Below are 56,822 nucleotides of genomic sequence, written 5' to 3' on the forward strand. Positions count from 1 at the left end.
GGCAACAACAAGCGGCCCATGTGGTGGCAGGGCCGCGTCTACTACATCAGCGACGCGGGCGGCAGCGACAACCTGTGGAGCATGCTGCCCGACGGCTCCGAGCGCCGCGCCTTGACCCGCCACACGCAGTGGGACGTGCGCAATGCTTCCCTGGGCGATGGCAAGATTGTGTATCAATTGGGGGCAGACCTGCGGGTGCTGGACCTGGCCGCAGGGACGGACTCATCGCCATTGCCGATCAGCCTAGTCTCCGATTTCGACCAGCAGCGCGCGCGCCAGATCCGCTCGCCGCTCGATACCTTGAGCAATGTCCAGCTGTCGGGCAAGGATGAGCGCATCATCTTGACTGCCAGGGGCCGCGTCAGCATCGCCGGCACGGGCAGCCTGCGCCGTGTCGACATCGCGATTCCCGAAGGAGCAAGGGCGCGCGATGCCGTCTTTTCCAGCGACGAGAAATCCGTCTACGCCATCGTCGACACGAGCGGCGAGAACGAAATCTGGAAGTACGCGGCCGACGGCTCGGGCAAGGGCGAGCAGCTGACCACGCAGGGCGACAACCACCGCTGGAAGCTGTATCCGTCGCCGGACGGGCGCTGGCTGGCGCACACGGATAAAAAGGGCCGCTTCTGGCTGCTGGACCTGGCCACCAGGGGCAACCAGCTGATCGACGACGCGGGCAAGGCGGGCGTGGACAAGCACGACGAAGTGCAATGGTCGCCTGACAGCCGCAACCTGGCCATCGTGCGCGTGGCCAGCGGCGAGCAGCGCGAGCAGATCGGCCTGTACAACCTGGCCTCGAAGCAATTGCAGTTCGTTACCAGCGACCGCTACACGTCCGCGTCGCCCGTGTTTTCCCCCGACGGGCGCTGGCTGTATTTCCTGTCGGCGCGCAATTTCCAGCTGGCCAACGGGTCGCCGTGGGGCGACCGCAACATGGGCCCCGTGTTCGACAAGCGCATCGGCGTGTATGCGCTGGCGCTGCAGCCGGGCAACCGCTTTCCGTTCCAGCCCGACGATGAGCTCAGCCGTCCGGGAGTGAAACCGGCCGAGACCGATGATGAAAAGGCGGCCGAGCTGGCGGCGGAAAAGGCACTGGAAAAGGCCGGCGGCAAGGCGGGCGTGAAAAAGGCGCCGGCCAGCTTGCCGGCCATCGTCAGCCTGGGCCTGGCGGAGCGCCTGTACGAGGTGCCGCTGGCGCCGGGCAACTACGATGCGCTGGCCATGGATGACAAGCGCCTGTATTTCCTCGAGCGCGACAGCGGCGAGCGCAAGTCCAGCCTGAAGACGCTTGCCATCGGCAATACCGGCTCCAAGCCGGAACTGCTGGTTGCCAATGTGCGCGAATTCGACCTGGCGCAGGACAAGAAACACTTGTACTACCGGACAGCGGCCGAGAATGGCCCGGGCGAGATGCTGGTGATCGAGGCGGGCGCCAAGCTGCCGTCCGACCTGTCGAAGGCGAAAGTAAAAGTCGACGACTGGACGTTTGTCTCGAATCCGCGCCTGGAGTGGAAGCAGATGTTCAACGACGCCTGGCGCTTGCACCGCGATTTCCTGTACGACGCGAAGATGCGTGGCGTGGACTGGAAGGCGGCGCGCGACAAATACGCGCCGCTGGTCGAGCGGGTCACGGACCGGGCCGAGCTCAATGACGTGCTGGGCATGATGGTGGCCGAAGTCGGTGCCCTGCATTCGCAGATCCGCCCAGGCGAATTGCGCCGCACGGAGCAGGAAGGCACGCCGGCCGGTCTGGGCGCCGTGCTGGCGCGTACCGGCGAAGGCTACAAGGTCGAGCATATTTACCGCAGCGAGGCGGAACTGCCGTCGGCGCGCGCGCCGCTGGCGCGCCCCGAGGTCGACGTGCGCGAAGGCGACGTGATCACGGCCGTCAACGGCAAGGACGTATTGCAGGCGCGCGACATCAGCGACCTGCTGCTGAACCAGGCCGACAAGCAGGTCTTGTTGCAGGTCAAACGGGGCAATGGCGCGCCGCGCGCCATGATCGTCAAGCCCGTGAACATGGCGAAGCAGACGGCGCTGCGCTATGGCGACTGGGAGCTGAGCCGCGCCGAGCAGGTGGCGGCGGCCTCGCAGGGCCGCATCGGCTACCTGCACCTGCGCGCCATGGGCCCCAGCGACATCGCCTCGTTCGCGCGCGATTTTTATGCCAACATCAACCGCGAAGGCCTGATCATCGACGTGCGGCGCAATAACGGCGGCAATATCGACAGCTGGATCATCGAAAAGCTGCTGCGCAAGGCCTGGGCCTACTGGGCGCCGCCGGGCGTGCAGCCGTCGTCGAACATGCAGAACACCTTCCGCGGCCACCTGGTGGTGCTGGTCGATGAACTCACGTATTCGGATGGCGAGACGTTTGCGGCCGGCGTCAAGGCATTGAAACTGGCGCCGCTGGTGGGCAAGCGCACGGCCGGCGCCGGCGTCTGGCTCAGCGACAATACGCGCCTGGCCGATAACGGCATGGCGCGCGTGGCGGAAAACGGCCAGTTCGGCATCGACGGCCAGTGGCTGATCGAAGGCGTGGGCGTGGTGCCGGACGTCGAGGTAGACAATCCGCCGCACGCCACCTTCAATGGCGCCGACCGCCAGCTGGACGTGGCGCTCGGCATGCTGGCGAAAAAACTCAAGGAGCAGCCGCGTCCCGCCTTCCAGGCGCAGCCGATACCCGCGCTGAAGCAGGGGAACTAAAGGCCGGTGACGGCCTTGAACTGCTGCGCGCGGCGGCGCGACACCTCGACCACGCTGCCGTCGCGCAAATGCAGGTCGAGGCCGTCGGCCGCATTCGGCGCCACTTGCGCCACCTGCGCCAGGTTGACGATCTGGCGCCGGTTGGCGCGGAAGAATTGCGCAGGATCAAGCCGTTCTTCCAGCTGGCTCAATGAGCGCAGCATCAGCTGCTGCTGCGCGCCGAAATGCACGCGCGTATAATTTCCTTCCGATTCCAGCAGGCGGATATCGTCCAGCGCGACAAACCAGCAGCGCTCCCCATCCTTGATGAACACCTTGCGCGGCGCGGGCGGCGGCACGGCTTGCGCCCGCGCGCCGGCACGCGCCAGCGCCGTGGCCAGGCGCGCCGCCTGCACGGGTTTTTGCAGGTAGTCGAGGGCGCTGACCTCGAAGGCCTGCAGCGCGTACTGGTCGAAGGCCGTGCAAAAGATGACGTCGGGCGCGTCGTCGAGCGACGCCAGCAGGTCGAAGCCGGAGCCGCCCGGCATCTGCACGTCGAGCAGCAGCAGGTCGGGCTGCAGCTTGCCGATTTGCGCGACGGCGTCGGCCGCGCTGGCCGCCTCGCCCACGATGTCGACCGCACCGCGCTGCACGTGCGGCGCCAGCAGGCGGCGCAGTTCGGCGCGCGCCAGGCGCTCGTCATCGACCAGCAGTAGCTTGAGCGGCCGAGCGTTCATGCCTGTTCCGGCAGGTCGATGGTGGCAAATACCCAGCCCGCCTGCTGGCGCAATTCCAGGCTGGCGCGCTCGCCGCAGGCCAGCTGCAAGCGCTGGCGCGCATTGCGCAGGCCGACGCAGGTGGAGTTGCCCGGTGCGCGCAAGGCGCCCGTGTTGGCGACCTCGATCTGCAGCATGCCCGCACCGGCGTTGCGCCGCGCCGCGATGCGGATGTCGCCGCCATCGGCGCTCGTTTCCACGCCATACTTGACGGCGTTTTCCACCAGCGTTTGCAGGGCCATGGGCGGCACGCGCACCTGTTCCAGGCCGGGCGCGCTGATATCGATCGCAAAGTTGACGCGCAGGCGCTCCTCGAAGCGTATCTGTTCGATCGCCAGGTAGGCGCGCACGGCGTCCAGTTCGGCCGCCAGCGGCACCGTCGCGTGCTGGCCAGACTGCAGCGCATGGCGCATCAGGCCGGCCAGTTGGTCGATCATGTGCGCGGCCGCCTCGCGGTCTTCGAAGATCAGCGCGCGCACGCTATTGAGGCTGTTGAAGAAGAAATGCGGGTTCACTTGCGCCTGCAGGGCGCGCAGTTCCGCTTCCCGTCCGTGCAACTGCAGGCGCAGGGTTTCCGCTTCCAGGTGGGCGGCGCGGCGCAGCGACAGCGTGGTGAAGTAAAACACCGTCCAGGTCAGGAATACCCCGAACCAGAACAGCAGCGCGCCGGGCAGCCATGCCAGGCCGCGCAGGACATCGGGCGGATACATGGCGTGGAAGGCGGCCGTCACGCTGGCCGTCTGGATGGCGGCCAGCAGGACCAGCGACGGCAAGATGCGTTTCCAGCGCAAGCCGTTTGCCGCCCAGCCGCGCCGGCGCAGGACGCCACGCCACAGGTGCGACAGCAGCAAGCCGCCCAGCGAACCCCAGCAGGCAATCGTCACGACGATGCGCAGCTGCGAGGAACCGCCATACACGCTGTTGAACACGGTGAGTGCGCCCCAGCCAGCCAGCTGGAAGGTCCAGTACCAGTTGATCCTGGCCAGCAGCGGCGGACGTTGCACGGGCGCGTTCACTGCCTAGTCCAGGAACTGTTCGATGCGCGCATGCATCCAGTCCGGCTGGTCGTACATGATGAAATGGCGCGCCGTGTCGGCCAGCGCGATCTGCACGCCCGGCAGTTGCGCGTACTGCTGCTGGAAGGTGGCCTCGATGGCGGCGCGCGGCGCATAGTCCTTGTAGGCGATCCAGGTGCCCAGCACCAGGGTCGGCGACTGCACTTTTGCCACGTCCTGGCGCAGGTCGCTGGCCATCAGCGTGCCCATGGCGCGGATCACTGTTTCGCGGTCCGAGCGCTGGCCCCAGCCGATGATGCGTTCCACGTCGGCCGGCGCGCTGACCATGTTGGTGACGGTGCGGCGCTGGCTGGCGCTGGCGCTCGAGGCATCCTGGGCGCGCATGGCCGATTGCATCTGCTGCGACATGGCTTGCAGCTGTTCCGGCGTGATCGAGGGCAGCTGCGTCGCGCCCAGCGCGGGCAGCGAGTCGACGATCACCAGCCTGCCCGTCCGGGCCGGATGGTCGATGGCCATTTTCAGCGCCAGGAAGCCGCCCAGGCTATGCCCGATGATGACGGGCTGTCCCAGCTTGTTGGCGCCGATGTAGTCGGCCAGCTGCTGCTCCGCCTGCGCCAGCAGGTCGCCTTCGATGGGCGCCACGCCGGCAAAGCCGGCCAGGGTCAGCACGTGGCATTGACGCGCGGCTTGCGGCGCGCACAGGCGCGCCACCGTGCCTTGCCAGACGTCGCCCGACGACGCCAGGCCGGGAATCAGGATCAGGGGGCGGCCCTGGCCCATTACCTCGACCGTGAACGCCTTTGGCGCCGCGGCCTGGCTGGCGCTGGCCAGCAGCGCGGTACTGAGCCAGATCAATGTTTGCAGTGTTCGTTTCATGGGGTACTCCTCCTTGACGACCATGCTAGCGGCGCGGGCGTTCGGCCGCCAGCGCCGCGGGATGAGCGGCGCCAGGGCGGGATGAGCGGTTCAGATCCATTCATCCTGGTCCTGGCAGTGCTCGGGCAGGTAGGTCAGGTATTGCACCATGCGCGGCGCCGGGCCGCGGTTGGGCGTGGCGCAGTGGGGCAGCGCCTGGTGCCAGATGATGAAATCGCCGGCCATGCCGTCGACGGGCACGGGCCGCAAGGCCTCGACGGCCCATTCGCGCGGCTGGCGGCCCGGCGGCACTTGCCGTAGCCAGTCGGCCAGGTGGCGCTGGAAGCCGGGCACGCAATGGAAGGCGCCGTGCTGCGCCGGACAGTCGCTCAGGTACAGCATGCCTTGCAGCTTGAACGGAATCGGCTGTTGCAGGCTGACGTCCCAGTGCAGGGCGCTGCCGGGAAAGCGGTGCTGCGGCGTTTCCGGCGGATTGAAGCTCACCTTGTCGACGCTGGCGTAGATGCCGGCGCCGGTGCCATATAGCTGCTGGCAGGCGTGGCGCACGTGCGCGCTGTGGCGGTTTTCCTCGAGGGCCGGATGGTCGGAAAACTGCAGCATCAGGCCCCGCTTGCCCGGATGCGGCTGATACCACGATGCCGGCTCGTCGGGCGAGGCGCCCAGGTAGTCCCAGATGGCCGTTCGGGCGGCGGCGCATTGCGCGCGCGGCACGGCGCCGCGCAGCACCAGATAGCCGTGTTCCTCGAAATGGCGCAGCTCGGCGGCGGACAGCACGTCCCGGTGCGCGCTGGCGGCGTGCGCCGGGCGTGGGCGCGTGCGCGCGGCGATCCAGTCCGTGTAGGCTTGCAGGGTCGGCCGTTGCTGATACAGGAAGTGCAGCGCGTCTTCCATCGAAATGCCGCGCGCGTATAGCGCCTGGATGTCCCGGTGGTCGCGCGCCAGCCCCTGTTTGCCCGTCGCGCCAGCGTGTCCCGTGCAGCGTTGCCATAAGTCGTGCAGGTGAGGCCAGTCGTCCATGGTGTTTTTCGTCCGGGTGAAAAAATCAGCCGGCGCGCAGGCGGCGCCACAGCGTGGTGCGGCTGATGCCCAGGTAGCTGGCGGCGGCGTCGCGGCGCCCGCCGAAGCGCGCCAGCACGTCGCTGGCGCTTTCGGGCGCGACGGGCGGCGACGGCAGGGGCGCGGCCAGGGCGGCGCTGGCCGGCACCGCCGCCTGCGCCAGTTCGGGCGCCACCGCCAGCACGAAGGCGGGCGTCAGCGCCTGCAGCGGTTCGGCCGCGAGGAACAGCGCCAGCCGTTCGGCGAGGTTGCGCAGTTCGCGCACGTTGCCGGGCCAGTCGTAGCGGCGCAGCAGCGGCGCGCAAGCCTGCACTTCCGCATGCAGGTTCGGATGCGGGCGCGCGCCCAGCGCGGCCAGCGCATTTTTCAGCGTCCATTCGGCCAGGCCGGGAATGTCGCCGGCGCGTTCGCGCAGGGCTGGCAGGTGCAGGCGCAGCACGGCCAGGCGATAAAACAGGTCGGCGCGGAAGCGGCCATCGCGGATGCGCTGTTCCAGGTCGCAATGGGTGGCGCTGATGATGCGCACGTTGATGGCGATGGGGCGCGTGCCGCCCACGCGCACCACCTCGCGCTCTTCGAGCACGCGCAGCAATCGCGTCTGCAGGGGCAGCGGCATTTCGCCGATCTCGTCGAGGAACAGGGTGCCGTGGTTGGCCGCCTCGAACAGGCCCGCGTGGCCGCCCCGGCGCGCGCCCGTGAAGGCGCCGTCTTCATGGCCGAACAGTTCCGATTCCAGCAAGGACTCGGCGATGGCGCCGCAATTGACGGCGATGAACGGGCGGTTCGCGCCCAGGCCGCGCGGACTCTCGCGGTGGATCGCCTGCGCCACCAGTTCCTTGCCGCTGCCCGTTTCGCCCTGGATCAGCACCGTCGCCGGCGAGCGCCCGAACAGCAGCACCGACTGGCGCAGCGCTTCCATCGCTGCCGATTCGCCGCGCAGGTCGTGCAGGCCATGCCTGGCGCGCAGGGTGTCGGCAACGGCCGTGCGCCGTCCCCGGCTCGATTCGAGCTGGGTCAGGCGCGCCATTTCCAGGGCATCGTCGAAGGCGCGCCGGATCGCCGTGGCCGAATACACGAAGACGGCGGCCAGTCCCGCTTCTTCGGCCAGGTCGGTAATCAGGCCGGCGCCGACGATGGCCTTCACGCCGGCCGCCTTCAGTTCATTGATCTGCGCGCGCGCGTCTTCCTCGGTGGCGTAGGTGCGCTGCGCGATGTCGAAGCCGAAAGTGGCGGCAAACTCCGCCAGTTCCGGCATCGGGTCCTGGTAGGTGATCACGCCGATGTGCGGCGAGATGCGCCGCGCGCGCGCCAGTGCCTGCATCACATCGTAGCCGCTGGCCTTGGCGATGATGACGGGCACCGCCAGCCTGCCTTTCAGGTAGGCGCCGTTCGAGCCGGCCGCGATCACGGCGTCGCAGCGCTCCGTGGCCATGCGTTCGCGGATGTGGCGCACGGCGTCGTCGAAGCCCAGGTTGATCGGTTCGATCGTCGCCAGGTCGTCGTATTCGAGCGTGATGTCGCGGAACAGGTCGAACAGGCGCGACACGGAGACGGTCCAGATGACAGGCTTGTCGCGGTGGTCGAGCGGTGGGGTGGCAGGGCGGCGCATGCTTTATTCTAAACGATTTGTTTCATTTTTTTGCAGTGAAACGGCATTGCAACAAGCGCGTTGCAACTGGTCTGTGGTGTTTGGGGTATTGCCAATAAGGAATATGAAAAAACCCATGGAAACTGGTTTATGATCTAGCAGCACCCTGATGCCTGCCAGCTTGTCGCTGCCGGGTGCATGCCGACCTGCCCTTAACCCGACCATGGTGTCCATGAAGCGCGTACCGACCAGCCCCGATTTCATCGCCGATGCATTGCAGCTGATCGCCTTGCCCGCGTGCGCCTGCGATGCCTGCGGCATGGTGGTTGCCGCCAATGGCGCGCTGGCCGGTTTGCTGGGCATGGATTTGCAGGGCCGGCTGCTGGCCGACTGCTTCAGCGAGACTTATCGCGCTTCCAGTGCCAGCATGCTGCGCGGCGCGCTGGGCGCGGCCGGGCGCGCGCGGCACTGGGAAAGCAGCCTGCAGGGACGGGATGCGGCCATCGCCGTGCAGGTATGGGCCAAGCCGCTGCAGGTGGGCGATGGCCTGCCCGGGGCGACCCTGGTGTTTGCCGATATCAGCGTGCAGCAGCGCGACCAGCAAGCCTTGCGCAAGACCCTGCTCGAGCAGCAGGCCATCCTGGAAAGCGCCGCCGTCGGCATCCTGTTTTCCAAGGCCGGCATCATCGAGGAGTGCAATATCCGTGCTGCCGAAATGCTCGGCTATGCGCGCCACCAGCTGACTGGCTTGCCCGGTGCCGTGTTGTACCGTTCGGCGCAGCAGTACGACGCGCTGGGCCTGGAAGCGGGGCCGTTGTTGTCGAAGGGCAAGTCGTTCCGCACCGAACTGGAATTGCGGCGCCAGGACGGTACGCTGTTCTGGAGCCGCCTGCACGGACGCGCCGTCGATCCCCTCAATACCAGCGACGGCACGGTATGGATCATCGAGGATATCAGCGACCACCGTCGTGACGAAGATCAATTGCGGCGCGCGATGCTGGAAATGCAGGCCGTGATGGACAATGCGCCGCTGGCGATCGGCTTCCAGCGCGACAAGGGCGTGCTGCGCTACAACCGGCGCTTTGCCGAATGCTTCGGCTTCGACGGCGACAGCGGCGTGGGCCTGCCGGTGGCGCAGCTGTATCCTTCGCGCGCGGCGTATGACAGCGTGGTGCGCCAGGCCGCGCCGCTGCTGCGGCGCGGCCAGCCGTTCCAGGGCGAGATGGAGATGCGCCGCCGCGACGGCAGCACCTTCTGGGCGCTGGCCTATGGCTATGTGATCAACCCCGAAAACCAGCCCGACCGTGCGCTGCACGATACGATCTGGATCTTCGACGACCGCAGCGCGCAAAAGGCGGCGGAGGAAGCCACGCGCCGCCTGATGCTGGAGCAGCAGGCCATTCTCGACAATGCGTCCGTGGGCATCCTGTTTTCCCGCTCGCGCCTGATCCTGCGCTGCAATCCCCGTTTTGCCGAAATGTTCGGCTATGCGCAGGAAGAAATGCGCGGCCGTCCCGCCGCCGAGCTGTTTCCGTCGGCCGCCGCGTATGCGCAGTTTGGCTTGCGCGCGACGCCGCTGCTGGGGCAAGGCCTGCCGTACGAGCAGGACGAGTCGCTGTTCCGCCGCCGCGACGGCAGCCTGTTCTGGTGCCGCATCCGCGCCAAGGCCGTCGACCATGAGCACAGCGAACAGGGCACCATCTGGATACTCGAGGATGTCACTTCCAGCCGCCAGACGCAGATGGAGGTGGCGGCCATCATGACGAACGCCTCGGTGAGCATCCTGTTTACCAAGAACCGCGTCATCACGCGCTACAACCTGGGCTTCGCCGAGATGTTCGGCTACAGCGGCGACGAGGCGCTGGGCCTGCCCGGACGCGCGCTGTATGTCTCGCAGCAGTCGTACGACTTGCTGGGCGCGGCGGCCTTTCCCTTCCTGTCGGTGGCCAAGCCCTTCCAGACGGAGGTGGAGATGATGCGCCGCGACGGCACGACCCTGTGGGCACAATTGATCGCCTATGTCGTCAATCCGGACGATCCGGCCGCCGGCACCATCTGGATCATCGAGGACCGCACGGAGGCCAAGCGCGCCGAGGAGTCCTTGCGCAATGCGCTGCTGGAAAACCAGGCCATCCTCGACAGCGCCGTGCTGGGCATCGCGGTGGTGGAGGGCGGCTACAACCTGCGCTGCAACAGCAAGATGGAAGAGCTGTTCGGCTATGCGCCCGGCGAGATCATCGGCCTGTCGGTGCAGGCCCTGTATGCGGACCTGGCGTCGTGGAAGGCGGCGCGCGACGAGACGGCGCGCGATTTCGGCGCGGGCAGGGTACACATGTCGGAATACCAGCTGGTGCGCAAGGATGGCAGCCGCTTCTGGGCGCGCCTGTCGGGCCGGCCGTTCGACCTGGCGCACGCGCATGGCCGCTCGGTATGGCTGGTCGACGACGTGACGGCGCGCCGCGAGGCTGCCGAGGCGGTGCGCCGCGCGCGCGATGAACTGGAACTGCGCGTGCTGGAGCGCACGGCCGAACTGGCCGGCGCGAACAGCCTGCTGCAGGGCGAGATCGTCGAACGGCGCCAGGCCGAGGCGCGCGTGCACCACATGGCGTACCACGACAACCTGACGGGATTGCCGAACCGCGCGCTGCTGTCGGACCGCCTGGAACGGGCCATGCTGGCGTCGCAGCGCTCCGGGCGCAAGCTGGCCGTGATGTTCATCGACCTGGACCGCTTCAAGACCATCAACGATTCGCTGGGCCACATCACGGGCGACATCCTGCTCAAGGAAGTGGCCAGCCGGCTGTGCCGCGCGGTGCGCGCCAGCGACACGGTGGCGCGCCTGGGCGGCGATGAATTCGTGGTGCTGGTGCCCGGCATCCGCGGTCCGGACGAGGCGGCGCGCGTGGCCGAAAAGATCATCGAATCGCTGATGCCGGCGTTTCCGCTGGACGGGCATGTACTGCATATCACGCCATCGATCGGCATCTGCATGTATCCCGACGACGGCGGCGACGTCGATGCGCTGATGCGCCATGCCGATGCGGCCATGTATCACGCCAAGGGCAATGGCCGCAACAACTACCAGTTCTTCACGCAGACGATGAACCAGGCGGCGGCCTTGCATTTTGACCTGGAAAGCAGCTTGCGCACGGCGCTGGCGCAGGACCAGTTCGAGCTGTATTACCAGCCCGTCATCGATATCGCCACGCGCAGCCTGCACGGCATGGAAGTGCTGCTGCGCTGGCGCCGCCCCGGCCACGGCCTGGTGCTGCCCGACCGCTTCATCCCCATCATGGAGGAAAACGGCCTGATCGTGCCGGTCGGCGAGTGGGTGATGCGGCGCGCGTGCGAGCAAAGCGTGGCCTGGCTGCGCCAGGGACTGCAGCCGGTGCCGCTGGCGGTGAACCTGTCGCCGCGCCAGTTCATGCACAAGGGGCTGGTGGAGTCGATCGGCGCCATCGTGCGCGACAGCGGCATCGAGTCGTCGTTGCTGGAATTCGAGATCACGGAAACGGCGCTGATGCAGCATGGCGAGCACACGCTGGAGATTCTGCGCCAGATCAATGGCATGGGCATGCGCCTGTCGATCGACGACTTCGGCACCGGCTATTCCAGCCTGGCCTACCTGAAGCGCTTCCCCGTGAAGAAGGTCAAGATCGACCGTGCCTTCATCAAGGACCTCGAGCATAGCGGAGAAGACCGCGCCATCGTGTCAGCCATCATCGCGCTGGCCGACAGCCTGCAGCTGTCGACCGTGGCCGAAGGCGTGGAGACGGAAGAACAGTTCGCGCTGCTGCAGGCGAACGGCTGCCGCTATGCGCAGGGCTATCTGTTTTCCGCGCCAGTTCCAGCTGCAAATGCGCAATCGCTGCTGGAGCGCCGCAAGACCGCGGGCGCCTGACGGACTCGTAGCGAGCGGCAGTGAGGCTGGGCGGCCCCAATCGCGATGCGCAGCAGCTTGTGCCGGGTGCTCAGTCGATGGTGGCCACGACGGGCGCGTGGTCGGACGGCTGTTCCCACTTGCGTGGCACGCGGTCGATCACGCAGGCGCTGCAGCGGGCGGCGAGGGCCGGCGACAGCAGGATATGGTCGATGCGCAGGCCCTTGTTGAGGCGGAAGCCCAGCTGGCGGTAGTCCCACCAGCTGAACGACTTGTCCGCCTGCTCGAACAGGCGGAAGGCGTCGCTCAGGCCGATGTCCAGTAGGCGCTGCAGGGCTGCGCGCTCCTTGTCCGAGACCAGCACCTGGCCGGCCCAGGCGACCGGGTCGTGCACGTCGCGGTCGTCGGGCGCGATGTTGTAGTCGCCGACGACGGCCAGCTGCGGATGGGCTTGCGCCTCTTCCGCCAGCCAGTCGTGCAGGGCGGCCAGCCAGCCCAGCTTGTACTCGTATTTGTCCGAGTCGACGCTCTGGCCGTTCGGCACGTAGGCGCAGACGACGCGCACGCCGGCGATGGTGGCGGCCAGGATGCGCTGCTGCGCATCGTCATAGCGCGGGTTGTTCTTCACCACATCGGTGATCGGCAGCTTGGACAGGATGGCCACGCCGTTGTAGGTCTTCTGGCCGCTGAAGACCACCTGGTAGCCGGCCGCCTCGATCTCGGCGACGGGGAACTTGTCATCCGTGAGCTTGGTCTCTTGCAGGCAGAGGATGTCGACCGGGTTGTCCGTCAGCCACTGCAGCACTTGCGGCAGGCGCACTTTGAGCGAATTGACGTTCCAGGTGGCTAGTTTCATGGGATAAATCCTTGCTTGAATAGGTGACGATAGGCGCGAATCTTACCGCATGCGCGTGGCGGGCGTCCCGTCGGGCGGATGGCAGCTTTCCCTGTGGGAAAATGAATATTAAAAAAGTATTTATTTTTAACCAATCGTGGCGCATGAATATTATGTTTTTGTGTATGATTGATCAATGCCTATGTTTGATTTGGCATAAGTAGCTGGCAAGGCAGGCTGCGTATCGCGCTTTAACGCGACAAAGGTGTAAAGTTTCTCGCTAAAACGCGATAAAAACTACTAAAATGGCACAATGTAACAACTGTGTCACACAGCCTTGCTACAGCCAGGATACCAACCAAGTAGGAATCAGTTGTAATTGCTATTCCGAATTACATGACCACTGCGCCACAGGCGGATCGTAGAATCTGTCCTTGGCGCCGCCAGTCTTGTTATATAAATTGCAGTACTATATCTATGAGACTGTTTTGCGTCATCAATAGATGGTACTATTTTGAAATGTTGCAGTTTTAATAGTGAGACTTGCGCGTAGCATTTGCAAAGGAAGAAAATGCGAACTGCATTTGAAGCGTGGGCGCAGCGTGACGGCCACATTGTGCGGCGAAGAGAAGACAAACCGGACGAGTACCTGATTTTCGAGACCCAGCGCCGCTGGGTGATCTGGCAGGCTGCTCTGACGCATGGCAAGACGGCTGCGAAGCCGCGCTTGAGCGCCGCCGAAAAGGCCGCCAAGGCCAATGCGCAGCGCGCCCTGGAGATTTCCTCCGATGAGGCGACCGTGCGCAACAAGGTACTCAATGAAGTGCTCGACGCCTTCAGCAGCGCCGATGGCGCGGCCGGCATGGAAGGCATTTTGAAAGTGATCCAGGGCCTGAAGATGAAGCAGAAGGCGCTGGCCGACGACAAGAGCGAAGACTCCACGGCTTGAGGGGACGGCAATGCGTTATCGGCACTACAAGGGCGGCATTTACGAACTGGTGTGCGAAGCCACACTCGAATCGGACCTGACGCCGATGATCGTCTACCGTGCCGCCGACGGCTCGATCTGGACCCGGCCGAAAGACGTGTTCTTTCAGCTGATCGAGGTCGAGGGCGTCATGGTCCAGCGTTTTGCTCCTATCAACTGAGAGCCGCCTGCGTGCGTGCCCGGGATATTCATTTCATGCGTAAATTGCTGGCTGCCGCCTTGCTTCCCTCGGTATTCTGTCTGGGCGCCACGGCGCATGCCGAAACCATCGGCTCCGTCGACACGGTGTTCAAACTGATCGGCCCTGACCACAAGATCGTTGTCGAAGCCTACGACGATCCCCGCGTGGCCGGCGTCAGCTGCTATCTGTCGCGCGCCAAGACGGGCGGCATCAAGGGCGCCGTCGGCCTGGCCGAAGACAAGGCCGATGCCGCCGTGGCTTGCCGCCAGGTGGGGCCGCTGCAGTTCAAGGGCAAGCTGCCGCGCCAGGAAGAGGTGTTTACCGAGCGCGCCTCGATCTTCTTCAAGCATGTGCGCGTCGTGCGCATGGTCGACAGCAAGCGCAATGCGCTGGTCTACCTCGTGTATTCCGACCGCCTGATCGAGGGCAGTCCGAAGAACAGCGTCACGGCCGTCGCCGTGCCCGGCGAGCAGCCGATTCCCGTCCGTTAGGCCTGCTTCCCATGCGTGGCTCCCGTTCCGCCGCCATCCGTGCCGCCAAGGCGCTGCTGCTGCTTGGCCTGGGCGGCTGCGCCACCATGACCGGTTCGACCGACCAGATGGTGCTGGTGCAGACCATCCAGGACAACCGCGAACTGACTGGCGCCGGCTGCATCATCAGCAATGACGTGGGCAAGTGGTTCGTCACCACGCCTGGCCGCATCACCATCCGCAAGAGCCGCGCGCCCCTGAAGGTCGACTGCAGGAAGCAAGGTTCGCCCGCCATCGCGACGGACGACAGCATCGATCCCAAGCTCAATGGCAGCGTCTGGGGCAATGTCATCCTGACCCTGGGCGTCGGCTATTTCGTCGACCGCAACACGGGCGCCGGCTTTGATTATCCGTCGACCTTGACCATTGTCATGCAAGATCCCGCGCGCCTGGCGCCGCCGCCGGCGCCGGTTTCCGCGCCGCCGCCAGCGGCGGCCGTGCCGGAAACGGTGGTGCAGCCGAAGGTGGCGCCATCGCCCTTGCCCAATCCCGTCGTCTACTGATTCAAATGCAAATAAAAAAGCCGCCAGGGTCAGTGACCATGGCGGCTGTCTTCTTGCGTGACGACGCCTGACAAAACCGTAGCGAGCGGGAGCTAGTGGTGGCCGAGAAGCGCAGCTGTACTTTATGTACAGCGAGCATCGCCGGCCGCCACTAGCCCCGCGCAGCAGGTTTGGTCTGGCGTTCTCTTATACCCGGTTGATCAGGAACGTCGTCAGCAAAGGCACGGGACGACCGGTCGCGCCCTTCGAGCCGCCCGATTTCCATGCCGTGCCGGCGATGTCCAGATGCGCCCAGGTGTATTTCCTGGTGAAGTTTTCCAGGAAGGCCGCCGCCGTCACGGAGCCGCCGCCCGGCGTGCCGATGTTGGCCAGGTCGGCGAAGTTCGATTTCAGCTGCTCGTTGTACGCCTCTTCGATCGGCATGCGCCATGCGGTGTCGCTGGTCTGCTTGCCGGCTGCCAGCAGTTCATTGGCCAACTGGTCATGCGCGGCGTCGCTGCGCGTAAACAGGCCGCTGTTGTGGTGGCCCAGCGCGACGACGCAAGCGCCCGTCAGCGTGGCGACATCGACCACGGCTGCCGGCTTGAAGCGTTCGGCATAGGTCAGCGCGTCGCACAGCACCAGGCGGCCTTCGGCGTCGGTGTTGAGCACTTCGATGGTCAGGCCGTTCATGGAGGTGACGATGTCGCCCGGCTTGGTGGCGCGGCCCGATGGCATGTTTTCGCAGGCGGCGACGATGCCGATCACGTTCAGCTTCAGGTTCATTTCGCCGATGGCGCGGAAGGTGCCCAGCACCGAGGCGGCGCCGCACATGTCGTACTTCATTTCATCCATGCCGGGGCCGGCCTTGAGCGAGATGCCGCCCGTGTCGAAGGTGATGCCCTTGCCGACCAATACCACCGGGGCATCCTTGGCCTTGCCGCCCATGTGTTTCAGGACGATGAACTTCGGCGGCTGTTCGCTGCCGTTGGTGACGGACAGGAAGCTGCCCATTTTCAGCGCTTCGAGCTGTTTGCGGTCGAGTACTTCGACTTCAAACTTGTAATCCTTGGCCAGCTGCTTGGCCGTGTTGGCCAGGTAGGTCGGATTGGCGATATTGGCAGGCAGGTCGCCCAGGTTGCGCGTCAGGTCGGAACCGTTGGCAATGGCGATGGCTTGCGCCAGCGCGCCGCGCGTGGCTGCCGTTGCGGGAGCCGACAGGACGATCTTGCGCACGCCCGCTGGCGCCGGGTCTTTCTTGCTTTTTTGCGAGTCGCAACGGTATTCGCTGTCGTGTGCAGCCTGCACCACGCAACGGATCGCCCAATTTACGTCGCGCTCTTTCACTTCCGTCAGCGGTAATGCGATAATGGCGTCCGCGGCGCCCAGCGAGCCGAAGGCCTTCAGTGCGGCTTGTACGCCGGTTGTGAAGCTTTTTTCGCTGATGGCTTCTTCGCTGCCCATGCCGACGAGCAGGACGCGCTCGGCATTGACGCCATCGATGGCGCGCAGCAGCAAGGTGCTGCCAGGCTTGCCGCTGATGTCGCCGGACTTCAGCGCAGCCGAAATCGCACCCTTGCTGTCCAGCGATTTTGCCGCTGGCGACAGTTTTTTGTTTTCGAATACCGCAACCGCGATGCATCCGCTTTTGGCCGTGCCGAGGGTGCTCTTGGTATCGAATGCTTTTATGCTAAAGTCCATTTGGTTCTCCGTTTTCATTTACTAGTAACGTGTTACTCAACTAACTGACCCGAATTATAAACTCCGAATGATCTTTCAACGCGCCCTTCGACGTGAATTGGCTAGTGCCGCCGGGGCCACCTTCACTGTTTTGTTCAGCATCCTGCTCACCTGGATGCTGATCGGTATTCTCGGCAAGGCGGCGGGCGGCAAGATCGCATCGTCCGACGTCATGTCGCTGATGGTTTTTTCCGCGCTGATGCAGCTGCCCACCATCCTCATACTCACCGGTTTCATCTCCGTGCTGATGGTGGTCACGCGCAGCTACAAGGAATCGGAAATGGTGGTGTGGTTCGCTTCCGGCCTGAGCCTGTCGCGCTGGATCTGGCCCGTACTCAGTTTTGGCCTGCCGCTGGTGCTGGCGACGGCCATCCTGAGCCTGTATGCCACGCCATGGGCGCAGAAGAAGAGCGATGAATACGTGGCGCGCTTCGAAAAGCGCGAAGACCTGCAGAAGGTCACGCCAGGCCAGTTCCGCGAATCGGCCGGCAGCAACCGCATCTTCTTCGTCGAAGGCGTCAGCGGCGAGAAAAACGTGGTGCAGAACGTGTTCGTCAACACCGTCGATGCAAAAGGCAGCGCCGTCGTCGTCGTCGCCAAGGAAGGCGTGATCAACACGGATGCCCGCGGCGAGCGCTTCCTGGTCCTCAAGAGCGGCCGCCGCTACCAGGGCACGCCGACGCAGGCCGACTTCCAGACCATGGAATTCGAACAGTACATCATGCGCATCGAGAGCAAGCAGCAGGACCTGGGCGCGGACCTGGGCGTGCGCGCCATGAGCACCATGGCGCTGATCGCCGAGCCGAATCCCTACACCATGGCTGAACTGCTGTGGCGGGTCAGCGCGCCGCTGATCGGCCTGATGCTGATCCTGCTGGCCATCCCGCTGGGCTTTGTCAATCCGCGCGCCGGCAGTTCGGCCAACCTGATCGTGGCCCTGCTGATCTTCTTCACCTACAGCAACCTGATCAAGGTGGTCGAGGCCAGCGTGAAACAGGGACGCCTGAGTTTTGGCGTCGCCTGGTGGCCGCTGCACCTGCTGGCCGCGCTGGCCGTGGTGGCGCTGTTTGCCTGGCGCCTGAATGTCAACCACCGCTACCATCCGCTGGTCCTGCTGGCGTCCTTCAAGCGCGCGCGCCGCGCCGGCAACACAAGTAAAGCGGTCACGAAATGAAGATCCTGCAGCGCTATTTCGCCGTTTCGATATTCCAGGCGGTGTTCTTCGTCCTGCTGGCCTTCCTGGCACTGCAGGCCTTCATCGACCTCACGGGCGAACTGCCCAAGGTGGGCAAGAACGGCTACAGCATCCAGTACGCGTTCCTGTACGTGCTGGTGCTGGTGCCGGGCCACGTATATGAAGTGATGCCGATCGCGGCCCTGATCGGCACCATCTACACGATGGCGCAGTTTGCCGCCAGTTCCGAATTCACCATCATGCGCGCGTCGAGCATGTCGACGGCGATGGCGGCCGGTTTCCTGTTCCGTATCGGTATCGTCTTCGTCGTCATTACCTTTATCTTTGGCGAATTGATCACGCCGCGCACGGAACCGCTGGCCGAGCGCCTCAAGCTGACCTCGCGCGGTGCTGCCGTGTCGAGCGAATTCCGCTCCGGGCTGTGGACCAAGGACATGGTCAAGAGCGAGGGCCTGACGGGCACCGTCACCGGCTCGCGCTTCTTCAATGTCGGTGAAGCGCGTCCGGATGGCCAGCTGAAAAACGTCAAGCTGTATGAATTTGACACCACGATGCGCCTGCGTACCTTGACCGTGGCCAATAGTGCCACTTATCAGGGCAATAATACCTGGCGCCTGACGGACGTCACGGAAACGTCGTTCTCGAACAGCGTCGCCACCACGCCCGGCTATGAGCCGAAGCTGGAAAACTACTATGGACAGGAAACGAGCCTGGTGCATACCGTGCGGAGCGCGAGCAAGGACATGGTATCCGAGGTGACACCCAAGATCCTGACGGTATCGGCCTCCGATCCCGAGCGCATGTCGGCCAGCGAACTGGCCGTGTACACGCGCCACCTGGCCGAGAACAAGCAGGAGACGGAACGCTTCCGCATCGCCTTCTGGAAAAAGCTGATCGATCCGCTGGCCATTTTCGTGCTGATGGCGCTGGCGCTGCCGTTCGCCTACATGCACACGCGCAGCGGCGGCATCAGCCTGAAGATCTTCATCGGCATCATGATCGGCGTCAGCTTCATGCTGGTCAACACCCTGTTCTCGCACCTGGGCCTGCTCAGCACCTGGCCGGCCTTCCTGACGGCCGTGGCGCCAAGCGCCCTGTACCTGCTGCTGGCGCTGGGTGCCCTGTGGTGGGTGGAGCGGCACTGATGGAGACGAACGTGAAACAGGCACTGATCTTGTTTGCCCATGGCGCGCGCGCCGCATCGTGGGCCGCCCCTTTCGAGCGGCTGCGCGAGCTGACCCAGGCGCGCATGCCCGCCACCCGCGTGCACCTGGCCTTCCTGGAGCTGATGACGCCGCGCCTGCCCGACCTGGTGCAGACCCTGCTGGCGGACTTGCCCGCCGGCGCCACGCTGGACGTGACCGTGGTGCCGGTTTTCCTGGGGCAGGGCGGGCATGTGCTGCGCGACTTGCCCCTGTTGCTGGACGAACTGCGCCAGCAGCATCCGCAGTTGCGCCTGAACGTGGTCGAGGCGGTGGGCGAGAGCGCCAGCGTGCTGGCCGCCATCGCCGATTACTGCGTGGCCGCGCCAGCATCCATTTCCCGGCCTTGAACGGCAGCGCCGCCGCCATCGACATCGTCTACCTGTGGGTCGACGGCGCCGATCCCGCCTGGCGCGCGCGCCGGCGGCAGGCGTATGCCGCGTGGGACGCGGCGCATCCGGGCCAACTGGCCCTGCATGGCAATGTGGCGGGACGCTACCGCGATAACGGCGAGCTGCGCTACAACCTGCGGGCGCTGGAACGCTTCTTTCCCGGGCATGGCCATGTCTACCTGCTGACGGACCGGCAGGTGCCGGCCTGGCTGCGCGCCTCGCCGCGCCTGACGGTGGTCGACCACCGCAGCCTGATGCCCGCCGCAGCCTTGCCCGTCTTTGATTCAGGTCATATCGAATCGTACCTGCACCATATTCCCGGCTTGTCCGAGCGTTTCCTGTACCTGAACGACGACGTGTTTTTTGGCGCGCCCTTCGATCCGGCGCTGTGGTTTGGCCAGGGGGAGGGGCGCTGCCTGAACGTGTTCATGGAAAGCGCACAACTGGAGGATGGCGATGGCTTGCGCGCCGACGTGGCGGCGCCCGTCAATTGCGCCGCCTTGTCCAGGCGCTGGCTGTCGATGCGCTATGCCGACTATGTGCATGAGCCGCGCCTGTATGCGCATGCGCCGCGGCCCATGCTGAAAAGCGCCTTGCTGGAACTCGAAGCGCTGGCGCCCGAGATGTTTGCGCAGGTGCGCACGACGGTGTTCCGTTCATGGCAGGTGCCGGCCCTGTTGCCGGACCTGGTGCCGCGCTGGATGGTGTACATGGGATATGCGCGCCAGCAGGTGCTCGACCCCCTGCACATCGCCAGTGGCGACGGCGCCGCGCCGCGGCAGCTGGCGCAATTGCAGGCGCGCTTTGGCCGTCTGCCTTTCTTCTGCATCAATGATACCTGCGACGAGGCCGACGATGACGACCCGCGCCTGCTGCGCGTGGCCGCCACCTTGCAGCGGCTGCTGCCGCTGCCATCTTCATTTGAAAACGCTTAAGCCGATTTCTTTTTTTGCGCCAGGCTGATGCGGGCGGCGGCCGTGCTGTCGGACAGCGAAGCGAGGAACAGCAGCAAATAGGCGCCCAGTTCCAGCACCTCTTCGCCCAGCAGCGCGTACGCGTCCGGCATGCCATGGAAGACTTTCTTGTCGAAGGGCCAGCCGGCCACCATCAGCAAGCCGCCGATGGCGGTGAGGATGGTGATGCGCATGCTGAAAATCTGCGGCGCATGGGCGAATACCTTGCGCGCCCGCGGCGCGAAGAAAATCAGCAGGCGTATCAGGATCAGCAGCTCTCCCACGCGCAGGGCTTTTTCGATCTGTGCCCAGACCGGGTCCGTGCCGAACTGGTCGATATCGAGTTCGCGCAGCAGGAAACCGAACATCAGCGCGGCCAGGCCCGCATGCATGAGGAAGCGCAGCGACTGGCGCTCATCCATTTTCCATGCCGCGACAAAATGCACGCTGCAGGCCAGGGCCAGGAACAGTGCCTGCAGCCATTCCAGCAGATGGTTTTCATCGTCGATGTCGGGAAATATCGTCCACAGGGCGATGGACGCGAGCATGCTGAACAGTACAGCGCTGGCGACGCCGACATTGCTGCGGCTGAGCGAAGTCAGTGCTTCGCGCATGGAGGTGAAATTCATGTGTGGTCGTAAGGCTAAAGTTGCGCGGCGCGGTATTGCAGCCAGCGGGCGCAGCTTTTTTCGGGGAGATCGCCGGATGGCTTCCGTCAGCCGGAAGACCGCGCGGCAAGCGCTATTATGGCGGGGTGTAGTGTGATTTTATTGCTATCACGCAACAACTTCTCGAGAAAAGATGCGTGAGCATCGTATCATGTTTTCTCTGAAGACGTCAGTTACTGACTTTAGAGTCGGTAAAATACGGTGTATTTATTCAGGCATGGCGCACCAGCATGGCGGCCGTTTCTGCGATGGCCTGGTACGCACGCGCGGCCATGGCCTCGCCCAGCATCACCAGCACGGGACCATGGGTGTCGCCCAGGCCCTGCGCCAGGGCGCCCAGCGTCAGGCGCACGATGCGCTGGTCGGGGCGGCTGCAGTTTTCAATCACCACCACGGGGGTATCGGCGCGGCGGCCCAGGGCCAGCAGGCGCTGCGCCGTGGCGATGGCTTCGCGCCCGCCCATGTATTGCACCAGGGTATCGCAGTCCGGGATGCGCGTCTGCTCCGGTTCGCCCGGCGCCGTGCTGGACGTAAAGAAGGCGACGCTGCGCGACACGCCGCGCTTGGTCAGCGGCTGCTGTGTGGCGGCCGCCGCCGCCAGGGCCGTGGTAATGCCGGGCACCACTTCCACGGCGATGCCCGCTTCTTCCAGCGCCCGCAACTCTTCGTCGGCGCGGCCGAACAGCATGGGGTCGCCCCCTTTCAGGCGCACGACGATGGCGTGCTTGCGGGCATGGTCGACCAGTTGCTTGTTAATAAAGGCTTGCGCCGTCGACAGCTGGCCGCAGCGCTTGCCGACCAGAATTTTTTGCGCCTGCGGGCACAGCTCCAGCATCTCGCTTGTCACCAGCGCGTCGTGCAGCACGACGTCGGCCTGCGCCAGCAGGCGGGCGCCGCGCAAGGTCATCAGGTCTTGCGCGCCGGGGCCGGCGCCGACCAGGTAGACCTTGCCGGGGAGAGATGGGGAGCTGTTCATGTGGCTGCCTTTCCTGGACGAAGCGGGGTTAGAGTCGGACCATGCCTGCGGCAACGGTCTGGTGGGTCACTTCATCGATCAGGATGAATGCACCGGTGGCGCGGATATCGGCATACGCGTCGGCCGCCAGCGCCTGCTGCACGTTCAGGCTGATGCGGGCAATGTCGTTGAGCTTCAAGCCTTCGGCCGGATGGCGCTGCTGCGTATTGATGTCGAGGATGGAGTCGATCGCCGTCACCTTGGCCGCCGTCTGTTTCGTGCCATGCTTGATCCAGTACTTGCGGCGCAGGTCCAGCGCGTCTTCGGACAGCCAGCACACGTCGGCCACCACCTGTTTCAGCAGGGTGGCGGGGCGCTCGCTGCTGGCCAGCAAGTCGCCGCGCGAAATATCCAGATATTCATTCAGCAGCAGGGTCACGGACTGGCCCACCACGGCCGTCGGCAGCGAGCCGTCCAGGGTGACGATATCCTTGACGGTGGCCGTCTGGCCCGACGGCTGCACCACCAGGGTGTCGCCGATGCTGACCTTGCCCGCCTCGATGCGGCCCATGTAGCCGCGGAAGTCGTTCGCTTCGTGGCCATTGTGGCGCGCCACCAGCTGCACCGGGAAGCGGAATGGCGTGTCGTGCGATTCGTCGTAGACGGACAAGGACTCCAGCAGCTCGATCAGGGTCGGGCCCGTGTACCAGCCCAGCTTGTCGCCGCGCTCGACGACGTTGTCGCCCGTCAAGGCCGACAATGGAATCGGCGTGATGTCCTTCAGGCCCAGCGACTGGGCGAATGTGCGGTAGGCGGCGACGATGCGGTTATACACCGTCTCATCGTAGTCGACCAGATCCATCTTGTTGACGGCCACGACCACGTGCTCGATCTGCAGCAAATGGGCAATCGTCGAATGGCGCTTGGTCTGGATCAACAGTTCCACGCTGCCATCGTCACCGAGTTTGACCTTCGACACGTCGATCAGGATGATGACGGCGTCGGCCGTGGACGCGCCCGTGACCATATTGCGCGTGTACTGCTCGTGGCCCGGCGTGTCGGCGATGATGAACTTGCGCTTTGGCGTGGCAAAGTAGCGGTAGGCCACGTCGATGGTGATGCCTTGCTCGCGTTCCGCTTCCAGGCCGTCCGTCAGCAAGGACAGGTCGACCGTGTCGCCCACCGTGCGCTTGTGCTTGGAGCGCGACATGGCGTCGAGCTGGTCGGCGAAGATGCCCTTGCTGTCGAACAGCAAACGGCCGATCAGGGTGCTCTTGCCGTCATCGACGGAACCGGCCGTGATAAAACGCAACATGCCGCGTTCGACGCTGTCGGTGAGAGTGGTGCTGGAGATTGCTGCGTTCATTAGAAATACCCTGCTTTCTTGCGTTTTTCCATCGAGGCTTCGGAAGTCTGGTCATCCATGCGGGTGGCGCCCCGCTCCGTGATTTGCGTGATTGCCGTCTCGGCGATGATGGCGTCCACCGTCGCCGCATCGGACGAGACGGGGCAGGTGCATGAAATGTCGCCCACCGTGCGGAAGCGCACGACTTGCGTTTCCACCGTTTCGCCGTCGCGCGGCGGCGTCAGGTCCGTCAGCGGCACCAGCAGGCCGTTGCGCGGGATCACCTGGCGCTCGTGCGCGAAGTAGATCGGCGGCAATTCCAGTTGTTCGCGGGCGATGTATTGCCACACGTCCAGCTCCGTCCAGTTCGAGATGGGGAAGACGCGCATGTTTTCACCGGGATGGACGCGCGTGTTATACAAGTCCCACAGCTCGGGACGCTGGGCCTTCGGGTCCCAGGCGCCGAACTCGTCGCGGAAGGAAAAGATGCGTTCCTTGGCGCGGGCCTTCTCTTCATCGCGGCGGGCGCCGCCGATGCAGGCGTCAAAACCGTGTTCGGCGATGGTTTCCAGCAAGGTCACGGCTTGCGCCGCGTTGCGCGAATCCGTGGCCGGGTTGCGCAGGCGCACGGTGCCGCGCTGGATCGAGTCTTCCACGGAGCCGACGATCAGGCGCTCGCCCAGCTGCGCTACTTTTTTGTCACGGAAAGTGATGACTTCCGGGAAGTTGTGACCGGTGTCGATATGCACGAGGGGAAACGGGAACTTGCCTGGGCGGAAGGCTTTTTCGGCCAAACGCAGCAGGACGACGGAATCCTTGCCGCCGGAAAACAGCAGCGCGGGGTTGGCCGATTCGGCCGCCACTTCGCGCATGATGTGGATGGCTTCCGATTCAAGGCTGTCGAGGTGACGCTGATTCAAAATATTGCTCATATGGGGTGCTTTCTTGTTCTGTGTGTCTGTTCAGGCTGCCACGGATTTGATGCGGATCAACTTACCATCGACCATGTGCAGGCCGCATTCCTTGGAATCGGGATTCTCCCACCACCAGCGTCCGGCGCGCACGTCTTCGCCCGGCTGCACGGCCCGCGTGCACGGTTCGCAGCCGATGGACGGGTAGCCCTGGTCGTGCAGCGCGTTGTAGGGCACGTCGTTGGCACGGAGATAGTCCCACACATCCTGCTCGGACCAGTCGGCCAGCGGATTGAATTTCGTCATCGCGTGCGCCGCGTCCTCTTCCTGCACGTGCAATTCCGCGCGCGTGGTGGACTGCGCGCGGCGTTGTCCGGTCACCCAGGCCTTGTTGCCGGCCAGGGCGCGGCCCAGCGGCTCGACCTTGCGGATGCGGCAGCATTCGCGGCGCATCTCGACGCTGTTGTAGAAGGCGTTGAGGCCATTCTGTTCCACGTAGGCCGCCACCGCTTCCGGCTGCGGGCGGTACAGGGTGATATCGTGGTCGTAACGGGCCTTGACCTTGTCGAGCACGGCCAGGGTTTCCTGGTGCAGCCGTCCCGTTTCCAGGGAAAAGATGCCGATGGGCAGCTTCGCCTTGAGAATCATGTCAGTCAGCACCATGTCTTCGGCTGCCAGGCTGGACGCGAACACGGCCGGCGAAAATTCCGCGGCGATGCGTGTCAGCGTTTGCTCGGTGGCGTCAATCAAAGAGGTCAGATCGCTCATGATAGGTCCTCAGATGCCGGCCGCGTTGTCGAGGTCAGGATTCTGGCCTTCGCGGTGGTGGCGGCGGAACAGCGGGGTTTTCTGGTCCCACGAGGCCTGGTAGGTTTCCGAAAAAACGGACAAACCTTTCAGGGCGTCATGGATGCTGCGGTCCGGGCGCGTCGCATACGCGTCGAAGCCGACCCTGTGCATCGAGAATAATTGGTCGCGCAGTACGTCGCCGATGGCGCGCAATTCCCCACGGAAACCCAGGCGGGCGCGCAGGTTGAACGCGATGGAATAGCCGCGGCCATCCGTGAATTTCGGGAAATCCACGCCGATGACGGGCAGCACGTCCACGTCGGCCGCCAGTTCTTCCGGCCGCTCGTCGCTGGCCAGCCACACGCCGATGTCGGGCAGGCGGGCGGCCAGGGTGTCGCGCTGGGCTTGCCACACGGGCAGCGGCACGATGACCTTGCCGGCGGGCACGACGACCGTTTCCGGCGTGTCGCTCTCATCGAGGCGCAGCAAGCCCCAGGCATTTGGCACCACGGCGGCGTTCTTGATGATTTCTTCGCGTACTTCAAACATATTCGTCTTCTCCCACCAGGTTGCCGACGGTGATCGGCGTTGCATAGACATGTTCCTTGAACGGCGCCAGGCCCAGGCGCTGGGCCGTGTCGACGAAGCGCTCGCCTTCATGGCGGTCGCGCACGTAGACGTGCAGCAGGCGGGCGATCACTTCAGGCATCTGCAGCGAGGAGAACGATGGTCCGATGATCTTGCCGATGGCGGCGTTGTTGCCTTGCGCGCCGCCGATCGACACTTGATACCATTCGCTGCCATCCTTGTCGACGCCGAGGATGCCGATGCTGCCCACGTGATGGTGGCCGCAGGCATTGATGCAGCCGGAAATATTCAGTTCGATCTCGCCGATATCGTGCTGGAAGTCGATGCTGTCGAAGCGCTCGGCGATGGCGGCCGCGATCGGCAGCGACTTGGCGTTCGCCAGCGAGCAGAAATCGCCGCCGGGGCAGCAGATCATGTCGGTCAGCAAGCCGATATTCGGCGTGGCCAGGCCGTGCGCCTTGGCTTCCTGCCACAGCTTGAACAGTTTCGACTGCTCCACGTCGGCCAGCACCAGGTTTTGCTCGTGCGTCACGCGCAGTTCGCCAAAGCTGTAGCGCTCGGCCAGGTCGGCCACGAAGTCGATCTGCTCGGCCGTCGCGTCGCCCGGCGGCACGCCGGTTTTCTTCAAGGACAGCACCACGGCCACGTAGCCGGGACGCTGGTGCGGCTTGACGTTGCGCGCCAGCCAGTTCACATAGGCCTTGTTGTCCGCGTGTTCGGCCTGGTAGTCGAGTTCCGGCAGGGCCAGGTAGGCGGGCGGATTGAAGAAGTCCGCCACGCGCTGCATTTCCTCGGCCGTCAAGGTTTCCGGACCATCCTTCAAATCGACCCACTCCGCTTCCACCTGGCGCGTGAATTCTTCCACGCCGATGGCTTTCAGCAAGATCTTGATGCGCGCCTTGTATTTGTTGTCGCGGCGGCCGTGCAGGTTGTACACGCGCATGATGGCCTGGATATACGTCAGCAAATGCTGCCATGGCAGGAAGTCGCGCACGACGCTGCCCAGGATAGGCGTGCGGCCCATGCCGCCGCCCGCCATCACCTTGAAGCCCACTTCGCCGGCTTCGTTACGCACGGCCGTCAAGCCGATGTCGTGCACGGCGATGGCGGCGCGGTCTTCCTCGGCGCCATTGATGGCGACCTTGAATTTACGCGGCAGGGCGATGAACTCGGGGTGGAAGGTGCTCCACTGGCGCAGCACTTCCGCGTACGGGCGCGGATCGATGATTTCATCGGCGGCGACACCGGCGTACGGGTCCGATGTTGTATTACGGATACAGTTGCCGGACGTCTGGATCGCGTGCATTTCCACGGAAGCCAGGTCCGTCAGGATATCGGGCGTTTGTTCCAGCTCAATCCAGTTGAACTGGATGTTCTGGCGCGTGGTGAAATGGCCATAGCCGCGGTCATACTTGCGCGCGATGTGCGCGAACATGCGCATCTGCTTGGACGACAGCAAGCCGTAGGGCACGGCGATGCGCAGCATGTAGGCGTGGCGTTGCATGTACAGGCCGTTTTGCAGGCGCAGCGGAATGAATTCCTCTTCCGTCAGTTCATTGGCGATACGGCGCGCAACCTGGTCTCGGTACTGGGCGATGCGTTCTTTGATGATGAGGTGGTCGTACTGATCGTAATGGTACATATCAATTCCTAAAAAAGCCGGGGTGCTGGAAGACTGCCTGGGATGATGTTCTTGATACTGCTCTTGTCACTTGTTCGGTAATTAATAGATTAGCTTCACTGCCACGCCGGTCAAGGTCATCGCCAGCAGTACCCGTAAAAACTTTTCCGGCACGGAGCGGGCCACCCACGAGCCGATGGTGATGCCGGGCAGGGAGCCGACCAGCAGGGAGGCGAGCAATTCCCAGTGGATGGAGCCGAGCCACCAGTGGCCCAGGGCGGCGATGGCCGTCAGGGGCACGGCGTAGGCGATGTCGGTGCCGGCCACTTCGGCCGAGCTCATGCGCGGATACAGCATCACCAGCAGGGTGGCGCCGATGGCGCCAGCGCCGATGGACGAGATCGTGACCAGGGTGCCCAGCACGGCGCCGGAAAGAATGGTGGCGGCGGCAAGCTTGTTGCCTTGCAATTGTTTTTCAGGGTGGGCATTGATCCACGCCAGCATGCGGCTCTTGAAGACGAGCGCGACAACGGTCAGCAGCACCGAACCGGCGATCGAATAGCGGATGATCTGGCCGATTTCCGGCGACAGCGTACCGAACGATTTCAACGCCAGCGTGGATACCACGGCGGCAGGCAGGGCGCCGATGCACAGGCGCTTGACGATATCCCAGCGGATGGTGCCGCGCAGGCGGTGCGTCAGGGTGCCGGCGCTCTTGGTGATCGAGGCGAACGCCAGGTCGGTGCCCACGGCCACGGAGGGCGGTACGCCAAACAGCAAGGTTAACAGCGGCGTCATCAGCGAACCGCCGCCCACGCCGGTCATTCCTACCAGTAATCCTACGGCAAATCCTGAGACTATATAAGACAAAGTCATGCTTGCACCCCCAAAGTACTCGCAATAGTAATAAACTTAGTGTTTATTCCAAACTACTAAGTACGCATTTGCTTATATGCGATATGCGTATATGCATGCATGCAAAATCATGGGTAGGGTGGAACACCGGCAAATTTCTAGGGCAAAACCAGCAATGAATCTCCATCAATTGCGCTTCGTGCGCGAAGCGGTCCGTCAGAATTACAACCTGACGGACGCCGCCAAGGCCTTGTTTACGTCGCAACCGGGCGTGTCGAAAGCCATCATCGAGCTGGAAGAAGAGCTGGGCGTGGATATCTTTACGCGCCACGGCAAGCGCATCCGTGGCCTGACGGAGCCGGGCCGCCTGGTGCTGGAATCGGTCGAACTGATCATGCAGGAAATCGACAGCATGAAGCGCATCGGCAAGGAATTCGCGGCACAGGACAGCGGCAGCTTCACCATCGCCACCACGCATACGCAGGCGCGCTACACCTTGCCCAAGGTGGTGCAGGCATTCATGTTGAAGTTCCCCAAGGTACGCCTATCTTTGTTGCAAGGCAACCCGCGCCAGATCGCCGAGATGGTGCAGCGCGACCAGGCGGACCTGGCCATCGCCACCGAATCGATCGCCGCCATCGATGGCCTGATCACCTTGCCTTGTTATCAATGGGAGCACGTGGTGGTGGTGCCGGTCGACCATCCGCTGCTCAAATCGAAGTCTGTGACCCTGGAAGAAATCGCCGCCTTCCCCCTGATTACCTATGACAGCGCGTTTGCCGGACGCAACAAGATCGACCACGCTTTCGTGTTGCGCGGCCTCAAGCCGGACATCCTGCTGGAGGCCATCGACGCCGACGTGATCAAGACTTATGTCGAGTTGGGCATGGGGATTGGTATCATAGCGGGTATGGCCTTCGATGCCGAGCGCGACAAAGGCTTGCGCGCCATCCCTGTCGGGCACCTGTTCGGCATGAATGTGTCGCGCGTGGCCGTCAAGCAGGGCGCCTATTTGCGCAGCTATATTTATACCTTTATCGAGTTGCTGACGCCGACCCTGAACCGCAAGCTCATCGAGCAGGCGATGAGCGGTGATAAAGAGCACTACGAACTATAACCATGCAGGACACGGGCGGGCGATGTGCCTGGCCCAGATTATTTAGAAGAGAAGAAACACATGATTACCGATCAGCTTGCCAAATATTACGCCACCATCGCGCAGCAGTACGAGCGCGTCTATGACAAGCCCGAGCGCCAGGAAGACCTGGAAGTGTTGCGCGACAAGGTCGCCGACGTGCTGGAAGGCCACACCGTGCTGGAACTGGCCTGCGGCACCGGCTACTGGACGGAAGTGGTCGCCGAGTCGGCCGAGTCCGTGCTGGCCACCGATATCAACGATGAAATGCTGGCGCTGGCCCAGGCCCGCGGCCTGCCCGACAACGTCACCTTCGCCAAGCTCGACGCCTTCAACCTGCCCGATGACCTGCTGGGCAAGTTCACGGCCGTGTTCGCCGGCTTCTGGTGGTCGCACGTCAAGCGCGAAGACCAGGACAAATACCTGAAGCAATTGCGCAGCAAGCTGGGCAAGGACATCCTGCTGGTGCTGATCGACAATTCCTATGTCGATGGCAGCAGCACCGTGATCGCGCGCACCGACCTGGAAGGCAATACCCACCAGTTCCGCACGACGGATGGGGGCGAGCGCTATGAAGTGCTGAAGAATTTCCCATCGGATAGTCACCTGCGCAAGAAGTTTGCCCACTCGGCCCGTGAAATCCGCATGAAGCGCCTGGAACACTACTGGCTGCTGAGCTGCCGCCTGAAATAATGGCTTGTTGCCGGTCAATAGCCGCCTTCGGGCGGTTTTTTTTCGCCTGTTGTTTTTATGTGACACGATATTGTGCTAAAAAGCAACATCTTGTCGATGTCATATTGTTGAAGTATTTCGTGGGCATGATTCGGTTCAGCAGCTAAGCAGCTCGGCAGCAACTCATCTTGTCCAACCTAATGTAGAGATTCTCAAGTGAAAAAAATTACTCTGGCAGCATTGATCATCGGCACCTTCGCGGCAGCGACGGCGCAAGCACAATCGAACGTCACCGTCTACGGCGTAGTCGACCTGGGTATTGCCAAGACCACCGGCGGTGCGCTGCTGGAACGTGAAAACCAGGCTTCGCGCATTGGCTTCAAGGGCACGGAAGATTTGGGCAACGGCCTGAAAGCCATCTTCAACCTGGAGAGCGAATTCAAGGCTGATACCGGTGCGCAAGCGACTGCCAATACCCTGTTCGACCGCCAGGCATGGGTGGGCTTGACCGGTGATTTCGGTACCGTCTACCTGGGCCGCACCAAGGACCTGATCGACGGCACCCTGGCCCGCGTCGATCCATTCAACACCTATGGCGTCATCGGCAAGATCAACGAGCCAGTCATGCGCGGCGGCCAGTCGCCGAACGGCCCGCAAGTCATTCCAAGCGCATCGGTGGTGGGCGTATCGCGCGTCAGCAATGCCGTGACCTACAACAGCCCATCGTTCAGCGGTTTCGTTGTCAGCGGCCAATACGTCGCCAGCGAAATCAAGGATGCGGATTCGGGCTTCAGCGTGGTCGCCACGTATGACCAGGGCCCAGCCAGCGCCCACGCCGGCTACCAGAAGAAAGTGCAGTCCGCTGCCAATGCAGCGGCTGAGCCAAAACTGTGGATCGTTGGCGGCGGCTACAAATTTGGCCCGGCCAAGGTCACCTTCGATTACTCGAAGGCAGATACCGATGCCGCCGTTACCGGCGAATTCAAGAGCTACCTGCTGGGCCTGGCCTATGACATCGGCGGTGGCGCCATCAAGGTCAGCTACGTGAAGCAGAAGCAAGACAGCAGCACCGTGAGCGGCAAGGAAACGGCCAAGGCCTACGGCCTGGGCTACGACTACCCGCTGTCGAAGCGCACTGCCGTGTACGTTTATGGTGGCCGCGATCAGTTCAGCGAAAAATCGATGTACCAGCTGGGCATGACGCACAAGTTCTAAGCACGGCCAGTACCGGATGTGAACGGGGCGCTCCACGGAGCGCCTTTTTTTATGGCGTGGCCGTTTCCGCCGCCGCATGCATGGGCAGCGAGATTTCGATGCGGGTGCCCCCCAGTTCGCTATCGGCACCGATATGGATGCTGCCGTTCAAGCCCCACACCCGTTCGCGCATGCCCAGCAAGCCGAGGGCCGTGGCCTTGGCCAGGTCGTCCTCGGCGATGCCCCTGCCGTCGTCCTGGATCGTGATCGCCAGCGAAGAGTCGATGCGGTGCAGGGCGATGGTGATATGGCTCGCTTCGGCATGGCGCGCGATATTCGTCAGCGCTTCCTGCACGATGCGGTAGATGGCCGTGCTGCGGGCATCGTCGAGGACCAGGTCCGCTTCGTCGGCCAGCAGCTCGAAATGCACGGCGCGGCGCGCCAGGAAATCATGGCGCAGCTTTTGCAGCGCGAAATACAGGCCGCCTTCATCGAGTGCGCGCGGACGCAGGTTGCTGGCAATGCGGCGCAGCGACGTGATGGCCGTCACCAGCAAGCTATCCATGCTCTGCAGCAGCGATTGCAGCGAGGCGGTCGTGTCCGCATGCTGGCGCACCAGGGTCAGGTCGACCCGCAAGGTGGCCAGCAATTGCCCCAGGTCGTCATGCAGTTCGCGCGCGATATGCTTGCGCTCCTCTTCGCGTATGGTTTGCAAGGCGCTTGACAGTTCGCGCAGTTGGGAAAAGGAGCGGGCCAGCTGTTCATGCACCTGTTTGCGCGTGGTGATGTCGCGCACGATGATGGTAAATACCGGCTGGCCATTTTCCAGCATGGTGGAGAGGGAGCCTTCGAGTGGAAACATGGCGCCATCGCTGCGCCGGCCAGTCAAGGTGTAGTCCGTGGCGCGGCGGCCCGTCAGGCGCAGTTCCTGGCTGATGTCGATCAGCGGAGGTTCCCCTTCGTGGCTGCCCAGGCTGCGCAAGTCGCGCAGGATGAAATGACCGAGATGCATGCCGCGCATGGCCGCCGGCGTGCTGCCGAACAGGCTGGCGGCGGCGCCATTGGCGCGCAGTATCCGTTGCCGGTGGTCGATGCTGATGATGGCTTCGCTGGCGCTGTCGATGATGGCCTGGCCCCGCGCCTGGCGCTGTCGGCCTGCCTTCAGCGGGGGCAGCAGGCACAGCATGATGGCCGCCGCCATGCCCCATGGCAGGATGCGCAGCAGGCCGGAGTTGCCTCGGTCGGGCATGTATCTCTCCTTGCGAATGTATCGAAGAAGGCGGTCAGGGTGAAAGCGGACAGGACTTGATGCAGCCTAAGCCAGTTGGCGCGGCGCGGCTTGATCTGGAGCAGGAGAGATGGATGGTGCCGCGCCGGCGCATGCCGGGCGGCGGGCAAGGATGCTTACATTTGCTTGAACAGGTGCAGGAAGCTGCGGCTGACTTCCAGCTTGTCGGGCTTGCCTTTGATGAGCACCAGGTGGCGGCCGCGGATGTCGCGCGTCACGCCTTCGATGGCATTCACATTGACCAGGGTGGCGCGGTGGATTTGCCAGAACAGCGAAGGATCGAGCTCTTCCGCCAGGTCGCGCACGGGCTTGCGGATCAGCGCCTCATACTTGGCTGTCTGCACGCAGGTGTATTTCTCGTCGGAACGGAAAAACAGGATCTCTTCCACCGGGATCATGCGCAAGTCCTGGCCGATGCTGGCCTGTATCCATTGCAGGTAGGTGGGCTTGGCCGTGATTTTTTCCGCCAGTTGCGACAGCATGGCCGTCACGCTGCTGTTGACGTCCAGCGCCGGCTTGTTCAAATGGGTTTTCAGGCGTTCCACCGTCACCAGCAGGCGTTCATGCTCGGGCGGCTTGAGCACATAATCGACGGCGCCCCGTTCGAAGGCCTCGACGGCATGGGTATCGTAGGCCGTGACAAAGACGATATGCGTCTTGCTGCCAATCGCCTGCGCCGCTTCCATGCCCGTTTTGCCCGGCATGCGGATATCGAGGAAGGCGAAGTCCGGCTTGAGCTGTTCCACCAGTTCGATTGCTTCGTCGCCATTCTTGGCTTCGCCGATGATTTCCAGCTCGGGCCAGGCCTGGCCCAGGCGCAAGCGCAGCTGGTCGCGCATCAGTCTTTCGTCGTCGGCAATAATAGCGGTAGGCATAGGTTTCAAGTGTGAACTGGCGAAGATTGATTATTCAATGATTTAGCGTTTTTATCAACTACTCTATTTGGACAGCTGATACGGCACTTCGATCACGGCGCACACGCCGGAAGGTTGATTTGGCGTAATGGTCAGGCTGCCCTGGTCGCCATGCAGCAGTTTCAGGCGTTCGCGGATGGTGGGCAAGCCCAGGCCCGTGCCATCGCTGGGCACCACGCCAAAGCCCAGGCCGTCGTCGGTGACGGTGACGCGCAGCTTGCTGTGCGCCACTTCGGCCACGATGCGCAGGGTGCCGCCTTCCGGCTTGACTTCCAGGCCGTGCTTGATGGCATTTTCCACCATCGATTGCAGCATCATGGGTGGGAAGGCGGCGCTGCGCAGGCCGTCGGGAATCTGGAAGTCGACGGTCAGGCGCTCTTCCATGCGCATCTTGAGCAGGTTCAGATAGGCTTGCACCATGTCCGCTTCACGGCCCAGGTTGGTAATCAGGGCGTTGTCTCGCATTTGCGGCAACACGGCGCGCAAGTACTGGATCAGGCTGCGCTGCATCTTGGCGGCGCGCGGCGGATCGACCTGGATCAGGTGCTCGACGGAAGCAAGTGTATTGAACAGGAAGTGCGGTTCAACCTGCGCCTGCATCATCTGCATCTTCGCCTCGCTGAGCTGGCGCTGCATCGATTCGCGCTCGGCCGCTTCGTTGGCCGTGACGGTTTCCGCTTCGGCGCGTTTCTTGCCGCCGACCAAGGCCTTCATGGCGAACAGGGCCAATACCAGCAGCGAGACGAAGCTCTTGAACCAGGTCGATGCTTGCTGGTGGTAGCGCGACACTTTTTGCTCTGCGGCATCATCGACCGCCTCTTCTATGGCATTCGACAATTCTTCGCCGATTTGTGGCGGCAGTTCAATATGGACTTCTTCCCCCGAAGCATTGGTCGTCACCGGATAGCTGGGTTTGGCGGGAGTGGCCGGCGGTTCGGGCGGCGCCGGCGGCACGGCGTTTGCGTGCTCGTCCGCCTCGGTGGCGTCGGCCGGCTCGCTGGCGGCATCGGCCGTGCTGTTGCGCCGGTTCTTGTTGTTGCGAGGATTAAAATGGATGCCCGTATCGTCGATCAGGATATTGGTATCGCCCGTGCCTTTGCTGCTGCGCTTGTGCGATTTGATGACGACTTCCTCATTCGGGCTCGATGAGAACAGTTCATCCTGCAAAATGGAGCCGGCGATCAGGGCCAGGGCGGCAAACAGAAAAAATTTCCACCAGGACAGTTGAGTGACCCAGGTCGTGGTCGCGTCGAATGCCCGTTGCACCCAGGCGAGGATGGTTTTCAACAGTTGCGGCAGGTTGGAAATCGGGAGCATGTGGACGCTTTCAAATACAAGATACAAGAGTTAATCGACGCGGCGGACAAGTTTAACCTGTTGTTGCGCCGTGTCAGAGTCTGATGTTGCCACTGTGCCTAAAGCCATGGCGTGACGCCAGCCCCTTGCGACAGGCTGCACAAAAGGGCGCTTGAAGTGAACACTTTGCCTGCTGGGCGGAGAGGTGTGCGGATGGATGCGAAAAATAGCCCTTGCAGGGCGTACGGTTCAGGGCTATAATTCGCCCCCTCGCTGAACGACGCATGCAAATGCCGAGTAAAGCAGGGTGAAAAAAGAAGGTTGACGAATTAGCCGAAACGCTTCATACTCTTCCTTCTTCTAGCTGACAAACACAACGCTTTGTCGATAGCGCGAAAGCAGTAACCGAATACAGTTCTTTAACAATTAACAGTCGATAAGTGTGGACATTTGATGCAAGTGCAGCAGCGATCTTCGGATTGCTGTAATACTTAAAATATCAAATGTTCACAAGAAATAATGAAATAGGCGCTACGCAAGTAGTGGCCTGTCAGTTTTTTGAGTGAGCGACCCGTCAGCAATGACGGTGCCTGTAAAAGGGCAAAGTAACAGAGATTAAACTGAAGAGTTTGATCCTGGCTCAGATTGAACGCTGGCGGCATGCCTTACACATGCAAGTCGAACGGCAGCACGGAGCTTGCTCTGGTGGCGAGTGGCGAACGGGTGAGTAATATATCGGAACGTACCCTGGAGTGGGGGATAACGTAGCGAAAGTTACGCTAATACCGCATACGATCTAAGGATGAAAGTGGGGGATCGCAAGACCTCATGCTCGTGGAGCGGCCGATATCTGATTAGCTAGTTGGTAGGGTAAAAGCCTACCAAGGCATCGATCAGTAGCTGGTCTGAGAGGACGACCAGCCACACTGGAACTGAGACACGGTCCAGACTCCTACGGGAGGCAGCAGTGGGGAATTTTGGACAATGGGCGCAAGCCTGATCCAGCAATGCCGCGTGAGTGAAGAAGGCCTTCGGGTTGTAAAGCTCTTTTGTCAGGGAAGAAACGGTGAAGGCTAATATCCTTTGCTAATGACGGTACCTGAAGAATAAGCACCGGCTAACTACGTGCCAGCAGCCGCGGTAATACGTAGGGTGCAAGCGTTAATCGGAATTACTGGGCGTAAAGCGTGCGCAGGCGGTTTTGTAAGTCTGATGTGAAATCCCCGGGCTCAACCTGGGAATTGCATTGGAGACTGCAAGGCTAGAATCTGGCAGAGGGGGGTAGAATTCCACGTGTAGCAGTGAAATGCGTAGATATGTGGAGGAACACCGATGGCGAAGGCAGCCCCCTGGGTCAAGATTGACGCTCATGCACGAAAGCGTGGGGAGCAAACAGGATTAGATACCCTGGTAGTCCACGCCCTAAACGATGTCTACTAGTTGTCGGGTCTTAATTGACTTGGTAACGCAGCTAACGCGTGAAGTAGACCGCCTGGGGAGTACGGTCGCAAGATTAAAACTCAAAGGAATTGACGGGGACCCGCACAAGCGGTGGATGATGTGGATTAATTCGATGCAACGCGAAAAACCTTACCTACCCTTGACATGGCTGGAATCCCCGAGAGATTGGGGAGTGCTCGAAAGAGAACCAGTACACAGGTGCTGCATGGCTGTCGTCAGCTCGTGTCGTGAGATGTTGGGTTAAGTCCCGCAACGAGCGCAACCCTTGTCATTAGTTGCTACGAAAGGGCACTCTAATGAGACTGCCGGTGACAAACCGGAGGAAGGTGGGGATGACGTCAAGTCCTCATGGCCCTTATGGGTAGGGCTTCACACGTCATACAATGGTACATACAGAGCGCCGCCAACCCGCGAGGGGGAGCTAATCGCAGAAAGTGTATCGTAGTCCGGATTGTAGTCTGCAACTCGACTGCATGAAGTTGGAATCGCTAGTAATCGCGGATCAGCATGTCGCGGTGAATACGTTCCCGGGTCTTGTACACACCGCCCGTCACACCATGGGAGCGGGTTTTACCAGAAGTAGGTAGCTTAACCGCAAGGAGGGCGCTTACCACGGTAGGATTCGTGACTGGGGTGAAGTCGTAACAAGGTAGCCGTATCGGAAGGTGCGGCTGGATCACCTCCTTTCTAGAGTTTGCACGAAGCAGTAATGCTTCACGCCTCAAATGTTCACACTTATCGGCTGTTTAATTAAGAAGAAACAGTAGTCGTAGTAGCACCGCGTTGGGGCTGTAGCTCAGCTGGTTAGAGCACCGTGTTGATAACGCGGGGGTCGTTGGTTCGAGTCCAACCAGCCCTACCAGTCATACCCAGGGGGATTAGCTCAGCTGGGAGAGCACCTGCTTTGCAAGCAGGGGGTCGTCGGTTCGATCCCGTCATCCTCCACCACGTTTTACCGAAAGTACAAATGTAAGCCTCTGGGTTTAGATTTGATCTTTTAGCGATCAAAGCTGTTTCGTTCTTTAACAATCTGGAAGAAGTAAAGATTATTTATTGATCAAGTCTATGCGTGCAGCAATGCATGAGGCGACTTGATGGGTAATGATTGTATGTATCAACAAACAAGCAACAACGTTGTACTTTCTTATCCCTGTAGCGCTCTTTGATGACTTCGGTCTTCAGAGGCTAACGTTATAGGGACAAGCGAATAAGTGCACATGGTGGATGCCTTGGCGATTACAGGCGATGAAGGACGTAGTAGCTTGCGATAAGCTGCGGGGAGTGAGCAAACACACTTTGATCCGCAGATTTCCGAATGGGGCAACCCACCCTTTTAGGGTATTGCATACTGAATACATAGGTATGCAAGGCGAACGCGGCGAACTGAAACATCTAAGTAGCTGCAGGAAAAGAAATCAACCGAGATTCCCAAAGTAGCGGCGAGCGAAATGGGAAGAGCCTGTACGTGATAGTCGGACCGATAACAGAATCCTCTGGAAATAGGAGCCATAGCGGGTGATAGCCCCGTATGTGAAATCGGACCGGTGGTACTAAGCGTACGACAAGTAGGGCGGGACACGTGACATCCTGTCTGAATATGGGGGGACCATCCTCCAAGGCTAAATACTCGTAATCGACCGATAGTGAACCAGTACCGTGAGGGAAAGGCGAAAAGAACCCCGGAAGGGGAGTGAAATAGATCCTGAAACCGTGTGCATACAAACAGTAGGAGCGGACTTGTTCCGTGACTGCGTACCTTTTGTATAATGGGTCAGCGACTTACATTCAGTGGCAAGGTTAACCGCATAGGGAAGCCGTAGAGAAATCGAGTCCGAATAGGGCGATCAGTCGCTGGGTGTAGACCCGAAACCAAGTGATCTACTCATGGCCAGGATGAAGGTGCGGTAACACGCCCTGGAGGTCCGAACCCACTAATGTTGAAAAATTAGGGGATGAGCTGTGGGTAGGGGTGAAAGGCTAAACAAACTTGGAAATAGCTGGTTCTCTCCGAAAACTATTTAGGTAGTGCCTCAAGTATCACCATCGGGGGTAGAGCACTGTTATGGCTAGGGGGTCATTGCGACTTACCAAACCATTGCAAACTCCGAATACCGATGAGTGCGAGCTTGGGAGACAGACGTCGGGTGCTAACGTCCGGCGTCAAGAGGGAAACAACCCAGACCGCCAGCTAAGGTCCCAAAGATTGGCTAAGTGGAAAACGAAGTGGGAAGGCTAAAACAGTCAGGATGTTGGCTTAGAAGCAGCCATCATTTAAAGAAAGCGTAATAGCTCACTGATCGAGTCGTCCTGCGCGGAAGATGTAACGGGGCTAAGCCAGTCACCGAAGCTGCGGATATATAGCAATATATATGGTAGGAGAGCGTTCTGTAAGCCTGCGAAGGTGTCTTGTAAAGGATGCTGGAGGTATCAGAAGTGCGAATGCTGACATGAGTAGCGATAATGGGGGTGAAAAGCCTCCACGCCGTAAGCCCAAGGTTTCCTGTTCAACGTTCATCGGAGCAGGGTGAGTCGGCCCCTAAGGCGAGGCAGAGATGCGTAGCTGATGGGAAGCAGGTTAATATTCCTGCACCGTCGTATGATGCGATGGGGGGACGGATCGCGGAAGGTTGTCTGACTGTTGGAATAGTCAGTTTCTGTCTCATAGAAGGCGCTTAGGCAAATCCGGGCGCGGAATTCAAGGGGATGGGACGAGTGAACTTGTTCACGAAGCAATCGGAAGTGGTTCCAAGAAAAGCCTCTAAGCTTCAGTCATACGAGACCGTACCGCAAACCGACACAGGTGGGCGAGATGAGTATTCTAAGGCGCTTGAGAGAACTCGGGAGAAGGAACTCGGCAAATTGGTACCGTAACTTCGGGAAAAGGTACGCCCCGGTAGCTTGATTGGTTTACTCCATGAGGGTGAAAGGGTTGCAATAAACTGGTGGCTGCGACTGTTTAATAAAAACACAGCACTCTGCAAACACGAAAGTGGACGTATAGGGTGTGACGCCTGCCCGGTGCTGGAAGATTAAATGATGGGGTGCAAGCTCTTGATTGAAGTCCCAGTAAACGGCGGCCGTAACTATAACGGTCCTAAGGTAGCGAAATTCCTTGTCGGGTAAGTTCCGACCTGCACGAATGGCGTAACGATGGCCACACTGTCTCCTCCCGAGACTCAGCGAAGTTGAAATGTTTGTGATGATGCAATCTACCCGCGGCTAGACGGAAAGACCCCATGAACCTTTACTGTAGCTTTGCATTGGACTTTGAACCAATCTGTGTAGGATAGGTGGGAGGCTTTGAAGCGGGGACGCTAGTTCTCGTGGAGCCAACCTTGAAATACCACCCTGGTTTGTTTGAGGTTCTAACCTTGGTCCGTTATCCGGATCGGGGACAGTGCATGGTAGGCAGTTTGACTGGGGCGGTCTCCTCCTAAAGTGTAACGGAGGAGTTCGAAGGTACGCTAGATACGGTCGGACATCGTGTTGATAGTGCAATGGCATAAGCGTGCTTAACTGCGAGACTGACAAGTCGAGCAGGTACGAAAGTAGGACATAGTGATCCGGTGGTTCTGTATGGAAGGGCCATCGCTCAACGGATAAAAGGTACTCTGGGGATAACAGGCTGATTCCTCCCAAGAGTTCATATCGACGGGGGAGTTTGGCACCTCGATGTCGGCTCATCACATCCTGGGGCTGTAGCCGGTCCCAAGGGTATGGCTGTTCGCCATTTAAAGTGGTACGTGAGCTGGGTTTAAAACGTCGTGAGACAGTTTGGTCCCTATCTGCCGTGGGCGTTGGAAATTTGAAGGGGGCTGCTCCTAGTACGAGAGGACCGGAGTGGACGAACCTCTGGTGTACCGGTTGTCACGCCAGTGGCATTGCCGGGTAGCTAAGTTCGGAAGAGATAACCGCTGAAAGCATCTAAGCGGGAAACTTGCCTTGAGATGAGATTTCCCAGAGCCTTGAGCTCTTTGAAGGGTCGTTCGAGACCAGGACGTTGATAGGCTGGGTGTGGAAGTGCAGTAATGCATTAAGCTAACCAGTACTAATTGCCCGTACGGCTTGTCCCTATAACCTTAGCAGGTACAGAGGATAAGACGGTACAACGTTGCGTGTGTGTTGATACTATCATTCATTACCCTTGATCTTTGCTTCTTCCAGATTCATGGCCTTGTCGCTCCACTGAGGACAAACGCCAGTACAAGTTATGCCTGATGACCATAGCAAGTTGGTCCCACCCCTTCCCATCCCGAACAGGACCGTGAAACAACTTTGCGCCGATGATAGTGCTGCAACCAGTGTGAAAGTAGGTTATCGTCAGGCTTGTTATATGCAGTAGAAGAAAACCCCGCCGGATTCCGGTGGGGTTTTTTTTCGTCTGGGGTTTTGTCGGGCGCCGCAGGTGGTGTCGGCTTACGCTGCGCTAAGCCGACCTACGCCTGACCTACGCCGACCTACGCCGACCTGCGCTGGCCTGCGCTGAACTGCGCCGACCTGCGCGCCGATCGGGATCTGCCGGCCGGCGAGCAAGCCGGATTGAGGCGGTGTTACCATGTTGGATCGCGCAAACTGCAGCGCAGCCGACGAAAGGGTTTGATGAGTTCCGCAACGCTGACAGCCAGTCCGGAGAACACTGCCGCAAGCATCCGTGCCATCCTTGCCGGCCTGTGTGCCAGCCTGGTCGGTATCGGATTGGCCCGATTTGCCTACACACCACTGATTCCCGCGCTGATCGATGCCCACTGGTTTGCCGTCGCCGACGTCATTTACCTGGGCGCCGCCAACCTGATCGGTTATCTGGCGGGCGCCTTGCTGGGGCGCCCGCTGGCCAGGCGGGTGCATGCGCGCAGCATTTTGCGCTGCATGATGCTGCTGGCCTCGCTGGCCTTTTTTGCCTGCGCCTTCCCACTGTCGCTGTCCTGGTATTTCGTCTGGCGGTTTTTGTCGGGCCTGGCTGGCGGCTGCATCATGGTGTTGGTGGCCTCGACTGTGCTGCCGCATGTTCCTGCCAGGCGCAGGGGCCTGGCAGGCGGCGCGATTTTTCTTGGTGTCGGGCTGGGCGTGGCGGCCTCGGGAACTTTGGTGCCCGTGCTGATGCAGTTCGGCTTGCGGCTGACCTGGATAGGCATAGGCCTACTGTCGCTGCTGTTGTCCTTGCTGACCTGGTCATTCTGGCCTGCCAATGGACCGGCGGAAACGCCTGCCATTGCAGTGCGGGCTGCCGTACCAGCGGCCGGCGCTCCCAGGGGATTGAACAGCTTGTTCCTGCAATACGCCTTGATGGCTGTGGCCCTGGTACCGATGATGGTGTTCCTCGTCGACTATGTGGCGCGCGGCCTCGGCTGGGGCACGCAGACGGCAGCGCTGTTCTGGGTCGTGTATGGCCTGGGCGCGATCGCCGGCCCCATGCTGTATGGCGCGCTGGCCGACCGCATCGGCGCCGGCCTGGCCAGCCACCTGGCCTTGTGGCTGCAGGCGCTTGCGCTGGGCGTGATGCTTGTTACGCAACAGTATTTCGTTCTCATTGTCGCGGTCTTCGTGGTCGGGACTTTCCCGCCCGGCATAGTTCCTATTACCTTGGGGCGCCTGCACCAGTTGTTGCCCGGCGATGCAGCCGCACAAAGCGCGGCATGGAGCAAGGCGACTACCGCCTTTGCCTTATTCCAGGCACTGGCCGGCTATGGGTATTCCTATCTGTTTTCGCGCAGCGGCGGTAATTACCACGCCTTGTTGCTGACGGCGATAGCGGCGCTGCTGCTGGCCCTGCTTGTTGATGGCGTCGATAAGGTCCGCGGCAGCCGGCCTTGCCTTGGGCGCGGGAAATGAGAGGCGCCGTTTGTTGCGCTGCCTGCTACACTTTCGCCTTTATCGTCTTGAAAGCGTGCCTTGTCCACTACCCTTGAACAGTTGCGCGCCGGTCAGTTGGCCGGCGCGCAACGCCTGCGCCTGTCCTGCGGCTTGACGACTTTCCCAGTGGAAATTTTTGACCTGGCCGATACCCTGGAAATCCTCGATTTGTCGGGCAATGCGCTTTCTTCGCTGCCCGATGATTTGCCGCGTCTGCGCAAGCTGCGCATCCTCTTTTGCTCGGACAACCAGTTCACCACCTTGCCGCCCATGCTGGGTTCCTGCCTGTCACTGAGCATGATAGGCTTCAAGGCGAACCGGATTCATACGGTGCCGGCATCGTCCTTGCCACCGGGGCTGCGCTGGCTGACCCTGACCGACAATGCCATCGCAGCCTTGCCGGAAGAAATCGGCCGATGCGAGCAATTACAGAAACTGATGCTGGCCGGCAATCATTTAACTGATTTACCCGCATCGCTGGCCGCCTGCACGCAGCTGGAGCTGGTGCGCATCGCGGCGAATCGTTTCCTGGCGCTGCCCGATTGCCTGCTGTCGTTGCCGCGCCTGGGCTGGCTTGCCTATGCGGGCAATCCTTGCAGCGAAGCGCGCGAATCGGCTGCCCTGGCCAATGCGGCCATGCCAGCCATCGCCTGGACGGAACTGCAAATCGGCGCGCAATTGGGCGAGGGAGCCTCGGGCGTGATTTGCCGGGCGGCGCTGGACGAGGTGCAGCTTGCCGTGAAAGTGTTCAAGGGCAGCATGACCAGCGACGGCTTGCCGCGCAGCGAGATGGCCGCTTGTGTCAGCGCGGGAGCGCATGCCAGCCTGATCCCGATCCTGGGCACGCTTGACGGCCATCCGCAGGGCGCGCCGGGCCTGCTCATGCCCTTGATCGATCCGGCCTACCGCAACCTGGCGGGGCCGCCCAGCTTGGCTTCCTGCACGCGCGACGTGTATGCGCCAGATGCGTGCTTTACGCAGCGGCAGGTGCTGGCCATCGCGCACGGCATCGCCTCGGCCGTGCGGCAATTGCACGCCCATGGCATGACGCATGGCGACCTCTATGCCCACAATATCCTGCATGCGGGCGATGGCGCCTGCCTGCTGGGCGATTTTGGCGCCGCCTCCATGTTTGTGCCCGCCACCCGGCAAGCGGTCTGGCTGCAGGCGGTGGAGGCGCGCGCGTTTGGCGTCTTGCTCGACGAGTTGAGCGCGCGCTGTGTCCATCCCTTGCCCGCCTTGCTGGGCTTGCGCGACGCCTGCCTGGCCGATGAGCCGCTGCGGCGGCCCCGTTTTGAGCAGATCGAACCACTGCTGGCGGAATTGCGGCAGCCATAAAAAATGGCGCAGCCCTCGCAGGCTGCGCCATTTTTATTTCATTCTGATAACACTCAGCCTGGTATTTCTTTTTCCGGCAGGGCGATCTGGTTGTCGACGCTGAACTGGTAGTCCTTGAAGACGTGTTCAGCCGACAAGACCTGGTATTCGCCATTGTCGAGCTTATGCGTGGTGTCCTTCAGGCGGTAGGTGTAGTGGCCGCAGGTCCAGCAGTTGAAGTTGCGCATATGGGTGCACAAGCACGTCTTGTCCATCACGACGACGGTCTTTTGTTCCGGATGGGCTGCCACTTCGCGGTTGTACGAGTTGATGTAGGCGCAGTTGCCCGTCGCATCGAGCAGGTAGCCGTACGATTCGCAGCCGGGACGAATGCCGGCGCCGATGGCGGGCGTGTTCTTCAGCATGCGCATCGGATAGCCGGTGGGCGAGACGCCATTGACGATGATGTCTTCTTCCGAGGCCCGGTAGTATTCCTGCTTGACCTTGTGCGGCAAGCCGCACTCATGGGTGACGGTGAAGCGGGTGGCCACCTGCACGCCAGCGGCGCCTGCTTCCAGGAAAGACACGGCATCGCTGCCCGTGAAGATGCCGCCGGCGGCGATCAGCGGGATGTCCAGCTGCTCCGTTTTCAGGTAGGCGAGGATTTCCGCGGTAATCGTATGCAGGTCGTAGTTGGCCCAGTCCATGCCGAAGCCCAGGTGGCCACCGGCCAGCGGGCCTTCGACGATGACGAAGTCGGGCAGGCGGTCCAGCTTGGCATTCTTGCGCAGGAAAATTTGCAGGGCACGCACGGACGAGACGATGATGCCCAGCTTGGCATCGCGGAAACGCGGATGGTCGGCGATCAGGGCGAACGAACCGAAGTGCAGGCCGGCCGACAGGGTGATGCCGTCGATGCCCGCATCCAGCGCCGCGTTCAGGCGTACGCGCAAGGTTTCGCGCGGGCCATTCATGGTCAGCTTTTCCATGCAATTGACGAAGATCAAACCATCGCCTTTTTTGGCTTCCATGGTGCGGCCGATATGCAGCCGCTGCGCTTCCGCCAGGCGGCCCAGGTCGAACTGCACCACGGCCTTGTCGCTGTTATTGATGTTGAATTTGTATAGTTTCGTCTTGTCCTTGACGAAGGTGGTGTCGAAACGGCGATCCGACACGTCTTCCACCATGGCATCGGAAATATGGCCGATACCATTCAAGCGGGCCGCTTCCAGCGCCAGCTCCGACGTGGAAATATCCACACCCATTCCGCCTATCATGATGGGCACATATTCTTTTTTGCCAAATCGCAGGCGGAAATCATCAACACGTTTCATTGCTATCCTTAGACTACCGTGGTTATCACTGAGCCAGATGTACTGTCAGGCCCGCTGCCGTTCGGGCGTGCGGGCGCATGTCGCTGTGCACAGCCCCAATTCTACCCCAAGCGCTTGCGCTTACCGAGGCATTGCGCCGTTCTTGCGCCTGCCACCGTGCCGCTGCAGGGGCAGGCCGAACCGCGTTTAATCGCGGAAATTATTAAATTCCAGCGGCATGTCGGGCACGTCCTTGCGCAGCATCGCCATGGCCGCCTGCAGGTCGTCGCGCTTGGCGCCCGTGACGCGCACGGCTTCGCCCTGGATGCTCGCCTGTACTTTCATCTTGCTATCCTTGATGACGCGCACGATTTTCTTGGCGTCATCCGATTCGATGCCATTCTTGATCTTGATGACCTGCTTGACCTTGTCGCCGCCGATCTTCTTGATGTCGCCTTCGTCGAGGAAGCGCACATCGACCTTGCGTTTGGTCAATTTGTTCGTCAGCACGTCGCGCACCTGGCTGAGCTGGAATTCCGAATCCGCAAACGCGGTCAGTTCGTTTTCCTTGTGTTCGACGCGGGCGTCGCTGCCCTTGAAGTCGAAACGGGTCGTGATTTCCTTGTTGGATTGTTCGACTGCATTCTTGACTTCGATCATATCGGCTTCGGAGACTACATCAAATGACGGCATGGTCTGTTCCTTTTCTTGTTAAAGCGAGCGCGCGCTCGGCGCACTGGGCCTTGGCGGCTGATTCCGCGCCATGGGACGGCCCTGTTAAAGATGCGACATTTTAACGGACAACGGGCAAGTCGCCCTTGTCCTGAGGTGGTTTTTTGTCGCTTTCGCTCTATAATCGAGCAAAATTTCCCGATCCCATGTCTGCAGAGCTCACCATCGAACACAATTACTCCCTCCAGCACCTCAATACCTTCGGCATCACCGCCAGTGCGGCCGCGTATGTGCGCATCACCTCGCAGGCCGAATTGCAGGCAGCCCTGAACGATCCGGCCCTGTCCGCCATGCCGCGCCTGATCCTGGGCGGCGGCAGCAACATTGTCCTGACCGGCGATTTTCCCGGCGTGGTCCTGCATATGGCCACGCGCGGCATGCGCCTGGCGCAGGCCGATTTCGAGACGGTACTCGTCACGGCCGCGGCCGGCGAAAACTGGCACGATTTCGTGCAATGGACCCTGGCGCAGGGCGTGGGCGGGCTGGAAAACCTGTCCTTGATCCCGGGCACGGTGGGCGCGGCGCCTATCCAGAATATTGGCGCGTACGGCGTTGAAATCAAGGATTATCTGCATAGCGTGAGCGTCATGCACAGCGCCAGCGGCATCGTCTTCGACATGGACCGCGACGCTTGCCGTTTCGCCTACCGCGACAGTATCTTCAAGCAGGCCGACGGGCGCGAGCTGATCGTGCTGGAGGTGACGTTCGCCTTGCCGGCCCAGTGGCAGCCGAACCTGCGCTATGCGGAACTGGCGCAGGCCGTGGCCGAGCGCCATCTTGCCGAGCCGACGCCGCAACAGGTGGCCGAGACCGTGATGGCGATCCGCCGGCGAAAATTGCCGGACCCGGCCGTGATCGGCAATGCGGGCAGCTTCTTCAAGAATCCTGTGGTGTCACGGGAGCAATGTCTTGCTTTACTGGAACGTTTCCCCGCGTTGGTGCACCATGCGCAGCCCGATGGCACGGAAAAGCTGGCGGCCGGCTGGCTGATCGATCAGTGCGGCTGGAAGGGAAGGAACCTGGGGCCCGCGGGAGTGTATCCCAAGCAGGCGCTGGTCCTGGTGAATAATGGCGGCGCTCGTGGCGCGGACATTACCCGGCTGGCGGAAGCGATACAGGATGATGTAGAGGCGAAATATGGCGTGCGCCTGTCGCCCGAGCCTGTGTTTGTTTAATCAGCCGAAGTGGCAGACGTAGTCGACAGTTTCGATCGTCTCGATGTCAAAATAGCTATTGCCCGGGATTTTGAATTGCGTGCCCGGGCCATAGCTGTTCCACTCCGTCGCGTCGGCCAGGCGTACCTTGCACAGGCCGCCGACGATTTCCATGACTTCCGGCGCGCCCGTGTTGAAGCGCAGCGATGACGCGAAAATCACGCCCACGCTTTTCTTCGTGCCATCGGCAAAAATGACGTTGTGCGAGACGCATTTGCCGTCGAAGTAGATATTCGATTTCTTGACGACACTGACATTGTCCAGTTGTGTGCTCATGCTTCACTTTCCTTGGGGTTAAAAACTATTCACTGGCGTCATCGGCGCTCAGCACGCTGTTGCGCCCGCCGCGCTTGGCCGCATACAGGGCCTGGTCGGCGCGGTTGATCAATTGTTCCACCGTCGATTGTGGCGATGGCACGACGGTGGCCACGCCGATCGAGATGGTGACGATGCCGCTGCTCGCCGCCGGGTTTTCGATCTGCAAGCCTTCCAGGTGGCGCCGGCATGCTTCGGCGATCTGCAAGGCGCCCGCCAGTTCCGTTTCCGGCAAGATCAGCGCGAATTCCTCGCCGCCATAGCGGGCGGCCAGGTCGGCCGGGCGTTTCAAGTGCTCGGTCAGCACGGCCGCCACTTTTTTCAGGCACAGGTCGCCCGGCAGGTGGCCGAAATGGTCGTTATAGCTCTTGAAATAATCGATATCGCAAAACAGCAGGCTGAGCGGTGCTTTGTCGCGCTGGCTCCGCTGCCATTCGAGCTGCAGGGTTTCATCGAAGCGGCGGCGATTGGCGATGCCCGTCAAGCCATCGAGGGCGGCCAGTTTTTGCAATTCGATATTCGCGTCGGCCAGGTTTTTCTGACTTTCACGCAGGAAACGAAATGCCTGGTCGCGCTGCAGGCGGCTGATGTGGGCGCTGGAATGGTAGCGTATGCGCGCCAGCAGTTCCAGGCGGTCCGGCAGTTTCACCACGTAATCGTTGGCGCCGACGGCAAAGCTGTGCGCCTTGAGTTTCGGGTCATCCTTGGCCGACATCACGATCACCGGCACGTGCGCCAGCGCCTCGTTTTCGCGGTACAGCTTGATCAAGGCAAAACCGTCGATGCCCGGCATGACCAGGTCTTGCAGGATGACGGTGGGCCGCAGGCGCTGCGCCGTGTCCAGCGCCTGGTTGGCATCGGTAACATAGTGAAACTCGATATCCTGCTGGTCGCTCAGCATGCGCCGGATTGCCTCAGCAATGATCAGCTGGTCGTCCACCAGCAGGACGCTGACCTTGAATTCGGTCAATGCCGGTTCGTGCTGGATGTAGCTGGAGGAAAATTCTGGCATTGCATTCTTTTCAGATGTTAGGGGAGGGCTCCCACCCATTGTTGAGTTTGGCGCCCAGGCGGCTGCGCAGGCTGGCGCCTATTTTATCCAATGGCAGGATTTGCTGCGCCGCATCGAGTTCGGCTGCCGCGCGCGGCATGCCGTAGACGGCGCTGCTGGCCTGGTCTTGCGCGATGGTGGTCTTGCCTGCGCGGCGCATGGCCAGCAAGCCGTCGCCGCCATCGCGTCCCATGCCCGTAAGCAATACTCCGATGGCATCGCCGCGCCAGTGCTGTGCCACGCAGTTGAAGAAGACATCGACGGACGGGCGGTACACATAGTCGCGCGGAGCTGCATCGTAACCCAAACGATAATTTTGATCTAGCAGCAAGTGGTCATTCGTCTTGGCGATCAGCACCGTTCCAGCCACCAGTTCGTCGCCATCGGCGATCACGCGCACGGGCATGCTCAATTGGTCGTCCAGCCACTTCGCGAAGTGCGAGGCGAAGGTTTCATCGATATGCTGCACCACGACGATGGCGCAGCCGGGCGGCGGCGTCCAGCCGGACAGCACCTTGGCTACCGCTGACGGCCCGCCCGTCGAGGCGCCGATGGCCACCAGGGTCGATACCTGGCCCTCGCCCCGTTCGCCGCCATTGCCGTTCGCCAGGCGCGGTGGCGTCGCTTCCGTGCTGTGGCGTATCAGCTTGCCGATGGTCTTGATCTTGGCCAGCAGTTCGCTGTCGCCGCCCACCTGGCCCTGCAGCACGGGGGTGGCCGTGACGTCGAGCGCGCCCGCGCCCAGCGCGCGGAAGACCTGGTTGACATTGTCCTGCGGCCGGCCCGTGACCACCAGGATGGCGCACGGGCTTTGCTCCATGATCAGGCGCGTCGCCTCGACGCCATCCATCTCCGGCATGTTCAGGTCCATCAGGATCAGGTCGGGCCGGTTGGCCTCGCACATGCGCACCGCTTCGAGCCCCGTGCGGGCGATCCACAGCACCTGGTGTTCCTGCGTGCTGGCCACCACGCGGCGCAGCGCTTCGGCGGCCATGGCGACATCGTTGGCAATGGCAATTTTCATGAAGTCCGGCTCATAAGCGGGCATCTCCTATCAGGTCGGCCACCGCGTCGAGCAAGGTCTCGTCGTGGAAGCTGCCCTTGGTCAGATAATAGTCGGCGCCGGCGGACAGGCCGCGCGCGCGGTCTTCCGGGCGGTCCTTGTACGAGACGATCATCACCGGCAGCTTGTGCAGGTGCAGGTCCTTCTTGATCAGCGAAACGAGTTCGATGCCGTCCATGCGCGGCATGTCGACGTCGGTGATCACCAGGTCGTACTCGCCGCTGCGCACGACGTTCCAGCCGTCGATGCCGTCGATGGCCACGTCGACGTCGAAGCCGCGCGCCAGCAGCAGCTTGCGCTCCATTTCGCGCACCGTCAGCGAATCGTCGACCACCAGGATGCGCTTGGCGCGGCGCCGCTCGGCCTGGCCGGCCTGCGCCAGCTGGTGCAGGCCGCCTTCATGCAGCAGCTTGTCGATCGACAGCAGCAAATCGGGCACATCGAGGATCAGCACCGGTTCGCCGTCGTCGAGCAGGGCGGCGGCGGAAATGTCGCGCATCTTGCCGAAGATCGGGTCGATCGCCTGCACCGCCAGGCTTTGCTCGCCGCGGATGGCATCGACCACCAGCGCATAGCTTTGCTTGCCGCGCCCGATCACCACCACGGGCAGGTCGGTGGCGCCGGTATTCGCCTCGCCCAGCTCGAGCACCTGCGCGGCCGAGACCAGGCCCAGGTGTTCGCCCTTGAGTTCAAAGAACTGCTTGTTTTCCAAGGTATGGATGGCCGCCTGCGGCACGCGCACCACGCTTTCCACCTTGACGATGGGGATGGCGTAGGCCTCGCCCTGGATGTCGATCACCAGCGCGCGCACGATCGATTGCGTCAGCGGCAGGGTAATCAGGGCGCGAAAGCCGCGGCCCGGCTCGGACTCCAGGCGCACCGTGCCGTTTTGCTGGCGTATCGTCTCGTGCACGATGTCGAGGCCCACGCCGCGTCCGGACAACTGGTTGGCGGTGGCCTTCAGGCTGAAGGCGGGCAGGAACAAAAACTCCAGCAGTTCGCCCGGCGACAGCGCGGCGGCCATGGCGGGACTGGCCATCTTGCGCTCGATCACGGACTGGCGGATCTTTTCCAGGTCGACGCCGCGCCCGTCGTCGCTGATCTCGATGCTCAGCATGCCGGCGCGGTGGCGCGCTTCCATGCGGATGGTGCCCAGCGCCTCCTTGCCCGCCTCGATGCGCTCATACGCCCCTTCCATGCCATGGTCGATGGCGTTGCGCAGCATGTGGTTCAGCGGGCTTTCGATCTTTGCCAGGATGTCGCGGTCGACCAGCGTGTCCTCGCCGTCGATCTCCAGCTGCACTTCCTTGCCCAGGCTGCGCGCCAGGTCGCGCACCATGCGCGGAAACGCGTGGATGCCGTCGCGGAAAGGGCGCATGCGCAGCGCCAGCACTTCGTCGACCATGCCTTGCGAGACGGCCAGCAGGCGCCGTTCATAGGTTTCGATGTCGGCGATGTGCTCGAGCATGAACTGCTTCAGGGGCTGGGTCTTTTGCAGCGCCAGCAGGGACTTTTCCATCAGGCCCGCGTCGCCCGAGCGCGAAATGGCCTCGTGCAGGTGCTCGATGGCGGAAAACAGGCTGCTCTGGTTGCGCTTGAAGCGCTGCAGGGCGCCGATGAACGGATGCATCTGGTGCGCATTGATGCGCGATTCGCTGGCCAGCGACAGCAGTTTGTCGAAATTTTGCGCTGGCGCCTTGGCTGGCGCGCCGCCACGCGGCGCGGGCGCGGCGGCCGCCGATTCGGCTTCCTCGCCGGCCAGGCCGCTGGCCAGGGGAATTTGCTGTTCGGCAACTTCCGCCTGCCGTGGCGCCGCTACCGGCGCTGGCACCGGCAGCGCCGCCGCCGGCAGGGCCGGCAGCTCCGGCAGTTCGGCGATGCCGGCGATGGCGTTCAGGGTCTGCTCGATCTGTGCCGCGTTGGCGGCCAGCCAGGCTTCGGCGCCGGCGTCGTCGAGGCGCGACAGCTGCACGATCAGGTCCACGCCCGACAGCAGCACGTCGACCCGCTCCGGCGTGAGTTTCAGGCGCCCATGCTGGGCGGCGACAAAACTGTCTTCCATGCCGTGCGCCAGCTGCACCACCACCTGCAGGCCGACGATGGCGGCGGCGCCCTTGATCGAGTGCGCCGCGCGCATCATCGCCTCGACGGCCGCCGCGTCGCCCGCATGGCGCTCCATGGCCAGCAAGCCGTCGGTAAGGATCTGGGTCTGGCTGTCCGCCTCCATGCGGAACAGGTCCAGCATGGAAAAGGCACTCAGGTCGCCGTGCTGGTCCTGGCTCATCGTAATAGTCTCGCAAGTTGAAAGCCGATCAGCGCCGTATCGAGGCAGCCGATGCGCATGTCGCCCTCGGTGATCACGCCGGACAGGAAGCGCGACAGGCCCTTGTTGATGGTCGCGGCCGGCGCCTGCACGGCGCCCGAGGCGTAGCGCACGATGCCGTGCAGGTCGGCCACGGGCAGCGCGTAAGCCTGTTCTTCCCAGCGCATCAGCAGCAGGCGCGCAAACGTGTGGCGGCCGCGGGCCGCTGGCGCGCCCTGTTCGTCGATACCCAGCAGGTGGGCCAGCGACATGCATGGATACAGCTTGCCGCCGATATTGACGATGCCCGCCAGGCCCCGGCCGCTGCGGTGCGGCAGCACGTGCGGCCGGGCCTGCGGCGCCACGGAGTCGAACACGCGCGTGGGCAGCGCCAGCCATTCGCGGCCGATGCGGAACACCAGCGCCGAGCTGTCGCGCACTTCGCCGCCCGTGTCGAGCTGGCGGAAGTGGCTGGCCCAGTCGCGCTGGTAGTGTGCATCCACGGGGCGCTGCAGGTTGCGCTGGGCGGCGCCCGCATACACCTCGCAGTTGCGGCAATGCACGTTGGCCGGCAGTTTGGGACAGCTCTGGTCGCCGACCACGCCGATCCGGTTCCAGCAGTCGTCGATGGTTTCCAGAGTCTCGCTGGCGATGATGGTTGTCATGCGTGCCCCTTAGTTGGACGCCTGGCGGCGCTGGTAGATGCGCGCCGCGCGCGCCTTCAGCGTCACGGCGGCGGTATGGTTGCCATTGCGCTCGGCCAGCAGGGCCAGGTGGCACAGCGCCTCGTAATGGTCGGGCTGCAGGTAGATGCAGCGGCGCCAGTAGTCGTCGGCCAGGTCCATCTTGCCGGCCAGTTCGTTGATGATGCCCAGCATGAAATACGCTTCCGCCGTCTCGGGCGCGCGGGCCAGGTGGGCATGGCATTTTTCGCCCGCTTCGCGCAGCTGGCCGCGGTCGGCCAGCAGGCGCGCTTCGGCCAGCAAATCGGCTGGCGCGGCCGGTGCGGCCGGCGCCGGCGGCGATACGGACACGGGGCGGGCGCGCACCGGCGCTGGCGCCGCCGCGTTCGGCGTGCGCGCCGGGGCAGGGCGCGGGGGCTGCGGCACGCTGCGCAGGGCGCGTAACGGCGGCAGCGGCGCCACCTGGCTGGCGGCCGCCGGCGGCGTGCTGTCCTTCTTCAGGGCGAAGGCCTGGCGGAACTGCAGCGGCGCAAAGCCGTTCTGGCAGAACGACGGTACTTCCGCATAGCCTGCCAGCAGCATGCCGTCGTCGGCCAGCAGGGCGGACAGCTTGGCGATGGCGGCGCGCGTGGTGGGTTTGTCAAAATAAATCAGCAGGTTACGGCAGAAGATGACGTCGTAGTGGTGGCTGCAGCTGGCCGTATCGAACTGCAGCAGGTTGCCCTGCCTGAACGTGACCTGTGCGCGCAAGGCGTCGTGGATGCGGTAGGCATCGTCGGCCACGTGCGTGAAGTAGCGCTCGCGGAAGGCCACGTCCTGGGCGCGGAAGGCGTTGCGGCCGTAGATGCCGGCCTGCGCCCGCTCGATGCAGCCGGGACTGAGGTCGTAGGCGTCGATGCTGAACGCCTGTTTCGGCACGCCGCCGTCGCGCAGCGCCATGACCATCGAATACGGTTCCTCGCCGCCGGCGCAGGGAATCGACAGGATGCGCGTGGCGCGTCCCCGCGCCCAGCGTTCCTGCACCAGCGCGACGGTGGCGTAGAACGCCTGCGGGTCGCGGAACAGCCACGATTCGGGCACCACCACCAGTTCGATCAATTGCGTCATTTCCGCCGGCGTGAGGGCCTGCAGGTAGGCTGCGCTATCCGTAAAGCCCGTCTGCTCCATGCGCTGGCCGACAGCCCGTTCCGCTACCGATTTCGTGACCGACAGGCCGGTGGCGTGGCGCAGCAGTGCCTGCGCCGTCATGCCGCGCTCCCGCCCTGAAACAGCAGCGCGCGCACGTCCGGCGGCAGCAGCTGTTCCAGCGCCACCAGCTGCACGATGCCGTCGGCGTCGCTGGCCACCTGGCCCAGGAAGGGCGCCGTGGCCACGCCGCTGTCTTCAAACCTTTCCGCATCGATGTCGGCGATGCCGCGCACCTGCGAGGCCAGCAAGCCCAGCGCGTGCGTGCTCGCGCCGCCGGGCGCGCGGTAATCGACGATGACGATGCGCGTGTCGAACTGCGCGGCGGCGGGCGCCAGCCCGGCCAGGCGCGACAGGTCGATCACGGGCACGGGCACGCCGTGCAGGTCCATCAGGCCGGCCACGTAGTCTGGCGTGAGCGGCAACTGCTTCAGTTCCAGCAGCGGCAGCACGCGCACGATGGCGGCCAGGGGCAGGCCGTAGCGGTCGCGTCCGATATGAAAGACCAGTACTTTCATGGGATCAGATGGTCACGGCAAAGGTCGATACGCTCGACTGCAGGTCGCCCGCCGCATATTGCAGCTGGTGCACCGCCTCGCTGGTGGCTTTCAAGGATTCCACCGTCTGCTGGGTGGCGTCATTGAGCTGCATCATGGTGTCGGAAATCTGCGAGGCGCCGATCGCCTGCGACTGCATGCCTTGCAGCACGGCGTCGAACTGCGGCGTGAGTTTCTGCACCTGGTCCATCACGGACGAGAGCTGCTCGGCCACTTGCCGCACCTCGCCCACGCTGCGGCGAATTTCTTCCGAGAATTTATCCATGCCCATCACGCTGGCCGACACGGCCGATTGCATTTCCTTCAGCATTTGCTCGATATCCCAGGTGGACACGGAGGTCTGGTCGGCCAGGCGGCGGATTTCGGTGGCCACGACGGAGAAGCCGCGGCCCGCCTCGCCCGCCTTTTCCGCCTCGATGGCGGCGTTCAGCGACAGGATGTTGGTCTGGTCGGCTACTTTCGTGATGGTGATCAGCACGCTGTTGATATTGCTGGCCTTTTCCGACAGGGCCGCCAGCTTGGCGTTGATGGAGTCGGTGGCCGAGACCATGTGCTGCATGGTCGAATCCATGCGTTTGAGGTTGTTTTGCGCTTCGGCCGTGGCATTCGTCGTGTAATCGGCCACGGCGGTGGCGTCTTCCATGGTTTTGAGCAACTGGCTCGTATTGGCCGAGATTTCCTTGGTGGTGCTGAGAATTTCCACGCTGGTTTGCGCCTGCTCAATGCCGGTGGCTTCCTGCTGGCGCGCCGAGGCGGCGATTTCCGTGGCGGACGTCGTCACCTGGATGCCGGCCTTTTGTACATTGTTGAGCAGGCTGCGCAGGTTTTCGAACATCTTCGCCAGGCCGTTGCCCAGCTGGCCGATGGCATCGCTGCCCGTGATGGCGACCTTGCCCGTCAGGTCGCCCGAGGCCGCCTTGGATACCACTTCCAGCAGCGAATCGACCTTGGCGCGCAGGGTGTTCGTGGCGGCCAGTTCATTGGCCTGGTTGTCCTGGATGGTTTGCGCCATGCGGTTGAATTCTTCCGTTACCTTGCCCAGTTCGTCGCGCGAAATGATGGCGGCGCGCGCGCCTTGTTCTCCGGCGGCGATGCGGCCGACGGCGTCCGTCAGGTTGTTCAGCGGGCCGAGGATGGAGCGGCCCAGCAGGTAGGCGATGCCCAGCGCCAGCACCACGCACAGCAAGCCGCCCAGCGCCAGGGTCAGCAGCATGGTTTCCTGCAGCCTGGCCGTGGTGGCCGTGCGTTCGGCCAGCAAACGGCTTTCTTCGGCCGCCACTTCGTCGAGCAGCTTGTTCGCTTGCGCGACGGCGGGGTAGCCGGATGGCGGCATGGTGCGCGCCACCGCTTCCGTGGCGCCCGGGCCATTGCCCAGCGCGCGGCGCTTTTCGATCAGCGGATTGATCCAGTCCTTGACCCAGGTCGTGGTCAGCTGGTCGATCTTGCGGAAGCGTTCAGACTGCACCTTGTTGTCGACCGTCATGGCGATCGCCTTTTGCGTATGCTGGCTCAACACGCCTGTTTCATCTGTTTCCGGCGTCAGCGAGGCTTCATTGCCGGTCAGGATGTAGCCGCGCACTTCCACCTGGATTTGCAGGATGGAATTGTGGATCTTGTCGATCTCGACCAGCACGTCCATCGTATGCCGGTCCCATGCATTGGCCTCCGACAGGCGCGAAAAACTGTTGTAGGCGACACCCAGCAGTATCAGGATGATGGCCACGATCGAGCCGAAGCCCAGGTACAGTTTATTCTTGATACTCAGGTCTTTGAACATGGTGGCTCCGGAAGCGGGAAGTTTTCGACTAAGAGCGCCTAACAGAACCGTAGCGAGCGGCAGCGAGTTGCGGCTGAGAAGCGCAACTGTGCGCATGCACAGTGAGCATCGCAGGCCGCAAATCGCGACGCGCAGTAGGTTATGTTAGGTGCTCTAAATTGCACTGTAGCATTTTGCCATGCAGACAGCAAAATGGGGGCGATGTCGGGACGTGCACGGCCGTAAATCGCGGCCGAGTGCGCTCCAGACGTAAAAAAGCCGCCCCAAGGCGGCTTGTGCCGGCAAGAAGGGCGGCGTTGCCGCCCCCGTCCTGCTTACTTCTGGCCGCGCTTTTCGCGGGCGATGGCGGCGATGCGCATGCGCAAGGCGTTCAGCTTGATGAAGCCGCCGGCATCGGCCTGGTTGTAGGCGCCGCCGTCTTCGTCGAAGGTGGCGATGTTCATGTCGAACAGCGAATCGGTCTTCGAATCGCGCGAGACGACGATGACATTGCCCTTGTACAACTTGATGCGTACCCAGCCGTTCACGGTTTCCTGCGTGTGATCGATCAGGGTTTGCAGGGCCACGCGCTCGGGCGCCCACCAGTAGCCGTTGTAGATCATCGAGGCGTAGCGCGGCATCAGGTCATCTTTCAGATGGGCCACTTCGCGGTCCAGGGTGATCGATTCGATGGCGCGGTGGGCTTTCAACATGATGGTGCCGCCCGGGGTTTCATAGCAGCCGCGCGATTTCATGCCGACGTAGCGGTTTTCCACCAGGTCCAGGCGTCCCACGCCATGCTTGCCGCCAACCTTATTCAGTTCGGCCAGCACGGTGGCGGGCGACATGCGCACGCCGTTGATGGCGACGATGTCGCCTTTTTCGTATTCGATGTCCAGGTATTCCGCTTCGTCCGGCGCCTTTTCAGGGCTGACGGTCCAGCGCCACATGGTTTCTTCGGCTTCGGCGCTCGGGTTTTCCAGGTGGCGGCCTTCAAAGCTGATGTGCAGCAAGTTGGCGTCCATCGAGTACGGCGCGCCGCCGTTCTTGTGCTTCATGTCGATCTCGATGCCGGCGTCTTCCGCGTACTTCAGCAGTTTTTCACGCGACAGCAGGTCCCACTCGCGCCATGGGGCGATGATCTTCACGCCCGGTTTCAGCGCGTAGGCGCCCAGCTCGAAGCGCACCTGGTCGTTGCCCTTGCCGGTGGCGCCGTGCGAGATGGCGTCGGCGCCCGTGGCGTTGGCGATTTCGATCAGGCGCTTGGCGATCAAAGGACGGGCGATCGAGGTACCCAGCAGGTATTCGCCTTCATACACGGTGTTGGCGCGGAACATGGGGAAGACGAAATCGCGCACGAATTCTTCACGCACGTCCTCGATATGGATGTTTTCCGGCTTGATGCCGAATTTGATGG

At 62.3% G+C, this 56,822-nt stretch carries 46 protein-coding genes, 2 tRNA genes and 3 rRNA genes (2 of these 51 cut by a window edge); 21 read left to right on the forward strand and 30 right to left on the reverse strand.

The genetic code is table 11. The features are described from left to right. A protein-coding gene (locus AC3RCJ_RS08690) for a S41 family peptidase (RefSeq protein WP_492961700.1) crosses the window boundary here: on the forward strand, positions 1-2,706 show its 3' portion. 651 nt of this gene lie to the left of the window's left edge; 2,706 of the gene's 3,357 nt are visible here — the last part of the coding sequence; its start codon lies beyond the left edge, outside the window; it ends in the stop codon at positions 2,704-2,706. On the opposite strand, the gene AC3RCJ_RS08695 is transcribed toward AC3RCJ_RS08690, so the two are convergent. The 6 genes from AC3RCJ_RS08695 to AC3RCJ_RS08720 all read right to left on the reverse strand — a co-directional run bounded on the left by AC3RCJ_RS08695 (position 2,703) and on the right by AC3RCJ_RS08720 (position 8,231). Continuing rightward, positions 2,703-3,422, reverse strand: coding sequence for a LytR/AlgR family response regulator transcription factor (locus AC3RCJ_RS08695; protein WP_492965372.1), 720 nt, complete (start codon positions 3,420-3,422; stop codon positions 2,703-2,705). The genes AC3RCJ_RS08690 and AC3RCJ_RS08695 overlap by 4 nt on opposite strands. Continuing rightward, positions 3,419-4,477 (reverse strand): sensor histidine kinase, encoded by a 1,059-nt coding sequence (locus tag AC3RCJ_RS08700; RefSeq protein ID WP_492965174.1) that lies wholly within the window; start codon positions 4,475-4,477, stop codon positions 3,419-3,421. The genes AC3RCJ_RS08695 and AC3RCJ_RS08700 overlap by 4 nt, the downstream gene beginning before the upstream one ends. 3 nt (positions 4,478-4,480) lie before the next feature. Then, positions 4,481-5,353, reverse strand: a complete 873-nt coding sequence (locus tag AC3RCJ_RS08705; RefSeq protein WP_492965173.1) for an alpha/beta fold hydrolase — start codon at positions 5,351-5,353, stop codon at positions 4,481-4,483. A gap of 90 nt (positions 5,354-5,443) precedes the next feature. Next, positions 5,444-6,370 (reverse strand): phytanoyl-CoA dioxygenase family protein, encoded by a 927-nt coding sequence (locus tag AC3RCJ_RS08710; RefSeq protein ID WP_492965172.1) that lies wholly within the window; start codon positions 6,368-6,370, stop codon positions 5,444-5,446. Between the two features lie 25 nt (positions 6,371-6,395). After that, complete coding sequence (gene prpR, locus AC3RCJ_RS08715) at positions 6,396-8,018, reverse strand: propionate catabolism operon regulatory protein PrpR (protein WP_492965375.1); 1,623 nt, start codon at positions 8,016-8,018, stop codon at positions 6,396-6,398. A 3-nt stretch (positions 8,019-8,021) separates the two neighbouring features. After that, a complete protein-coding gene (locus AC3RCJ_RS08720; protein WP_492964751.1) occupies positions 8,022-8,231 on the reverse strand; it encodes a hypothetical protein in 210 nt (69 codons plus the stop codon). Between AC3RCJ_RS08720 and AC3RCJ_RS08725 the strand changes: the two genes are divergently transcribed. Then, positions 8,230-11,898, forward strand: a complete 3,669-nt coding sequence (locus AC3RCJ_RS08725) for a sensor domain-containing protein (RefSeq protein ID WP_492964750.1) — start codon at positions 8,230-8,232, stop codon at positions 11,896-11,898. The two genes, AC3RCJ_RS08720 and AC3RCJ_RS08725, sit on opposite strands and share 2 nt — an antisense overlap. A gap of 70 nt (positions 11,899-11,968) precedes the next feature. On the opposite strand, the gene xth is transcribed toward AC3RCJ_RS08725, so the two are convergent. After that, positions 11,969-12,733 carry an exodeoxyribonuclease III gene (gene xth / locus AC3RCJ_RS08730; RefSeq protein WP_492964749.1) on the reverse strand — a complete coding sequence of 255 codons (765 nt, stop codon included), beginning with the start codon at positions 12,731-12,733 and terminating at the stop codon, positions 11,969-11,971. 550 nt (positions 12,734-13,283) lie between these two features. Between xth and AC3RCJ_RS08735 the strand changes: the two genes are divergently transcribed. From AC3RCJ_RS08735 to AC3RCJ_RS08750, 4 genes are read left to right on the forward strand one after another with little or no spacing between them, the layout of a single operon-like run. Further along, positions 13,284-13,661 carry a phiTE_015 family protein gene (locus AC3RCJ_RS08735; RefSeq protein ID WP_492964748.1) on the forward strand — a complete coding sequence of 126 codons (378 nt, stop codon included), beginning with the start codon at positions 13,284-13,286 and terminating at the stop codon, positions 13,659-13,661. 10 nt (positions 13,662-13,671) lie between these two features. Continuing rightward, positions 13,672-13,860, forward strand: a complete 189-nt coding sequence (locus tag AC3RCJ_RS08740; RefSeq protein ID WP_065306721.1) for a DUF1653 domain-containing protein — start codon at positions 13,672-13,674, stop codon at positions 13,858-13,860. A gap of 35 nt (positions 13,861-13,895) precedes the next feature. Beyond that, complete coding sequence (locus AC3RCJ_RS08745) at positions 13,896-14,372, forward strand: CreA family protein (RefSeq protein WP_492964747.1); 477 nt, start codon at positions 13,896-13,898, stop codon at positions 14,370-14,372. 11 nt (positions 14,373-14,383) lie between these two features. Next, positions 14,384-14,914, forward strand: a complete 531-nt coding sequence (locus AC3RCJ_RS08750) for a hypothetical protein (RefSeq protein WP_492964746.1) — start codon at positions 14,384-14,386, stop codon at positions 14,912-14,914. Positions 14,915-15,100: 186 nt separating this feature from the next. On the opposite strand, the gene AC3RCJ_RS08755 is transcribed toward AC3RCJ_RS08750, so the two are convergent. After that, the gene (locus tag AC3RCJ_RS08755; RefSeq protein WP_492964745.1) at positions 15,101-16,594 is read right to left on the reverse strand and encodes a leucyl aminopeptidase; all 1,494 of its coding nucleotides are present in this window, start codon (positions 16,592-16,594) and stop codon (positions 15,101-15,103) included. Positions 16,595-16,661: 67 nt separating this feature from the next. Between AC3RCJ_RS08755 and lptF the strand changes: the two genes are divergently transcribed. From lptF to AC3RCJ_RS08775, 4 genes are read left to right on the forward strand one after another with little or no spacing between them, the layout of a single operon-like run. Then, positions 16,662-17,807: an LPS export ABC transporter permease LptF gene (gene lptF / locus AC3RCJ_RS08760; RefSeq protein ID WP_492964744.1), complete on the forward strand. Its 1,146-nt coding sequence runs from the start codon at positions 16,662-16,664 to the stop codon at positions 17,805-17,807. Then, a complete protein-coding gene (gene lptG / locus AC3RCJ_RS08765) occupies positions 17,804-18,973 on the forward strand; it encodes an LPS export ABC transporter permease LptG (protein WP_492964743.1) in 1,170 nt (389 codons plus the stop codon). Before lptF ends, lptG begins: the two co-directional genes overlap by 4 nt. Then, on the forward strand, positions 18,973-19,380 hold the full coding sequence (locus AC3RCJ_RS08770; protein ID WP_492964741.1) for a sirohydrochlorin chelatase: 408 nt from the start codon (positions 18,973-18,975) through the stop codon (positions 19,378-19,380). The genes lptG and AC3RCJ_RS08770 overlap by 1 nt, the downstream gene beginning before the upstream one ends. Beyond that, positions 19,377-20,357 carry a Stealth CR1 domain-containing protein gene (locus AC3RCJ_RS08775; protein ID WP_492964740.1) on the forward strand — a complete coding sequence of 327 codons (981 nt, stop codon included), beginning with the start codon at positions 19,377-19,379 and terminating at the stop codon, positions 20,355-20,357. Before AC3RCJ_RS08770 ends, AC3RCJ_RS08775 begins: the two co-directional genes overlap by 4 nt. On the opposite strand, the gene AC3RCJ_RS08780 is transcribed toward AC3RCJ_RS08775, so the two are convergent. The 8 genes from AC3RCJ_RS08780 to AC3RCJ_RS08815 form a co-directional block, all read right to left on the reverse strand. Beyond that, positions 20,354-21,004, reverse strand: a complete 651-nt coding sequence (locus tag AC3RCJ_RS08780) for a hypothetical protein (protein ID WP_492964739.1) — start codon at positions 21,002-21,004, stop codon at positions 20,354-20,356. The two genes, AC3RCJ_RS08775 and AC3RCJ_RS08780, sit on opposite strands and share 4 nt — an antisense overlap. 250 nt (positions 21,005-21,254) lie before the next feature. Then, the gene (gene cobA / locus AC3RCJ_RS08785; protein WP_492964738.1) at positions 21,255-22,019 is read right to left on the reverse strand and encodes a uroporphyrinogen-III C-methyltransferase; all 765 of its coding nucleotides are present in this window, start codon (positions 22,017-22,019) and stop codon (positions 21,255-21,257) included. A 28-nt stretch (positions 22,020-22,047) separates the two neighbouring features. Beyond that, the gene (locus tag AC3RCJ_RS08790) at positions 22,048-23,364 is read right to left on the reverse strand and encodes a sulfate adenylyltransferase subunit 1 (protein WP_492964737.1); all 1,317 of its coding nucleotides are present in this window, start codon (positions 23,362-23,364) and stop codon (positions 22,048-22,050) included. Then, complete coding sequence (gene cysD / locus AC3RCJ_RS08795) at positions 23,364-24,275, reverse strand: sulfate adenylyltransferase subunit CysD (RefSeq protein WP_492964736.1); 912 nt, start codon at positions 24,273-24,275, stop codon at positions 23,364-23,366. The genes AC3RCJ_RS08790 and cysD overlap by 1 nt, the downstream gene beginning before the upstream one ends. A gap of 30 nt (positions 24,276-24,305) precedes the next feature. Beyond that, the gene (locus AC3RCJ_RS08800) at positions 24,306-25,022 is read right to left on the reverse strand and encodes a phosphoadenylyl-sulfate reductase (protein WP_492964735.1); all 717 of its coding nucleotides are present in this window, start codon (positions 25,020-25,022) and stop codon (positions 24,306-24,308) included. Positions 25,023-25,031: 9 nt separating this feature from the next. Next, positions 25,032-25,592, reverse strand: coding sequence for a DUF934 domain-containing protein (locus tag AC3RCJ_RS08805; protein ID WP_492964734.1), 561 nt, complete (start codon positions 25,590-25,592; stop codon positions 25,032-25,034). After that, on the reverse strand, positions 25,585-27,273 hold the full coding sequence (locus AC3RCJ_RS08810) for a nitrite/sulfite reductase (RefSeq protein ID WP_492964733.1): 1,689 nt from the start codon (positions 27,271-27,273) through the stop codon (positions 25,585-25,587). The genes AC3RCJ_RS08805 and AC3RCJ_RS08810 overlap by 8 nt, the downstream gene beginning before the upstream one ends. An 81-nt stretch (positions 27,274-27,354) precedes the next feature. Continuing rightward, a complete protein-coding gene (locus AC3RCJ_RS08815; RefSeq protein ID WP_492964732.1) occupies positions 27,355-28,128 on the reverse strand; it encodes a sulfite exporter TauE/SafE family protein in 774 nt (257 codons plus the stop codon). A 154-nt stretch (positions 28,129-28,282) separates the two neighbouring features. Here AC3RCJ_RS08815 and AC3RCJ_RS08820 point away from each other — a divergent pair, with 154 nt between their 5' ends. The 3 genes from AC3RCJ_RS08820 (at position 28,283) to AC3RCJ_RS08830 (ending at position 31,129) form a co-directional block, all read left to right on the forward strand. Further along, entirely contained in the window at positions 28,283-29,224 is a 942-nt protein-coding gene (locus AC3RCJ_RS08820; RefSeq protein ID WP_034751505.1) for a CysB family HTH-type transcriptional regulator, read from the forward strand. A gap of 60 nt (positions 29,225-29,284) precedes the next feature. Further along, positions 29,285-29,935 carry a class I SAM-dependent methyltransferase gene (locus AC3RCJ_RS08825; protein ID WP_492964731.1) on the forward strand — a complete coding sequence of 217 codons (651 nt, stop codon included), beginning with the start codon at positions 29,285-29,287 and terminating at the stop codon, positions 29,933-29,935. A 195-nt stretch (positions 29,936-30,130) separates the two neighbouring features. Next, positions 30,131-31,129, forward strand: a complete 999-nt coding sequence (locus AC3RCJ_RS08830; RefSeq protein WP_492964729.1) for a porin — start codon at positions 30,131-30,133, stop codon at positions 31,127-31,129. A gap of 49 nt (positions 31,130-31,178) precedes the next feature. Here the strand turns inward: AC3RCJ_RS08830 and AC3RCJ_RS08835 are convergent, their stop codons facing one another. The 3 genes from AC3RCJ_RS08835 to AC3RCJ_RS08845 form a co-directional block, all read right to left on the reverse strand. Further along, positions 31,179-32,357, reverse strand: coding sequence for a PAS domain-containing sensor histidine kinase (locus AC3RCJ_RS08835; RefSeq protein WP_492964728.1), 1,179 nt, complete (start codon positions 32,355-32,357; stop codon positions 31,179-31,181). A 155-nt stretch (positions 32,358-32,512) separates the two neighbouring features. Further along, a complete protein-coding gene (locus AC3RCJ_RS08840; protein ID WP_492964726.1) occupies positions 32,513-33,271 on the reverse strand; it encodes a LytR/AlgR family response regulator transcription factor in 759 nt (252 codons plus the stop codon). Between the two features lie 63 nt (positions 33,272-33,334). Further along, positions 33,335-34,627 (reverse strand): sensor histidine kinase, encoded by a 1,293-nt coding sequence (locus AC3RCJ_RS08845; RefSeq protein WP_492964725.1) that lies wholly within the window; start codon positions 34,625-34,627, stop codon positions 33,335-33,337. Between the two features lie 596 nt (positions 34,628-35,223). On the opposite strand from AC3RCJ_RS08845, the gene AC3RCJ_RS08850 reads away from it, so the two are divergent. The 7 genes from AC3RCJ_RS08850 (at position 35,224) to AC3RCJ_RS08880 (ending at position 43,255) form a co-directional block, all read left to right on the forward strand. Next, positions 35,224-36,754: ribosomal RNA gene (locus tag AC3RCJ_RS08850) — 16S ribosomal RNA — on the forward strand. 98 nt (positions 36,755-36,852) lie between these two features. After that, positions 36,853-36,929, forward strand: a tRNA-Ile gene (locus AC3RCJ_RS08855). 10 nt (positions 36,930-36,939) lie between these two features. Continuing rightward, a tRNA-Ala gene (locus AC3RCJ_RS08860) sits at positions 36,940-37,015 on the forward strand. Positions 37,016-37,264: 249 nt separating this feature from the next. After that, positions 37,265-40,140, forward strand: a 23S ribosomal RNA gene (locus tag AC3RCJ_RS08865). Between the two features lie 140 nt (positions 40,141-40,280). Next, positions 40,281-40,393 (forward strand): 5S ribosomal RNA (rrf, locus tag AC3RCJ_RS08870). The 16S, 23S and 5S rRNA genes sit together here with 2 tRNA genes alongside, the layout of an rRNA operon. A 273-nt stretch (positions 40,394-40,666) precedes the next feature. Continuing rightward, positions 40,667-41,896, forward strand: a complete 1,230-nt coding sequence (locus AC3RCJ_RS08875; protein WP_492965084.1) for a YbfB/YjiJ family MFS transporter — start codon at positions 40,667-40,669, stop codon at positions 41,894-41,896. A 60-nt stretch (positions 41,897-41,956) separates the two neighbouring features. Beyond that, on the forward strand, positions 41,957-43,255 hold the full coding sequence (locus AC3RCJ_RS08880; RefSeq protein WP_492965085.1) for a protein kinase: 1,299 nt from the start codon (positions 41,957-41,959) through the stop codon (positions 43,253-43,255). A gap of 53 nt (positions 43,256-43,308) precedes the next feature. Here the strand turns inward: AC3RCJ_RS08880 and AC3RCJ_RS08885 are convergent, their stop codons facing one another. Together AC3RCJ_RS08885 and AC3RCJ_RS08890 are read right to left on the reverse strand one after the other, a co-directional pair. Continuing rightward, positions 43,309-44,568 carry a nitronate monooxygenase gene (locus AC3RCJ_RS08885; protein ID WP_492965086.1) on the reverse strand — a complete coding sequence of 420 codons (1,260 nt, stop codon included), beginning with the start codon at positions 44,566-44,568 and terminating at the stop codon, positions 43,309-43,311. 186 nt (positions 44,569-44,754) lie between these two features. Further along, positions 44,755-45,240, reverse strand: coding sequence for a YajQ family cyclic di-GMP-binding protein (locus AC3RCJ_RS08890; RefSeq protein ID WP_131378971.1), 486 nt, complete (start codon positions 45,238-45,240; stop codon positions 44,755-44,757). Between the two features lie 185 nt (positions 45,241-45,425). On the opposite strand from AC3RCJ_RS08890, the gene murB reads away from it, so the two are divergent. After that, positions 45,426-46,454 carry a UDP-N-acetylmuramate dehydrogenase gene (gene murB, locus AC3RCJ_RS08895; RefSeq protein ID WP_492965087.1) on the forward strand — a complete coding sequence of 343 codons (1,029 nt, stop codon included), beginning with the start codon at positions 45,426-45,428 and terminating at the stop codon, positions 46,452-46,454. On the opposite strand, the gene ppnP is transcribed toward murB, so the two are convergent. The 9 genes from ppnP to AC3RCJ_RS08940 all read right to left on the reverse strand — a co-directional run. Then, positions 46,455-46,769, reverse strand: a complete 315-nt coding sequence (ppnP, locus tag AC3RCJ_RS08900) for a pyrimidine/purine nucleoside phosphorylase (RefSeq protein WP_492965088.1) — start codon at positions 46,767-46,769, stop codon at positions 46,455-46,457. Positions 46,770-46,794: 25 nt separating this feature from the next. Next, positions 46,795-47,820, reverse strand: a complete 1,026-nt coding sequence (locus AC3RCJ_RS08905) for a diguanylate cyclase (protein WP_492965089.1) — start codon at positions 47,818-47,820, stop codon at positions 46,795-46,797. A gap of 10 nt (positions 47,821-47,830) precedes the next feature. Beyond that, positions 47,831-48,883 carry a chemotaxis-specific protein-glutamate methyltransferase CheB gene (gene cheB / locus AC3RCJ_RS08910; RefSeq protein ID WP_492965090.1) on the reverse strand — a complete coding sequence of 351 codons (1,053 nt, stop codon included), beginning with the start codon at positions 48,881-48,883 and terminating at the stop codon, positions 47,831-47,833. Positions 48,884-48,893: 10 nt separating this feature from the next. After that, positions 48,894-51,206, reverse strand: coding sequence for a hybrid sensor histidine kinase/response regulator (locus tag AC3RCJ_RS08915; protein ID WP_492965091.1), 2,313 nt, complete (start codon positions 51,204-51,206; stop codon positions 48,894-48,896). Next, positions 51,203-51,889, reverse strand: a complete 687-nt coding sequence (locus tag AC3RCJ_RS08920) for a chemotaxis protein CheW (protein WP_492965092.1) — start codon at positions 51,887-51,889, stop codon at positions 51,203-51,205. The genes AC3RCJ_RS08915 and AC3RCJ_RS08920 overlap by 4 nt, the downstream gene beginning before the upstream one ends. A 9-nt stretch (positions 51,890-51,898) precedes the next feature. Further along, positions 51,899-53,155 carry a CheR family methyltransferase gene (locus tag AC3RCJ_RS08925; protein ID WP_492965389.1) on the reverse strand — a complete coding sequence of 419 codons (1,257 nt, stop codon included), beginning with the start codon at positions 53,153-53,155 and terminating at the stop codon, positions 51,899-51,901. Then, positions 53,152-53,610 (reverse strand): chemotaxis protein CheW, encoded by a 459-nt coding sequence (locus AC3RCJ_RS08930; RefSeq protein WP_492963885.1) that lies wholly within the window; start codon positions 53,608-53,610, stop codon positions 53,152-53,154. The genes AC3RCJ_RS08925 and AC3RCJ_RS08930 overlap by 4 nt, the downstream gene beginning before the upstream one ends. Positions 53,611-53,614: 4 nt before the next feature. After that, the gene (locus tag AC3RCJ_RS08935) at positions 53,615-55,426 is read right to left on the reverse strand and encodes a methyl-accepting chemotaxis protein (protein ID WP_492963883.1); all 1,812 of its coding nucleotides are present in this window, start codon (positions 55,424-55,426) and stop codon (positions 53,615-53,617) included. A 314-nt stretch (positions 55,427-55,740) separates the two neighbouring features. Then, positions 55,741-56,822, reverse strand: the 3' portion of a protein-coding gene (locus tag AC3RCJ_RS08940) for an argininosuccinate synthase (protein ID WP_034759383.1). It continues 154 nt past the right edge of the window; only the last 1,082 of its 1,236 coding nucleotides appear in the window; its start codon lies beyond the right edge, outside the window — the gene reads right to left on this strand; it ends in the stop codon at positions 55,741-55,743.

It is taken from the genome of Janthinobacterium sp. GW822-FHT07H11 (assembly GCF_058798615.1).

What these genes read in the sequence shown, in the direction of transcription:
- AC3RCJ_RS08695 (WP_492965372.1), bottom strand. Translation starts at nt 3,422, where the DNA reads ATGAACGCTCGGCCGCTCAAGCTACTGCTGGTCGATGACGAGCGCCTG.
- AC3RCJ_RS08705 (WP_492965173.1), bottom strand. Translation starts at nt 5,353, where the DNA reads ATGAAACGAACACTGCAAACATTGATCTGGCTCAGTACCGCGCTGCTG.
- AC3RCJ_RS08710 (WP_492965172.1), bottom strand. Translation starts at nt 6,370, where the DNA reads ATGGACGACTGGCCTCACCTGCACGACTTATGGCAACGCTGCACGGGA.
- prpR (WP_492965375.1), bottom strand. Translation starts at nt 8,018, where the DNA reads ATGCGCCGCCCTGCCACCCCACCGCTCGACCACCGCGACAAGCCTGTC.
- AC3RCJ_RS08725 (WP_492964750.1), top strand. Translation starts at nt 8,230, where the DNA reads ATGAAGCGCGTACCGACCAGCCCCGATTTCATCGCCGATGCATTGCAG.
- AC3RCJ_RS08720 (WP_492964751.1), bottom strand. Translation starts at nt 8,231, where the DNA reads ATGGACACCATGGTCGGGTTAAGGGCAGGTCGGCATGCACCCGGCAGC.
- xth (WP_492964749.1), bottom strand. Translation starts at nt 12,733, where the DNA reads ATGAAACTAGCCACCTGGAACGTCAATTCGCTCAAAGTGCGCCTGCCG.
- AC3RCJ_RS08735 (WP_492964748.1), top strand. Translation starts at nt 13,284, where the DNA reads ATGCGAACTGCATTTGAAGCGTGGGCGCAGCGTGACGGCCACATTGTG.
- AC3RCJ_RS08740 (WP_065306721.1), top strand. Translation starts at nt 13,672, where the DNA reads ATGCGTTATCGGCACTACAAGGGCGGCATTTACGAACTGGTGTGCGAA.
- AC3RCJ_RS08745 (WP_492964747.1), top strand. Translation starts at nt 13,896, where the DNA reads ATGCGTAAATTGCTGGCTGCCGCCTTGCTTCCCTCGGTATTCTGTCTG.
- AC3RCJ_RS08750 (WP_492964746.1), top strand. Translation starts at nt 14,384, where the DNA reads ATGCGTGGCTCCCGTTCCGCCGCCATCCGTGCCGCCAAGGCGCTGCTG.
- AC3RCJ_RS08755 (WP_492964745.1), bottom strand. Translation starts at nt 16,594, where the DNA reads ATGGACTTTAGCATAAAAGCATTCGATACCAAGAGCACCCTCGGCACG.
- lptF (WP_492964744.1), top strand. Translation starts at nt 16,662, where the DNA reads ATGATCTTTCAACGCGCCCTTCGACGTGAATTGGCTAGTGCCGCCGGG.
- lptG (WP_492964743.1), top strand. Translation starts at nt 17,804, where the DNA reads ATGAAGATCCTGCAGCGCTATTTCGCCGTTTCGATATTCCAGGCGGTG.
- AC3RCJ_RS08770 (WP_492964741.1), top strand. Translation starts at nt 18,973, where the DNA reads ATGGAGACGAACGTGAAACAGGCACTGATCTTGTTTGCCCATGGCGCG.
- AC3RCJ_RS08780 (WP_492964739.1), bottom strand. Translation starts at nt 21,004, where the DNA reads ATGAATTTCACCTCCATGCGCGAAGCACTGACTTCGCTCAGCCGCAGC.
- cobA (WP_492964738.1), bottom strand. Translation starts at nt 22,019, where the DNA reads ATGAACAGCTCCCCATCTCTCCCCGGCAAGGTCTACCTGGTCGGCGCC.
- AC3RCJ_RS08790 (WP_492964737.1), bottom strand. Translation starts at nt 23,364, where the DNA reads ATGAACGCAGCAATCTCCAGCACCACTCTCACCGACAGCGTCGAACGC.
- cysD (WP_492964736.1), bottom strand. Translation starts at nt 24,275, where the DNA reads ATGAGCAATATTTTGAATCAGCGTCACCTCGACAGCCTTGAATCGGAA.
- AC3RCJ_RS08800 (WP_492964735.1), bottom strand. Translation starts at nt 25,022, where the DNA reads ATGAGCGATCTGACCTCTTTGATTGACGCCACCGAGCAAACGCTGACA.
- AC3RCJ_RS08805 (WP_492964734.1), bottom strand. Translation starts at nt 25,592, where the DNA reads ATGTTTGAAGTACGCGAAGAAATCATCAAGAACGCCGCCGTGGTGCCA.
- AC3RCJ_RS08810 (WP_492964733.1), bottom strand. Translation starts at nt 27,273, where the DNA reads ATGTACCATTACGATCAGTACGACCACCTCATCATCAAAGAACGCATC.
- AC3RCJ_RS08815 (WP_492964732.1), bottom strand. Translation starts at nt 28,128, where the DNA reads ATGACTTTGTCTTATATAGTCTCAGGATTTGCCGTAGGATTACTGGTA.
- AC3RCJ_RS08820 (WP_034751505.1), top strand. Translation starts at nt 28,283, where the DNA reads ATGAATCTCCATCAATTGCGCTTCGTGCGCGAAGCGGTCCGTCAGAAT.
- AC3RCJ_RS08825 (WP_492964731.1), top strand. Translation starts at nt 29,285, where the DNA reads ATGATTACCGATCAGCTTGCCAAATATTACGCCACCATCGCGCAGCAG.
- AC3RCJ_RS08835 (WP_492964728.1), bottom strand. Translation starts at nt 32,357, where the DNA reads ATGCCCGACCGAGGCAACTCCGGCCTGCTGCGCATCCTGCCATGGGGC.
- AC3RCJ_RS08840 (WP_492964726.1), bottom strand. Translation starts at nt 33,271, where the DNA reads ATGCCTACCGCTATTATTGCCGACGACGAAAGACTGATGCGCGACCAG.
- AC3RCJ_RS08845 (WP_492964725.1), bottom strand. Translation starts at nt 34,627, where the DNA reads ATGCTCCCGATTTCCAACCTGCCGCAACTGTTGAAAACCATCCTCGCC.
- AC3RCJ_RS08875 (WP_492965084.1), top strand. Translation starts at nt 40,667, where the DNA reads ATGAGTTCCGCAACGCTGACAGCCAGTCCGGAGAACACTGCCGCAAGC.
- AC3RCJ_RS08885 (WP_492965086.1), bottom strand. Translation starts at nt 44,568, where the DNA reads ATGAAACGTGTTGATGATTTCCGCCTGCGATTTGGCAAAAAAGAATAT.
- AC3RCJ_RS08890 (WP_131378971.1), bottom strand. Translation starts at nt 45,240, where the DNA reads ATGCCGTCATTTGATGTAGTCTCCGAAGCCGATATGATCGAAGTCAAG.
- murB (WP_492965087.1), top strand. Translation starts at nt 45,426, where the DNA reads ATGTCTGCAGAGCTCACCATCGAACACAATTACTCCCTCCAGCACCTC.
- ppnP (WP_492965088.1), bottom strand. Translation starts at nt 46,769, where the DNA reads ATGAGCACACAACTGGACAATGTCAGTGTCGTCAAGAAATCGAATATC.
- AC3RCJ_RS08905 (WP_492965089.1), bottom strand. Translation starts at nt 47,820, where the DNA reads ATGCCAGAATTTTCCTCCAGCTACATCCAGCACGAACCGGCATTGACC.
- cheB (WP_492965090.1), bottom strand. Translation starts at nt 48,883, where the DNA reads ATGAAAATTGCCATTGCCAACGATGTCGCCATGGCCGCCGAAGCGCTG.
- AC3RCJ_RS08915 (WP_492965091.1), bottom strand. Translation starts at nt 51,206, where the DNA reads ATGAGCCAGGACCAGCACGGCGACCTGAGTGCCTTTTCCATGCTGGAC.
- AC3RCJ_RS08920 (WP_492965092.1), bottom strand. Translation starts at nt 51,889, where the DNA reads ATGACAACCATCATCGCCAGCGAGACTCTGGAAACCATCGACGACTGC.
- AC3RCJ_RS08925 (WP_492965389.1), bottom strand. Translation starts at nt 53,155, where the DNA reads ATGACGGCGCAGGCACTGCTGCGCCACGCCACCGGCCTGTCGGTCACG.
- AC3RCJ_RS08930 (WP_492963885.1), bottom strand. Translation starts at nt 53,610, where the DNA reads ATGAAAGTACTGGTCTTTCATATCGGACGCGACCGCTACGGCCTGCCC.
- AC3RCJ_RS08935 (WP_492963883.1), bottom strand. Translation starts at nt 55,426, where the DNA reads ATGTTCAAAGACCTGAGTATCAAGAATAAACTGTACCTGGGCTTCGGC.